The organism is Clostridium sp. HCS.1, from assembly GCF_047900555.1.
GTDB lineage: Bacteria > Bacillota > Clostridia > Clostridiales > Clostridiaceae > Clostridium.
Genome location: NZ_CP170704.1, coordinates 1 through 57,671, shown reverse-complemented (window position 1 = coordinate 57,671; position 57,671 = coordinate 1). Strand labels below are relative to the sequence as shown.

The 57,671-nt window shown below is 31.3% G+C and carries 40 protein-coding genes, 7 tRNA genes, 6 rRNA genes and 1 other annotated feature (1 of these 54 running past the window's edge); of the genes, 10 read left to right on the top strand and 43 right to left on the bottom strand.

Going from position 1 to position 57,671, the window contains the following annotated elements; genetic code table 11:
* A protein-coding gene (locus ACFYH6_RS00265) for an ABC-F family ATP-binding cassette domain-containing protein (protein ID WP_316342493.1) crosses the window boundary here: on the top strand, positions 1–348 show its 3' portion. Its footprint begins 1,263 nt before the window's first position; only the last 348 of its 1,611 coding nucleotides appear in the window; its start codon lies off the left edge, out of view; its stop codon occupies positions 346–348.
* A gap of 61 nt (positions 349–409) precedes the next feature.
* Here the strand turns inward: ACFYH6_RS00265 and ACFYH6_RS00260 are convergent, their stop codons facing one another.
* Entirely contained in the window at positions 410–868 is a 459-nt protein-coding gene (locus ACFYH6_RS00260) for a GNAT family N-acetyltransferase (RefSeq protein WP_416180530.1), read from the bottom strand.
* A gap of 126 nt (positions 869–994) precedes the next feature.
* On the opposite strand from ACFYH6_RS00260, the gene ACFYH6_RS00255 reads away from it, so the two are divergent.
* Positions 995–1,489: a hypothetical protein gene (locus tag ACFYH6_RS00255; protein WP_416180529.1), complete on the top strand. Its 495-nt coding sequence runs from the start codon at positions 995–997 to the stop codon at positions 1,487–1,489.
* A gap of 91 nt (positions 1,490–1,580) precedes the next feature.
* Here the strand turns inward: ACFYH6_RS00255 and ACFYH6_RS00250 are convergent, their stop codons facing one another.
* Positions 1,581–2,897 (bottom strand): MATE family efflux transporter, encoded by a 1,317-nt coding sequence (locus ACFYH6_RS00250; protein ID WP_416180528.1) that lies wholly within the window; start codon positions 2,895–2,897, stop codon positions 1,581–1,583.
* A 174-nt stretch (positions 2,898–3,071) separates the two neighbouring features.
* Entirely contained in the window at positions 3,072–3,878 is an 807-nt protein-coding gene (locus ACFYH6_RS00245; protein WP_316342498.1) for a Cof-type HAD-IIB family hydrolase, read from the bottom strand.
* A 194-nt stretch (positions 3,879–4,072) separates the two neighbouring features.
* Here ACFYH6_RS00245 and ACFYH6_RS00240 point away from each other — a divergent pair, with 194 nt between their 5' ends.
* On the top strand, positions 4,073–4,306 hold the full coding sequence (locus ACFYH6_RS00240) for a hypothetical protein (RefSeq protein WP_316345231.1): 234 nt from the start codon (positions 4,073–4,075) through the stop codon (positions 4,304–4,306).
* Positions 4,307–4,400: 94 nt separating this feature from the next.
* Here the strand turns inward: ACFYH6_RS00240 and ACFYH6_RS00235 are convergent, their stop codons facing one another.
* Positions 4,401–6,125, bottom strand: coding sequence for a ferredoxin hydrogenase (locus ACFYH6_RS00235; protein WP_416180527.1), 1,725 nt, complete (start codon positions 6,123–6,125; stop codon positions 4,401–4,403).
* Positions 6,126–6,259: 134 nt separating this feature from the next.
* Positions 6,260–6,589, bottom strand: a complete 330-nt coding sequence (locus tag ACFYH6_RS00230) for a DUF1622 domain-containing protein (RefSeq protein WP_316345229.1) — start codon at positions 6,587–6,589, stop codon at positions 6,260–6,262.
* A gap of 271 nt (positions 6,590–6,860) precedes the next feature.
* Between ACFYH6_RS00230 and ACFYH6_RS00225 the strand changes: the two genes are divergently transcribed.
* The 5 genes from ACFYH6_RS00225 to ACFYH6_RS00205 all read left to right on the top strand — a co-directional run bounded on the left by ACFYH6_RS00225 (position 6,861) and on the right by ACFYH6_RS00205 (position 12,274).
* The gene (locus tag ACFYH6_RS00225; RefSeq protein WP_316345227.1) at positions 6,861–7,748 is read left to right on the top strand and encodes a phosphatidylserine decarboxylase; all 888 of its coding nucleotides are present in this window, start codon (positions 6,861–6,863) and stop codon (positions 7,746–7,748) included.
* A 174-nt stretch (positions 7,749–7,922) separates the two neighbouring features.
* Positions 7,923–9,050: a tyrosine-type recombinase/integrase gene (locus ACFYH6_RS00220; protein WP_416180550.1), complete on the top strand. Its 1,128-nt coding sequence runs from the start codon at positions 7,923–7,925 to the stop codon at positions 9,048–9,050.
* Positions 9,043–11,007, top strand: coding sequence for a tyrosine-type recombinase/integrase (locus ACFYH6_RS00215; RefSeq protein WP_416180551.1), 1,965 nt, complete (start codon positions 9,043–9,045; stop codon positions 11,005–11,007). Before ACFYH6_RS00220 ends, ACFYH6_RS00215 begins: the two co-directional genes overlap by 8 nt.
* Positions 11,007–11,381, top strand: coding sequence for a DUF6262 family protein (locus ACFYH6_RS00210; protein ID WP_416180552.1), 375 nt, complete (start codon positions 11,007–11,009; stop codon positions 11,379–11,381). The genes ACFYH6_RS00215 and ACFYH6_RS00210 overlap by 1 nt, the downstream gene beginning before the upstream one ends.
* Before the next feature lie 92 nt (positions 11,382–11,473).
* On the top strand, positions 11,474–12,274 hold the full coding sequence (locus tag ACFYH6_RS00205; RefSeq protein ID WP_416180448.1) for a MurR/RpiR family transcriptional regulator: 801 nt from the start codon (positions 11,474–11,476) through the stop codon (positions 12,272–12,274).
* 22 nt (positions 12,275–12,296) lie between these two features.
* On the opposite strand, the gene ACFYH6_RS00200 is transcribed toward ACFYH6_RS00205, so the two are convergent.
* The 9 genes from ACFYH6_RS00200 to ACFYH6_RS00160 all read right to left on the bottom strand — a co-directional run bounded on the left by ACFYH6_RS00200 (position 12,297) and on the right by ACFYH6_RS00160 (position 19,171).
* Positions 12,297–12,569 carry a hypothetical protein gene (locus ACFYH6_RS00200; protein ID WP_316345224.1) on the bottom strand — a complete coding sequence of 91 codons (273 nt, stop codon included), beginning with the start codon at positions 12,567–12,569 and terminating at the stop codon, positions 12,297–12,299.
* A gap of 8 nt (positions 12,570–12,577) precedes the next feature.
* Positions 12,578–12,961 carry a hypothetical protein gene (locus ACFYH6_RS00195; protein ID WP_316345223.1) on the bottom strand — a complete coding sequence of 128 codons (384 nt, stop codon included), beginning with the start codon at positions 12,959–12,961 and terminating at the stop codon, positions 12,578–12,580.
* Between the two features lie 22 nt (positions 12,962–12,983).
* Positions 12,984–13,349: a DUF2089 domain-containing protein gene (locus tag ACFYH6_RS00190; protein WP_416180449.1), complete on the bottom strand. Its 366-nt coding sequence runs from the start codon at positions 13,347–13,349 to the stop codon at positions 12,984–12,986.
* Positions 13,350–13,607: 258 nt separating this feature from the next.
* Positions 13,608–14,186: a DJ-1/PfpI family protein gene (locus tag ACFYH6_RS00185; RefSeq protein ID WP_416180450.1), complete on the bottom strand. Its 579-nt coding sequence runs from the start codon at positions 14,184–14,186 to the stop codon at positions 13,608–13,610.
* 138 nt (positions 14,187–14,324) lie between these two features.
* Positions 14,325–15,689 carry a 6-phospho-beta-glucosidase gene (locus ACFYH6_RS00180; protein ID WP_416180451.1) on the bottom strand — a complete coding sequence of 455 codons (1,365 nt, stop codon included), beginning with the start codon at positions 15,687–15,689 and terminating at the stop codon, positions 14,325–14,327.
* A gap of 84 nt (positions 15,690–15,773) precedes the next feature.
* Entirely contained in the window at positions 15,774–16,916 is a 1,143-nt protein-coding gene (locus ACFYH6_RS00175) for a Card1-like endonuclease domain-containing protein (protein WP_416180452.1), read from the bottom strand.
* Positions 16,917–17,085: 169 nt separating this feature from the next.
* A tRNA-Arg gene (locus tag ACFYH6_RS00170) sits at positions 17,086–17,162 on the bottom strand.
* A gap of 81 nt (positions 17,163–17,243) precedes the next feature.
* Entirely contained in the window at positions 17,244–18,155 is a 912-nt protein-coding gene (locus ACFYH6_RS00165; protein WP_416180460.1) for a sensor histidine kinase, read from the bottom strand.
* A gap of 254 nt (positions 18,156–18,409) precedes the next feature.
* Entirely contained in the window at positions 18,410–19,171 is a 762-nt protein-coding gene (locus ACFYH6_RS00160; protein ID WP_316344325.1) for a DUF1189 family protein, read from the bottom strand.
* Positions 19,172–19,310: 139 nt separating this feature from the next.
* Here ACFYH6_RS00160 and ACFYH6_RS00155 point away from each other — a divergent pair, with 139 nt between their 5' ends.
* Positions 19,311–20,555: a L,D-transpeptidase gene (locus tag ACFYH6_RS00155; protein ID WP_416180453.1), complete on the top strand. Its 1,245-nt coding sequence runs from the start codon at positions 19,311–19,313 to the stop codon at positions 20,553–20,555.
* A 101-nt stretch (positions 20,556–20,656) separates the two neighbouring features.
* On the opposite strand, the gene ACFYH6_RS00150 is transcribed toward ACFYH6_RS00155, so the two are convergent.
* Positions 20,657–21,889: a hypothetical protein gene (locus ACFYH6_RS00150; protein WP_416180454.1), complete on the bottom strand. Its 1,233-nt coding sequence runs from the start codon at positions 21,887–21,889 to the stop codon at positions 20,657–20,659.
* A 122-nt stretch (positions 21,890–22,011) separates the two neighbouring features.
* Between ACFYH6_RS00150 and ACFYH6_RS00145 the strand changes: the two genes are divergently transcribed.
* Positions 22,012–23,361, top strand: coding sequence for a CCA tRNA nucleotidyltransferase (locus ACFYH6_RS00145; RefSeq protein WP_416180455.1), 1,350 nt, complete (start codon positions 22,012–22,014; stop codon positions 23,359–23,361).
* 32 nt (positions 23,362–23,393) lie between these two features.
* On the opposite strand, the gene addA is transcribed toward ACFYH6_RS00145, so the two are convergent.
* The 28 genes from addA to dnaA all read right to left on the bottom strand — a co-directional run bounded on the left by addA (position 23,394) and on the right by dnaA (position 57,671).
* Positions 23,394–27,164 (bottom strand): helicase-exonuclease AddAB subunit AddA, encoded by a 3,771-nt coding sequence (gene addA, locus ACFYH6_RS00140; protein ID WP_416180456.1) that lies wholly within the window; start codon positions 27,162–27,164, stop codon positions 23,394–23,396.
* Positions 27,165–27,167: 3 nt separating this feature from the next.
* A complete protein-coding gene (gene addB / locus ACFYH6_RS00135) occupies positions 27,168–30,602 on the bottom strand; it encodes a helicase-exonuclease AddAB subunit AddB (RefSeq protein WP_416180457.1) in 3,435 nt (1,144 codons plus the stop codon).
* 43 nt (positions 30,603–30,645) lie between these two features.
* Positions 30,646–31,161, bottom strand: coding sequence for a GNAT family N-acetyltransferase (locus ACFYH6_RS00130; RefSeq protein ID WP_416180458.1), 516 nt, complete (start codon positions 31,159–31,161; stop codon positions 30,646–30,648).
* Positions 31,162–31,320: 159 nt separating this feature from the next.
* A complete protein-coding gene (locus tag ACFYH6_RS00125; RefSeq protein WP_316344313.1) occupies positions 31,321–32,265 on the bottom strand; it encodes an ROK family protein in 945 nt (314 codons plus the stop codon).
* 154 nt (positions 32,266–32,419) lie between these two features.
* Positions 32,420–32,510: transfer RNA gene (locus ACFYH6_RS00120), tRNA-Ser, on the bottom strand.
* 24 nt (positions 32,511–32,534) lie between these two features.
* A tRNA-Ser gene (locus ACFYH6_RS00115) sits at positions 32,535–32,625 on the bottom strand.
* A gap of 137 nt (positions 32,626–32,762) precedes the next feature.
* Positions 32,763–32,853: transfer RNA gene (locus ACFYH6_RS00110), tRNA-Ser, on the bottom strand.
* Positions 32,854–33,040: 187 nt separating this feature from the next.
* On the bottom strand, positions 33,041–34,318 hold the full coding sequence (serS, locus tag ACFYH6_RS00105) for a serine--tRNA ligase (RefSeq protein ID WP_416180459.1): 1,278 nt from the start codon (positions 34,316–34,318) through the stop codon (positions 33,041–33,043).
* A 66-nt stretch (positions 34,319–34,384) separates the two neighbouring features.
* Positions 34,385–34,584, bottom strand: a binding site (T-box leader).
* Positions 34,585–34,634: 50 nt separating this feature from the next.
* Positions 34,635–34,889: a DUF1667 domain-containing protein gene (locus ACFYH6_RS00100; RefSeq protein WP_316345340.1), complete on the bottom strand. Its 255-nt coding sequence runs from the start codon at positions 34,887–34,889 to the stop codon at positions 34,635–34,637.
* Positions 34,882–36,294 carry an NAD(P)/FAD-dependent oxidoreductase gene (locus tag ACFYH6_RS00095; RefSeq protein WP_316345339.1) on the bottom strand — a complete coding sequence of 471 codons (1,413 nt, stop codon included), beginning with the start codon at positions 36,292–36,294 and terminating at the stop codon, positions 34,882–34,884. The genes ACFYH6_RS00100 and ACFYH6_RS00095 overlap by 8 nt, the downstream gene beginning before the upstream one ends.
* A 17-nt stretch (positions 36,295–36,311) precedes the next feature.
* A complete protein-coding gene (locus ACFYH6_RS00090) occupies positions 36,312–36,818 on the bottom strand; it encodes a transcription repressor NadR (RefSeq protein WP_316345338.1) in 507 nt (168 codons plus the stop codon).
* 14 nt (positions 36,819–36,832) lie between these two features.
* Complete coding sequence (locus tag ACFYH6_RS00085; RefSeq protein WP_316345337.1) at positions 36,833–37,342, bottom strand: HD domain-containing protein; 510 nt, start codon at positions 37,340–37,342, stop codon at positions 36,833–36,835.
* 130 nt (positions 37,343–37,472) lie between these two features.
* A tRNA-Ala gene (locus tag ACFYH6_RS00080) sits at positions 37,473–37,548 on the bottom strand.
* 11 nt (positions 37,549–37,559) lie between these two features.
* A 5S ribosomal RNA gene (gene rrf, locus ACFYH6_RS00075) occupies positions 37,560–37,676 on the bottom strand.
* A 49-nt stretch (positions 37,677–37,725) separates the two neighbouring features.
* A 23S ribosomal RNA gene (locus ACFYH6_RS00070) occupies positions 37,726–40,631 on the bottom strand.
* A gap of 188 nt (positions 40,632–40,819) precedes the next feature.
* Positions 40,820–42,335 (bottom strand): 16S ribosomal RNA (locus ACFYH6_RS00065).
* A gap of 979 nt (positions 42,336–43,314) precedes the next feature.
* A tRNA-Ala gene (locus tag ACFYH6_RS00060) sits at positions 43,315–43,390 on the bottom strand.
* Between the two features lie 5 nt (positions 43,391–43,395).
* Positions 43,396–43,472 (bottom strand) — tRNA-Ile (locus ACFYH6_RS00055).
* Positions 43,473–43,478: 6 nt separating this feature from the next.
* A 5S ribosomal RNA gene (gene rrf / locus ACFYH6_RS00050) occupies positions 43,479–43,595 on the bottom strand.
* 49 nt (positions 43,596–43,644) lie between these two features.
* Positions 43,645–46,550: ribosomal RNA gene (locus ACFYH6_RS00045) — 23S ribosomal RNA — on the bottom strand.
* Positions 46,551–46,738: 188 nt separating this feature from the next.
* Positions 46,739–48,254, bottom strand: a 16S ribosomal RNA gene (locus ACFYH6_RS00040).
* The 16S, 23S and 5S rRNA genes sit together here with 3 tRNA genes alongside, the layout of an rRNA operon.
* A 476-nt stretch (positions 48,255–48,730) precedes the next feature.
* Entirely contained in the window at positions 48,731–51,271 is a 2,541-nt protein-coding gene (gyrA, locus tag ACFYH6_RS00035) for a DNA gyrase subunit A (protein WP_416179845.1), read from the bottom strand.
* A gap of 21 nt (positions 51,272–51,292) precedes the next feature.
* Positions 51,293–53,206, bottom strand: coding sequence for a DNA topoisomerase (ATP-hydrolyzing) subunit B (gene gyrB / locus ACFYH6_RS00030; RefSeq protein ID WP_416179846.1), 1,914 nt, complete (start codon positions 53,204–53,206; stop codon positions 51,293–51,295).
* A gap of 56 nt (positions 53,207–53,262) precedes the next feature.
* A complete protein-coding gene (remB, locus tag ACFYH6_RS00025) occupies positions 53,263–53,523 on the bottom strand; it encodes an extracellular matrix regulator RemB (protein WP_291707592.1) in 261 nt (86 codons plus the stop codon).
* Between the two features lie 13 nt (positions 53,524–53,536).
* On the bottom strand, positions 53,537–54,622 hold the full coding sequence (gene recF, locus ACFYH6_RS00020) for a DNA replication/repair protein RecF (protein WP_416179847.1): 1,086 nt from the start codon (positions 54,620–54,622) through the stop codon (positions 53,537–53,539).
* A 65-nt stretch (positions 54,623–54,687) separates the two neighbouring features.
* The gene (yaaA, locus tag ACFYH6_RS00015; protein ID WP_316345014.1) at positions 54,688–54,894 is read right to left on the bottom strand and encodes a S4 domain-containing protein YaaA; all 207 of its coding nucleotides are present in this window, start codon (positions 54,892–54,894) and stop codon (positions 54,688–54,690) included.
* A 48-nt stretch (positions 54,895–54,942) separates the two neighbouring features.
* Positions 54,943–56,043 (bottom strand): DNA polymerase III subunit beta, encoded by a 1,101-nt coding sequence (gene dnaN, locus ACFYH6_RS00010; RefSeq protein ID WP_316345012.1) that lies wholly within the window; start codon positions 56,041–56,043, stop codon positions 54,943–54,945.
* Between the two features lie 272 nt (positions 56,044–56,315).
* Complete coding sequence (gene dnaA / locus ACFYH6_RS00005) at positions 56,316–57,671, bottom strand: chromosomal replication initiator protein DnaA (RefSeq protein WP_416179848.1); 1,356 nt, start codon at positions 57,669–57,671, stop codon at positions 56,316–56,318.

Sequence of the window (57,671 nt, the reverse complement as noted above, 5' to 3'; positions counted from 1 at the left end):
TTAAGAGGATTCCTTGGAAGAATGTTATTCTCAGGAGAAGAAGCATTAAAGAAAGCTAGTGTATTATCAGGAGGAGAAAAGGTTAGATGTATGTTATCTAGAATGATGCTTACAAATGCTAATGTATTAATTTTAGACCAACCTACTAACCACTTAGATCTTGAATCTATAACAGCAGTTAATAATGGATTAAAAGATTATAAGAGCGTAGTTTTATTTGCTTCTCATGACCATCAATTTATTCAAACTATAGCAAATAGAATAATTGATATTAAAGAAGATGGTTCAATAGTTGATAGAACTATGACATATGATGAATACTTAGAATTCTCAGGAAAGACTAAATAAATAGTTGTAAAATAGGATACCAATATTGGTATCCTATTTTATATTATATAAATTTTGATATTTACAGTTGTGCTATCATTCTATGCTCTATATATTTTTCGCCTTCAAACTCATACTCAAATACTTCTTTCTTTTCAAATCCAGCTTTTTCATACATAGCTAGAGCAACCTTATTATCAACTTCAGCACTTGTATAAAGTTTTAAATGTCCATATTTATTAACAAAGAACTCTAAAAACTTCTTTAATGCTATTTTCCCTATTCCTTGATTTTGATATTTTTCATCTATCATAAATCTACTCATTGACCATCCATTAATTTCATAATCAAAATCATATAAAATAAGTCCAACCATATCATTATCCTTATAAATTCCTAAAGGATAAAAATTAGGTTCATAGGCAGCTTGTACTAAAGTGTAAATATTAGTTGCTACAAATCTCTTTTGATTCTCACTAACTTTTAAGTTTATGCATTCATTATAATTACTTCTATCAATTTCTCTAAACTGTATATTCATTATCTATCTCCCCTAAATATTACTCATTTATATAATTATATTACTTATCTAAAATACTTTATATAAGTATTTTTATTAGTCTTATGCTTAAACTATTAGAAATATATTATTTAAGGAGGCTTCTTAATGCAATTACTATTATCATTTTTAACTATATCCTTATTTATATTTAATAGTGCATCTATTAATAAAAATATAGACACTACTTCTCCAAGAATTATTGATGCTTATATATTAGTTTATGACTCTATTTATAACCAACCTGAAAGCATTAAGGGTGATTATATAATATTAGATATGGAATCCTATTTCTTTGCAGATACTACATATGAAGATAGGCAGAAAATGATAAATAATTTTAATAAATACAATAAAGTTATAGTTAATTCTTCACTGTTCAAACTAAAAGAAATAGGATTAGTAGATAAATTGGGAAACCTACGCCTAAATGGTGAAATATTAATGATAGATTGTATAGACTATACTTCCTATGATAATGGAATAATCATTAAAGCTATTAATTATAAAAGCCCGATAGTGGCTAAATTCTATACCATTAAATTAGCTATTGAAAATAATGAGTGGATATTAAAAAGTATCACTTTGAATGGAGTAGCATAACAAAAAAAGAGAATGTAAGTTACATTCTCTTCTCAAAGGCATTATTCTTATACTTAGTTTTGCGAAGCAAAACAACCACAACTCTTACCTTTTACTTATTCACTATTACTTTGATAATAAGTCTAATGCTAATTAGCAAAGTGATAACTTCGGCTAAAGGAATAGTAAGCCATACTCCTGTCATCCCAAGAAAATTTGGTAATAATAATATCAAAGGTATCACTACAATTAATCCTCTTATCATTGAAATAGCAAAGGATTCCTTTGGTTTGTTAATAGAAGCAAAGAAAGATGTAGTTACAATATTTATTCCCATAATAATAAATGCACTAAAATAAATATTAATTCCTTCTATAGCCATAGAAAGTAATGCCTTATCTCCTTCACTATTAAATAGGTTAACTATTTCCTCGGAAAAGCTTAATCCAATTAAGTAGCATCCTACTCCTAAGATAATAGACGTAATTATTCCATACTTAAAAATAGTTCTTATATTTTTAATCTTACCTTCTCCATAATTTTTACTAATTATAGGCTGAATTCCTTGAGCTATTCCTGTAAATATAGATATTACTATTAGAGCTAAATTAGCAATTATTCCATATGCCGCAATTCCAGTATTATTTGATATTTTTAATATAGTAAAATTAAATAATAATATTATTAATCCAGATGAAACTTCAGTGATAAAGGCTGGAATACCTAATGAAATTATTTTCTTCATATAAGTAAAATTAAACTTACACTTAATAAGCTTAAAATTATTTTTCTTTTTAATAAAGTGAAGTGATAATATAACCAAGCTTAATATTGGCGTAGCTCCTGTTGCAAGAGCTGCTCCAAACATTCCAAGTTTAAAAGGATAGATAAAAATATAATCTAAAACTACATTACTTAAGCTTCCTATAGTCATTGCAATCATAGCTAGTTTAGGATTATTATCATTTCTCACAAAGGAGGTAATTATATTATTTACTATGAAAACAGAAGAAAACGATAATAATGTTTTAAGATATTTACTAGCTAAAGGTGCTACTACTTCATCAGCTCCTAAAATTACTACAATGTCATAAGAAAATATTACTCCAATTATAGTTATTATAGCTCCAGTAATTAATCCCATTAACATAGCATGAGTAAATACCTTATTTGCTCCCTTTTCACTATTTTTTCCTCTTTTTATAGAATAACTAATTCCAGCTCCTATTCCTATCATTAATCCAAATCCGCTCATTAAACTCCATAATGGTAAAACTAAGTTTAAAGCTGTTAGCCCAATACTCCCTACTCCATTTGCTATAAAAAATGTATCAGCAAGTATATAGAAAGAAAGACCTATCATACTAATTACATTTAATGATACATATTTTGTAAAATCCTTTAAAATATTATCTTTTAAACTTTTCATTTTATATCCCCCTTAACTAAAAAAAGCATTAGATTGTCTATACCCTAAGGCCTAACGGCATAAACTTCTAACGCTTGTTATCTAAATAATATATCCGGCGATATTATTATTCTAACTATTTATTTTATAAAATTCTATAATATTGTACTAGAATTGTCAACAACTCTTTAAATATTAACTCATAATAGTATCTATGCACTCTCCAACAGTTGAAACACATTTTTGTGCAATATTTTTTAATTCTTCTTCAACATGATGGAAAGTAAAACTGTTTTTTGTTAATTCAAACATTGATACATCATTAAATGAATCTCCTATAGCATAAAGATTTTCTTCTTTAATATTATCTAGTTCAAGTATATTTCTTAGTCCATTCCCCTTTGAGCAATCCTTTGGAGCTATATCTACAAAGAATTGATTTCTAAAGGCTTCTATTTCTTGTCCATATATTTCAATTAATAAATTCTTTATTTCCTCTGCTACTACCGCATCTTTATTAATTGAAAAAACACTTATAAATGCATATTTTCTTTCTTTAGTAAATATCTCATCTATTGAAATTCTATTTTCAAAACGTAATAACATATCCTTTATGTCTCCTGATAAACTACTTTCATATTCTAATCCCTTAGATTTAACTAAATAATGTTGTCCATCAGCTTCAAAATGAATACAAATATCATCTCTATCTATAAACCCATTAATAATTTTTTTTGCTATATCATGTTTTATGTAATTATTAAAAATAACTTTTTTATTATTATCTAATACTATTGCCCCATTACAAGCTACTATATAGTCATACTCTATTTCGGGATAATCCTTAAATAAGTCATAAATTGACTCTATATCTCTTCCTGTTGAAATTACAAATTTATTTCCTTCTGCCTTAAAACCTATTATAGCCTCTAAGTTTTCTCTGCTTATAGTTTGATCCTCCCTTAACAAAGTTCCATCTAAGTCGCATGCTAAATATTTCATTAATTTCCACTCCCCTGAAAATACTTCTAGAAAATTATATCATAATTATTATTATAATTTTTTCAATATATAAAATTACTATATATTATTACATTTAGCATATACATTATATTTTTATTATATAATTATTATAGATACTATTCAGAAGCTCATTATCTACATTTAACTCTAAAAATTAAATTAAGGAGATTGTTATGATATTTAACAGAAAAATAATTTTAACCTTTATTATTTCTCTTATAATTTCATACCTTATTGTTGGATACTTAGGTTCCAACTTATTCGTTGCTATTCATTGGATTGAAGATGTAACATTAATTGATAAATTAAGAGAATTTTATATTAGAACCTTTTGGTCTAACATTTCTTTTGCCTTACCCTTAGCATTAATTTCAACATTTATAGTTTATAAAAAACTAAATAAATAGACTTTCTTACATTAAAAAGGATACATATTAGTTTGTATATAATTAAAAACATTTTAATTATTAAACTTATATATATCCTTCTGAAATTTATATTTTATTTATTATAACTCATATGAAGTAATTCATGAGCCTTTCCGTGGCCTGGTTTACCCATATAATTATCATACATATTATTTAAAGCTACATTTTCATGAGATTTTCTCTTCTTTAAGTTTTTATCTTGATTATATAATACTGATGCTCTTACACTTCTAATGTCCATAGTTAATCTATCAGATGCATTAACATGAGGTTGACCACCACCATTTACACATCCACCAGGACATGCCATAACTTCAATAAAGTGATATTTTTTTTCATCTAATTTTCCACTATTTACGAAATCAAATAAGCTTGAAGATCCATTTATTACTGCTACATTATAGTTATCTCCACCAATTTCTATAGTAGCTTCTTTAATTCCTGCAAGTCCTCTTACTTGTTTATATTCTATGTTTTCTAAATCCTTGCCTTCAACAAAGTCTTTAGCAGTTCTTAATGCTGCCTCCATAACTCCACCAGTTGCTCCAAATATAGCGCCTGCACCTGTATATTCTCCCATAGCTGGATCCGATTCACTATCTTCAAGTTTAGCAAAATCTATTTTTGCATCTTTAATCATTTTAGCTAATTCTCTTGTAGTTATTACTGCATCTATATTTCTTAATCCGTTATTCTCCATTTCAGGCCTATCAGCTTCATATTTTTTAGCAGTACATGGCATTATAGTTACTGTAAAAACATTTTTAGGATCTATATCTGAAATAGTTGGGTAATATGTCTTACTAGCTGTTCCAAATATTTGTTGTGGAGATTTAGCACTTGATAAATTCTCTAAAAGGTTTGGATAATAGTTCTCTACTTGTCTTACCCAGGCTGGACAACAAGAAGTAAACATAGGGAATGGTCCACCTACCTTAATTCTTTCAATTAATTCAGTTGCTTCTTCCATTATAGTCATATCTGCACCAAAATTTATATCAAAGATTTTATCGAAACCTAATTCTCTTAATGCTGTATATATCTTCCCTGTTACATCTACTCCATAGCCCATCTTAAATAATTCACCCATAGCTGTTCTTACAGAAGGAGCCATAGCAACAATAACATGTTTATCTTCATTTTCTAAGGCATCTTTTACTCTATCCATATGTGATTTTTCTGATAATGCATCTACTGGACATGCAGCTACACATTGACCACATAATAAACAATTAGTATCATCAAAACATTTTAAATTATCGGGCCCGATTATATTTTCACCATTAACTTCAATAAACTTTATAGATTCTGTTCCAGTTTTAGTTTTGCAAGCTGCTACACATCTTCCACAAGTAACACATTTAGTTCTATCTATAACAATTGATTTACTTCTATCATCTACATACTCTGATTTATCTGCAACAACAAATGGTTTACTTGCTTTAGACCTAGTCTTAATAACAAGCTTTAAAAACTCACAATTTTCTCTTCTTTTGCAAGGTCCACATTTAAATTCATGTTTATCTAATAAACTTGAAACTCTTTCCTTTACAGCTTCTTGAACTCTCTCAGTATTAGTATTAATAATCATACCATCACTTGGAATTAAGCAACAGGCCTTTTCTAAAGTATCTTGTCCTTCTATCTCAACCAAGCATATTCCACATTGGCCAACATTACCACAATCTTCAAGAAAACATAAAGCAGGAATATCAACTCCATTTTCCCTTGCTATCTTAATCAAATTATCTTCATTACTTACTAGAACTTTATTTCCATTAATAGTAATATTTTTCACCGAAACTTCCCCCTATACTTAGTGTAATGAACCTTATTCATCTATTGTTATATTATTAACGATATTTATTATACTCTTTTTCTGAAATAATTACTATCTTTTAATTAAATTAATAAAGAAAAAGAAATTATTTTTTAATGTTTACTTTCCATATCTGCCTTCATTTCCCAATGTATAACAACGGCTAAAATTGCTCTTAATATAATTATTGCTGCAAGAATATACATCTCATCTAATGATCTTACTATAACAGTCTTTAATATCTCTGCTCCAAGCTTGAATTCAAGAGCAAGGGTTAAAGATTTAGCTAATTCTACTTTAATTGGAATATCCTCTTTAGTAACTATATTTACTAAAAATGTATAGAAAGCTTTTACAGATCCTATAATAATAATTATTATCCCCATTAGCTCTAATATATGTATTACGATTGGCGTTATAAATTCAATAATATTTCCTGTCACTTTAATCACCCCCTAAGAAATTCTTACCAATTATTATCTCTGATAATATAAAATAAGTAAAGTAAAATTATAGTCTATAGGTTTTTTATTTATATTTTATGGTAATATAATACTATAAAAAGGAGATAGGTATTCTTGCGACCTCGTAAACTCCGAGTCCTCAGAATATAACATCTATCTCCTGCTATACTGACGGAAAAAATTTATAAAAAATTATTAAAATGGTAATATTTTTATAAATTACTAAAAATATATTAATATGAGGTAACTTATGATACAAGTATATAACAGAAAAACAAAAAACTATGAAGTAGAAAAGGTAGCTGGAGGAAATTATATAAAATGGTCCTATGAATCCCCTATAGGAAAAAGTTTTACTGAACTACTTATAAAGAAAAAACTCTTTTCTAAGCTATATGGTGCATATTGTGATTCTTCTTTAAGTAAGAAAAAAATATCAAAATTTATAAAAGATTTTAATATAGATATGAATATTAGTTCTAATACAATAGATGATTTTAATAATTTTAATGATTTCTTTGTAAGATCTTTAAAAGAAGAAGCTAGACCTATTACTAAGGATAATAATTTACTTGCTTCCCCTGGGGATGGTAGATTATTTGCTTATGAAAATATTTCTATAGATAAATTAATACAAGTTAAAGGTATACATTATAGCCTATCTGAATTAATAGGCGATAATGATTTAGCTAAGGATTATGAAGGTGGTACTTGTCTAGTTTTAAGACTTTGTCCAACTGATTATCATAGATTCCATTTTGTAGATAGCGGTATTCCTTTAGAAAATCATTTTATACAAGGTAATTATTATTCAGTAAACCCTGTTGCTCTTGAAAGAATACCAAAACTTTATTGTCAGAATAAAAGAGAATGGAGCGTATTTAAATCTGATAATTTTGGAGATATACTTCATATTGAAGTTGGTGCCACTTGCGTTGGTACAATAATTCAAAGCTATACTCCTAATAAAAGAGTTAATAAAGGAGATGAAAAGGGATATTTTAAATTTGGTGGCTCAACTACCATACTTTTATTTAAAAAGGATTCAGTTAAAATTGATGAAGATATAATAAATCAATCAAACTTAGGATATGAAACTATGGTTTTAATGGGTGAATCAATAGGTAAAAAGAAATAAAATAATTACTTAAGAAATATAGTGTAGATACTTAGATAGTATTTATAGTAGTTTAAATATACCCTTATAATATATGTAATACTTGGAATACTAAATATATAGTTGAAATGATTATAGTGTTTATAGTAAACTAAGTGTAGAATAAAGTAAAATTACAGAGGTGTATGTAGAACTATGGAAGTAGTGAAGGTAAAAACAGAAGATGGAAAGGAAAGATACTTTGTAGCAGATGATGATGGTTTACCAATAGAGCCTATACTAAAGTTTATTAGGTTTAAAGATAATACTAACTTTGCAAGAAATACTTTAAGAATGTATTGCCAACATCTTAAGCTATATTTTGAGTATCTGCAACAAAGGGAATTAGATTTTCAAAAGGTAACTATTGATGATTTAGCCTTATTTGTAAATTGGTTGCAGAATCCGTATAAAAGTTTAAAGGTTATTCCTACACATCAAGTAGATACAGCAAGAAGTCCAAGAACAGTAAATATTATAGTTAATACTGTATTAGCATTCTATGATTATATTTTAAGACACGAAGAATACAGTAATAATATTTCTGATAGACTTAGAAAATTTGTATCTACTCCAAGTAGAAACTTTAAAGGTTTTTTATACGGAATAGCTCATGAGCAAAAGAAAGTAATAAGCAATATACTGAAACTGAAAGTCCCTAAATCTAAGCCAAAGACATTATCTAAAGAAGAAATAGCAACGCTTATAAGAGCCTGTAACAACCTTAGAGATAAGTTCCTATTGAATTTGTTATATGAAACTGGCATACGCATCGGCGAAGCCTTGTCTTTATGGATTGAAGATTTTGATATAAGTGATATGGTTATAGATTTACAAGACCGAGGTGAACTTGAAAATAATGCTGAAATAAAAACAGTATCAAGTCCACGAAAAATAGATATATCTCAAAACTTAGCAGATATGTTTATGGAATATATTGCAGAATATCATACAGAAGAAGTTGAAACTAACCATATATTTATCAAACTTAGTGGAAGTAATAAATATAAACCTATGAATTATACTGATGTAGATAATTTATTTAGAACATTAAAAAAAGTAACAGGCATATATGTTACTCCACATATGTTTAGGCATAGTTCATTGACATTATTAAGAATGGCAGGATGGCAGCCAGAACTGTTGAGAATAAGGGCAGGACATAAAAATATTTATACTACTTTGAACACTTATATACACCCTTCTGATGAAGAAATAACCGAAGAGTTCAATAGAACTCAACCTAATTTAGATTTGGATATTTATAATGAGGAGGATGAATAAAGTGAAAAGTTTGCAAGAGATAAAAAGTAATCAACAAAGTAAATATGATGAAATAATTGAGTATCTTAAACAAGATAACGGATATTGGTTAGAAAATGATAAGTGGGACTTAACACATGATATTTTTGTTGGTAAAAAAATAAGATCTAACAGGTATTTTAATTTTGAAAGAATTAATAATGTTTGTTTGAAAAATGAAATTAAATATTATTTTCTTTATAATTTCAAAAATGGTTTAATAAAGTTAAACACGTTTGATAGGCAATCTGAATCTTTGAAAAATATAAGTTATTTTTTTAATAAGTATATAAAAGTGAATACTTTAAGCGAAGTAGATAAAAACAAAACTCAAACCAAATGGATTTTATTTTTAAATGAAATAGGTGTAAAAACAAGTAATCTCCATATGCGCAATATAACTAATTTTGTAATAGACTTTATAATAGATTTCTATGATGATAGAGAAGAAACTGAAAAAGATATATGGTATTCAAAAAATATTAAAGGTGTAAAGAAAAGTGCAACATCAGACAGAACAGCAACATCATTAAATTTTATAGAAATTCCATTATATTATAGAGAGATAGTTAAAAGATATTTTAGGTCTTTTATTACAAAGAAAAGTTGGATGACTTGCTTTAATACACTTAAACATTTAAAATATTTCTTTAATTATTTTTACTCAAACGGATATAATGACGGTTTTATTGAAAATTTAAATAGAAATGACATTGAGAAATATTTATTCCATATAGGGAATGAAAGAAAAGGAAAAAATCCAACTGAAACAAGTAAATATATATCTTATATAAGAACATTTTTAGAATATATTCAAATTGCTCAATACGATAAAGCACCTAAAAAGGAGGTATCATTTTTAATATTTCAAGATGATATTCCTAAAAGGGAATTAAATAAAGATGAAGTTAAAAAAGCAAAATTTATTCCAGAACCTATATTAAAACAATTAGATAATAATATTATGGATTTAGATAGACTACAGTTTATACCGATTTATATTTTACTTCGTGAAACGGGTTGGCGTGGAACTGATATATTAAATCTTAGATATGATAATTGTTTAGAGCAAGTGTGGAATAACAAAGAAGAAAAATATAACTACTATCTTTGTGGTGAAATAACTAAAACAGGTATAGCACAACTCAAAATACCTATAAGGGATAAAGTTGCTGAAATGGTTCAAAAAGCTATTGATAAAGCAAAGGAGTCAAGCACAGAAGAAAACAATCCTAATAAGTATTTATTTAATACTTATGAAGGAAAACTTAAAGGAAAACCGTTAGCAAAAGAAGGTTTACTAAGAACTATTAAAAGATTAATAGTTAAAAAAGATATTAGAGATGCTAATGGTGAATTATATCACTTTAGACTTCATTCTCTAAGGCATACAAGAGCAAAAGAATATGTAGAGCAAGGTATGGGTATAAGTGTTATACAACAGATTTTAGGACATCAAAGCCTACAAATGACAGTTCATTATGCTACTGTTTCAGAAAATGTATTATATGAAAAATGGAAGAATACAGAGGACTTAGAATTATTTAAAGTTGATACTACAAATAATGAACTTATTGAAGTAGATCCATCCTCTGATGAAGGTGAAAATCTTATTAGATATGAATATGTTAAAAAGAATTTAGATGCTGTAAGAGTTCCTTTTGGAGTATGCTTTAAACCTTCTAAAGCACCTTGTAAGCAACAAATGAATCATTGTTTAACTTGTGGAAGTTTCTGTACTACAGTTGAGAATATCCCTGAATATGAAGAAGAAATAGAAAAGGTTAAGCAGCAAATTGAAATAAGTAATAGATGTGGTAGAGAACTTTGGGCAGAAAAGAATAAACAGTATTTAAATATATTAGAACAAACATTAGAAAAAGTTAAAGAACATAAATTAGTTCATAAGAATGGCAAGTCAAGGGAGGATATAGTTTAATGGCTGATAATACTAAAGGATTAAAAGAATATGCTAAACAAAGATCACAAATGGCTTTAGATAAGGTCGATAAGGCTATTAGAGAACTCTCATTGACTGAACATAAAATTAACTTTAATAGTGTTTCACAACTTAGTGGAGTGTCTAAGACATTCCTCTATAACAACCAAGAAATCAAAAAAAGAATTGAAGAACTTAGAGATAAACAAGTAAGCAGAACTATCAATCAAAGAGCCAAATATGATAAAACTTCTAAAGCAAAAGATATTATCATAATGGCTAAAGATAAAAAGATAAAAGAATTAGAAGAAGAAAATAAAAAGCTCAAAGAACAATTAGAAGTTCTTAGAGGTAAGTTATATGAAAAATTATAGACTACATAGATTATATGTAGTCTATGTATAAAACAAGTAAAATCAAGGCTTGTGTTGAAATATACACTAGATATCTTAAGGAGTTGAAACTTATGGGGGATTTAATATACAGACTTCTATTATATTTAAATAGTAGTAAAGAAACTGATATAAATTATAATATAGCTCTTACTATGCTTAGAAATATTCGTATAATTCCTAATATGTCTATTAATAAGTTATCTGAGCTTTGTTATACCTCTCCTGCTGCAATAACAAGATTTTGTCATAAGCTTGGCTATTCTACTTTTATTGAATTTAAGGAGAATATAAAAATAAACATAGATAGTTATAATGAAGGCCTTATGAAACCCAAATCAATAAACTATGAAATATCAAGAGAGTCTATGTTAAATAATATGTCTCTTGAAATAATAAATGAAATTGAAACTTTTAAATCCTTTGTTGATTTAAAAATAGTAGATAGAGTTATAGAGTTAATTTATAGTAGCAGTAATGTTTGTATATTTGGAACTCAATTTTCACAATTAATGGCTCAAGATCTTCAAAGAAAATTAGTTAATCTTTCGAAGATAATTTATAATGCAAATGATGTACAAGAACAAGAAAAACTAGCTAGTGAGTTAGATGAAAACTCCTTGGCAATATTAATTTCTCCCTCAGCTAGATTTACTATCTATCATGAACGCTTATGGAGACAAATAGAAAGTAGTCCTGCTAAGGTAGTGGTTATTACTGAAAAGGAAAACCCTCATTATGAAAAAAGAAGTGATTATATAATTTATCTTCCTCATAGAAATGATTCAAATGAATACACTCAAAACCATAGATACGATTTAAGTTATCTTATTGAATACATATATACTAGATATGGAAGTATGTATAAAAATTAAAAGGGCTGCCTAAGCAACCCTTTTATATCTTTATTAATACATAAGTTCCATCACTAGCTTTTACCTCAACTAATGTTAACCCCTTATATTTCTTTAATTCTTTAATGGCAGACATAATAATATCAATATCCACATAATCTATATACTTAATAGCCTTTTCAATGCTTTTATCAGATTTATTATCCTTGTTATAACTTTTATTTATAAACTTTGTAAGTCTTATTCCACTAGTTAAAACAAACATTGGTATATATAAATTAAGGTTTATTTCCTCTGACTTTACTACTACTTTCATTTTCCTACCTATTCAATAACAACTCTTACAATATCACCATTGCTTGAATCTACAGTTACTATCTCTCCTAGCATCTCATTATCTAATGCAGCAATTATTGATTGACTTAGCATTTCAAAATCAATACCTTGCATTTCCGTGTTTTTAATTGGTAGTTTCCCTGTTGCTTTAAGTATAGCTGTTATAACAGCTATAGGTAAATTAACTCTTACATTGTCTCCCTCTTTTGAATCTACATATACCCTAAGCATTCTTTTATCATAATTACTTTGGATAACTTGTAAGTCTTTTTCCTCCTTCTTATACATTGCCTCAATTAATTCCGAACTTTTTTCTACATTAAGCTTTCCTTCTGATAGCATGGTTAATACCTTTACTAAATCTTCTCTCATTCCTATTCCCTCCACATATTTATTATTCTTCTTTCATTCTCTCTATAGCTTCTTCAGTAGAAATTTCTCCCTTTTCTAATGCTTCTATAACATCGCTAGTGGATGTTTTTAAAGGTTTGGAATTATTTTTATATCCTAATGTATTTATTACTTCATCTAGTTTTGCTCTAACTGTTGGATAAGAAATTCCTAGTTGTTTTTCTACATCTTTAATATTTCCTCTACACATAATAAAGACTTCTATAAATTTAAGTTGGTCATTAGATAAGTAATCAAACTTAGTAAACTCAAACTCATTTTCAATAATAGTATTACATGATGAGCATTTTAATCTAGTAGCTTTCATTTTCTTGTTACATACTGGACAAGAAGTTATTATCTTATACATTCTACTATCCCTCCTGTTACTTATATACTATTCTCCTTCTATATATTTGTCAATAATTTTATTAATTATTTTTATTATAAAATTAATTATTTTAATTAATATTGTTGTATGAATTAATAATATTAATATATTTATTAATATTATCAAATCACCACTTTATTAGTTATATAAAAAAGGATTTAGCTAAACTAAATCCTTATTACTGTATTTTTTATTTAATCATAACTACTAGCTTTTATATATTTTTTAAGTTTTGTTTTATAAACCTTTAATAATATTAATAAAGTTCTCTTTATCCTCTTCATTCTCGAATAAGTTAAACCAGTCACAGATTTCAACAGCAAAATCTATAAATGCTGCCCCTTGTGCAGTTATAATGTTACCGTCTCTTACAACTCTCTCTAATACAAAATTATCTCTTGGAAAAGGATCTTCTTCTCCATATCTATATACATATTCCTCATTCCACTCAACTATAGGAGTTGTGTATTTTACATCATTTAATACCCCAGACTTTGCTAGAGCTAGTGTTCCTGCTCCACATATTCCTCCTATAAGCTTTCCTTGAGAGTTTAAATCATTAATTAAATCTACAAACTCTTCTTTTATTTCTTTAAACCATCCACCAGAAATTATTAAACCTTCAACCTCCTCAGTTAAAATATCACTAATTACTTTTTCAGGCTTATATATAAATCCTGATCTTCCTTTAATTAAACTTTCATCATATGCAATTGGAATTACTTCCTTTCCAGCATCTGCACATAATAAGTGGCTAATTAATGTTGTTTCATAATCTGTCATTCCATCAAAAATAAAAACTAATACTTTACCCATTTTACACCCTCTTTTCAATACTATTCTCATAAAATCTAGTGACTTTTATAATATAATTATATCACCTATTGAATAAATATTTAAAACTAAAAGGAGCTTAACTTTAAAAATTAAACTCCTTAATCTACAATTATTCTATTAAAATTCTGCTCTTTCTACCATTTCAATTTTTTCTATTACATCTTTAAATTGTGGTAAATAATCTTTATGAGCAACTAACATTTCATTTAATAATTTTCTTCCTCTTACATCATCAGCAATTAATGGGTTTGTTACCATTGCTAAAAGTGCAGTATTATAATTTCCTGTATAAGCTGCTTCAGCTGCTAATCTTTCAAAAGCCTTAATTTGTCCTACTAATCCTTGTGCAAATATAGGCAAATCAGTAACAGTTTCTACTGGAACTGGACCATTTTTCCCTACGTAACAACTTACTTCAATAGCAGATTCATCTTCAAATTGCTTTAATGTTCCATTATTTTTTGTATTTACTGCAATTATAGTATTTTTATCATTATAAATTCCATTAATTACATTACATGCAACATCTGAATAGTGAGCTCCACCACGTTTTGCTAATTCTTCAGGCTTGTCTTGTAAATTAACATCCTTATACATTTCAAATAATTTCTTTTCAACTTCCATAACTACTTCAGCTCTAGTTTTACCACTCTTAAAGCCTTCTAACTCATCATTAAGCATCTCTTTAGTTTTATAGTAATATCTATGATATGGACAAGGTATTACACCAAAAGCCTTAAATGTAGCAACATCCCAACCTAAGTCCTTGATGTTTGCCATTGTTTGGCTCTTTGTATCAGGTGATGTTAATATTCTTATAACTTCATCTGTAACATCTTTTCCATCATTGTAAACTCTTTCTGCATAAACCATATGATTTAATCCTGCAAAATCTACAGTTATCTTATCCTTATCTACTCCTAATATATCTGCAAAGGAGTATTCTAATCCTATTGGAACATTACATACTCCTATTACCTTCTTATGAACTCCATATCTTAATAAAGCTTCAGTTACTATACCTGCTGGATTTGTAAAGTTTATTAACCAGGCATTTGGACATAGTTCTTTCATATCCTTTGCTATATCTAATATTACTGGAACTGTTCTTAATGCTTTAAATAAACCACCTGCTCCATTAGTTTCTTGTCCTAAAAATCCATGACTTAATGGAATTCTTTCATCCTTACATCTTGCTTTTAATAAGCCAACTCTTAATTGAGTAGTAACGAAATCTGCATCTTTTAAAGCTTCTCTTCTATCTAAAGTTAAATGAATATTCATTGGAACTCCAGCTTTTTCAACCATTCTCTTAGCTAACGCTCCAACTATTTCCAACTTTTCTTTTCCATCTTCAATATCAACTAACCAATAATCACTTACTGGCATCTCATCATATCTTTTAATTAATCCCTCTACTAATTCAGGTGTATAGCTTGATCCTCCACCTATTGTAACAATCTTTAAAGGCTTCTTTTCCATAATCCTAACCCCCACTTTTATATTTTTATTTTATAACCCTATTATACACACATTTTAAAGTAAACAATTTCAAAATTTGAAAATCTAATCTTTGATTTTAGATATAACTTCTTTTATTTGATTTTTAAATTTTTCTTCCTTCCCATCAAAAATTATAATACTTATTCCCATTTCTTTTGCCCTATCTTTAACAGAAGGTTTAATTGGTTCCTTTGTAGCTACTAAAATCTTATATACATTTTTACCGCCTATTTTATTGCTATATACATCTAATTCATTTAAAGCATTTTCATTATACTTATCACTATCCTTACAAGAAATACAAATAACAATAGAATCCTTAACTGCAACTACATCTAATTCATTTCTAACTACTTTACTTTTATCATTCCATAAGAACATAACTCCACTTCTTACTTCATCTATTTCTTTAATCTCATTAATTATGTTATTTGTTGCTACTTCTAGCCATGTTCCACTTTTAAATATAAAAGACTTTAAATATTCATTCTTAAAGAAAACTTTTATATTATTCTTTTCATTACTATATTCTATTCCTCCTATTTCTTTTAAGTATATAAGTACTTTCCTTAAAATATCCCTCTCTTCTTTACTTAACAACTCTAAATTTATCTTAATTATCTGTGGCTCTTCAACATAGTGAATAAAAATGTTAGAGTCATATAACTTTTGTTTATATCTATGCCAAATTTCTAAATTTTTATAAATTCCTTTAGTTAATAAAATTAAATCCTTCTTGCTAGATAATTTAGTAGAATCATTTATTACTTCTCCCCCACTTGCTTTTATAATCTTATCTAATTCCATATCTTCAAATTCTTCTTTTATTATTTCTACCTTATTATCAAATAGATATAGACATTTATTTTTTATATCTATGTATACAGCTCTTATAGCTTTATTTTTACATATATCTAGCATTCCTAAAGAATTTATTCTACTTCCCCCTGTTAAATTTACTAATGTTTCCTTATTATTATAAGATATTATCCTATTTAATTCTTTTATATCTCCTTCAATAACCATGAATTCCTTAAAACTTACATTAGGAAGATAAGTTTTATAATAATTTTTCAATGATTTCAAAAAAGATTCATCTTCTTTTTTATATATAAATATAACTTCTTTTGGCTTAAATCTTCTTGTTGCAAGTATATTAAATTCATTATTTTTATCTACTTGATTTATTAAAATCTCTATATTCATATAACTTTTCCTCTTATAAATAAAATATATTTTTAATTTGTCCTAAAGCATATGAGTTTATCCTATTTATATATAAAAAAAGAAAAAGCTTAGATTTCTAAACTTTTTTTACTTATTCTTATATTCTTAAATAAAAAAACCTTACAAATAAATAATTTGTAAGGCCTTTTGGTACGGCGGAGAGGATTCGAACCCCCGACCAACTGGTTCGTAGCCAGCTACTCTATCCAACTGAGCTACCACCGCATATAATATAGTTTTTCAACATAAATTATATTATCATAACTGCTATAATAAATCAAGCAACTATATTTAATCCTTAAAAATTTAATTATTATATATATCTGAAAATTCTATCTCTAGCATTTGAATCTTGTTACTTTTATCATCATTTAAACAGTAATTTTCTGTTTCTTTAACATTTGTTATAGGTAGTGTAATTATGAATTCACAGCCTTTTCCCTCATCACTATTTACTATAATTTCCCCATCCATAGCTTTAACTAGATAATGAACCAAATCTAATCCTATACCACTTCCTATAGTATCCTTATCTTTATTATTTTCCATTTGATAAAACCTATTAAAGATTTTTTCTTGATATTCCTTTGCAATTCCTGGTCCTTCATCTCTTACTGAAATTTTAATTTCATTATTTAATACAAATATATCAATATATACATTTGTATTACTGTAAGAAAACTTTATAGCATTAGATAACAAATTCATAATTATTCTATCCATGGCTTCTGGATCTATTGCCATTATGCACTCTTCTTCATTTGTATCAAATATTAACTGTATATTTTTTTGTTTAGCATATTTATCTATACAATTTACTGTGCTTTCAATCATAGAAATAATATCTAAATTCTTCTTATTTAGAACATAATAATTATTTTCTAACTTTGTAGTATCTATTAAATTATTAACCAACCTAAGCATTTTAAGACTATTTTTTCTTATTATTTCTAAATATTCTCTAGCCTTTTTATCTGTTACACATGTGCACCCATAATTTATCACCTGCATAACGCTTAAGATTACATTTAAATGTCCTCTTAGGTCATGAGAAATATTCAGCAAAAAATCCTCTTGTCTTGCATTTTTTTTAATTGTTTCTGTTATGACACTCACTAAATCATCTTTTGTTAAGTCCCTTCCACTTCTCAAAAAAAATTCATTTAACTTATCCTTATTTGATAATAAGTCCCTCTCTATAAATTCGTTATTAATCATCATAATAATTCCTTTCATAACAGGTTTATATTTAATTTTTAACCCCATATTTATAGTTTATCATATGCACATTTTTACAACAAGATTTTTTTGTATTTTTTTCCATTTATTGTGCTATATTGTTATATTATTATATAAATATAATACTATTATTCTACTTATATATTTATTTTTCTCTACAAATACTAAATACCCCAAATATTAGATTTTTATATCTAACATTTGAGGTATATTTTAAACATCATTTATTGTTTTTATACTTCATTTTTAATTCTTAAATAATTAACTACTATTATAAAATACATTCCTGAAATTAATATACCATAAGTTCCTAGTGGAAATATTAATCCAAGTATTGTTGGTGTAGTTGTAGCATATATAGATATCTTAAGTATATTCTCATACTTTAGACCTAATTTATTTATTCCATTTAAAATTAGACCTATTACAGAAAGTATTAAGGAATTTAACATAAATATAATATAAGTTAATATTATAGAGCTAACAAAAGCTATGTATTTAGCTATTCCTATAATATTTAGTGATTTTAATAGCATTTCATTATTTATTTGTCCTACTAGAGGTACTTCACTAAACTTAAAATTTGTTTCCTCTCCATTAAGTCTAAAAGATATTCCATCTTTTAATATAGCAATAGATACATCTTTATGTACTACTATGCTCCTTATACTTTCTTTTTCATCTAAAGAAATATTTGTATCAATATATACTATATTTCTTCCTTCCTCGCTTTTTATAGGGGAATTTTCAAAATTTAATATTCCATCTTGAAAAGTAAATTTAAACTCATCTGATGAAATAACCTTTTCCATAGTATTTTGTATAGAACTAATAGTTACAAAGCTTACTATACCTTGTATAACACCAATTATTAAAGAGAATATTATTGAATAAATAATTGCTTTTGAAAGCTTTTCTTTTATTAAATCATTATATCCCTTTATACTAGTTATACTAATTTTTATTTTTTTTGCAAAGCTAATTTTTTCATTCATGATTCCTTAAACTCCTTAGATATTTCCTACTTATAATATTTTAACACACAATGGTGTATTTTTATAAATTTTAATTTTTAGGGTTAAAATTTAGCACTTTTGTTAATGATTATAATATATGTTTTAAGGAGGTCTAAAAATGTATAGTGATAAATCCAAAAAGAGAAATAGATTTTCTATCTTTAAATTATTCTCTATTTTCCTTTTGTTAATACTACTAGGATTTACTGCAAATATTTATTTTAATTCACAATATGAAGAATTAACATCTGAATTTTATTATAGCTTTAATAATCATGATTTTTCTGATGCAAAATCTGTAATAAATAATAAAGCTTTAACTGTAAAAAAGACTAAGCTTAATACTGATTTAACTTCTTACTTTACTAATATAGTTAATAAAATATGTTCATCTTTATCTAATAATGAAATCAGCCCTAGTTATGCTTTAGAAATATTAAATGAAATTAAAAGTTATAATGTATTAAATTCATCTTTAGATAAGTTAATTGCTGCATTAAATGATAAATATATTGATTCTTCAGATACTACAGCCATTTCAAATTCTACTAATAATGCAATTAATTCTGACAATAACTTTAAATATAATGAAGATAGCTATTTAAATCTAGGTATAGCAGCTTTTAACGAAAAAGATTATTCAACTTCTATGGAATACTTTCATTTAATTGATAAGTCTTCACCTAAGGATTATGAAATAGCTAAAGGATATATAGAAGATTTTGAATCAAATTATAAAAATTATTTACTTGAAAGTGTTGATGAATTAGTAGCTAATAAATATTACACAAAAGCAATTAACATTTTATCTAATTATGATGAAAATCTTTTAACTAAAGATGAAATAATAGAAATTGAAAATAAAATTAATTCAATTAAACTATTTAGAGAAGAATATCAAGAAGATGATTCTCAATATACTTCTAATGCAATACTTCAAGAAATAACTCCAAGTAATATAAATAGTTTTTCTATATCTAGTAAAACTTCTTACTTAGTTTATTTAAATTTAGCTAAACAAATAACATATGTTTATGAAAAATCAAATAATAATTGGAATCTAGTGAAAGAATTTAATAGTTCAACAGGTATAGAAGGTAAAGAAACTCCTAAAGGTATTTTTTCTGTTACTAATAGAGGTGATTGGTTCTTTTCAGAAGAATTTCAACAAGGGGCTAAGTATTGGGTTCAATTTATGGGTGATTATCTATTTCATTCCCTTCCATTTGACGAAAGTAAGGAAAATATAGTAGATTATACCTTAGGCACTCCAGCGTCCCATGGATGTATCCGATTAGCTGTAGAAGATGCTAAATGGTTATATGATAATATTGATAACGGAACAAAAATAATTATAAATTAAATAAATTGGAGCTATTATTAAAAGATAGCTCCAATTTATTTTTAAAGTTTTTAATCTACAAACTTTAAAAGTTATTAAATTATATTTTTTATATAGCAATATTAATATTTGGTGTATATATCTTGATAAGAAAAGTCCATTATTATAAAAGGATCTTTTTCTGGATCTAATCTATTAATAATATTAACTAAATTTTCTTGCGGTATTGCAACGCATCCATATGTATATGATCCTAAATCACAATGTAAGAATATAGCTGAACTCTTACCAGGAATCACTGGCCATCTATTATAGTCTATAACTAATGAATAGTTATAGTACCCCTGAAACTCAATTAGTTTTTCTGCTGAATCCCATCTTCCATTTGGATCTCCAAACTGCATAGTGTTATAAAACTCTGAATTTACGTCATCTACCCAATATTCAGTACCATCTAATTGTCTGTATCTAATATTACTTCCTGGATCAGCATTTATTCCAAAAGCCTCTGTTAATGAATATATTCCTGTTGGAGTACTCTTATCCATTTCATAAACCTCACTGGCTGCTTTCATTCCATTTTGTCCTAATCTAGCTGAAACCTTGTCCACTAAGTTCCAATCACCATTGCTATCTTTTTCCCAGAATACTAATTCACCGTAAGAACCCCCTTTACTTACGACAGTTATTATCTGGCTAGAACGCTTAGAAGCTACTGTGTTTTCAATTCCTAGTTTAGCTATATTTCTATTATTATTATTTTCAGAGCTATTAACTGCAGGATTAGATTCTTCTACTATTTCTTCTTCTTCCTTTTCTGCTTCTTCTTTTAACTCATTTAATTTATTATTATATGCTTCATCAAGATTTGAGATATCCTCATTAGGATACTTTTCTTTAAACTTATCCATTAGTTCTTTTGCTAAAGATATATTTTCATTAATGGCTACAGATATTTCCTCCTTAGCCTGGCTAATTTCAATATAATAATTTTTTATCTTTTCTTCGATTTTTAATATGTCTTCATTTAATGTATTAAATGTTTCATTACTTATATAAGTATTATAATTTTCTTTAAATTTATCAATCTTGTCTTTTGCTTTATCAATATTACCTTCATTTTTTATTTCTAAAAAGTCTTCTAGTATATTTTTATATAAAGTCAACATATCATTATTCTTAGATTGATTTATGGATTCTATAGCTTCCTCATAACTTCCATTTGCAATTTGTGACTCTATTTTATTAATCATATTTTTTTCATTATTATTCTTATAAACGGAAATGCTAAAAATAATAATAAATATAATTGCTATTATAGAAGCTATTACTACTGTGATTTTTTTATTTTTCATTACTACCTCCCCTATATATGAATTCTTATGGAAAGTATACCACATAAAATGTATCTATAAATTAATTAATTATTTCATTTTATGGTATTATTTATTTATAATAATTAAAAGGTAGGTTAAGTATGAATATATTTGTTCCAAAAGAGGTTAACTTTATTATTAATACATTTTATAAGAATAACTATGAAGCATATATGGTTGGTGGCTGCGTTAGAGATAGCATCTTAGGTGTTACTCCTAAAGATTACGATCTAACTACTTCTGCTAAACCTGAAACTACTATTTTACTTTTTAATAAGACTATCCCTACAGGTTTAAAGCATGGAACTATTACTATTTTAATAAATAATAATCCTTATGAAGTTACAACCTTTAGGACAGATGGCTCTTATTTAGATAATAGACGTCCTTCCTCTGTTAACTTTGTTACAGATATAAAAGACGACTTATCAAGAAGGGATTTTACTATAAATGCTTTAGCATATAATGAAATTGCTGGCTTAATTGATTACTTTAATGGAGTTAATGATATAAATAATAAATTAATAAGATGTGTTGGTGATGCTGACAAACGCTTTAAAGAAGATTCTTTAAGAATGCTTCGTGCTATTAGATTTAGTTGTCAATTATCCTTTGATATAGAAATAAGTACTTTAAATGCAATCAAAAAGAACTACTTACTTATTTCTAATATTAGCAAAGAGAGAATTAGAGATGAGCTTTGTAAAATATTGATTTCTCCTAATCCTTCTAAGGGAATTAAGTTATTACAAGAAACTAATCTACTAGAAGTAATTTTACCAGATATAAATTCATTAGTAGGTTTTTCATCTAAATGTAGTAATCATAATAGAAATGTTTTTTCCCATACATTAAAGGTTATTGATAATACTAATGATAATTTAATCTTAAGATTATCAGCTTTATTTCATGATGTAGGAAAAATAAATACATTAACCCCATTGAATAACGGAAGCTTTTATGGGTTCCCTGGGCATTGCCTTGAAGGCTCAATAATGGCTAAAAAAATATTATCTAATTTGAGATTTGATAATAATACAATAGAAATTGTATGTAAATTAATTGAGTATCATTTAGTTCTAAATGTTGATACTATGCCTACAAAATATGAGGTTAAAAAGCTACTAAATTCTGTTGGCAAAGATAATATGCCTTTATTATTTGCACTTCAAAGGGCAGATATTAAATCTCTAAATAATCCTAAGCCCTTCTTAAAAAAGGTGTCTTACACTGAGGCTTTAACTAATGAAATTATAAAGAATAAAGAGCCACTTATAGTAAAAGATTTAGATATAACAGGTAAAGATTTAATTAGTATTCTAGGAATAAAACCTGGAAAATTAATAGGTGAAACATTAAATCATTTATTAGAGAAGGTTTTAGAAAATCCAGATTTAAATTCAAAAGAATCATTACTGAAATTAGGAAAGCTATTTATAGACAATAATTAAAGAAGTACAGCTAAGCTGTACTTCTTTAATTATTATTTCTCTACTATAACTTCTTTGCTTAACCCAAATAAATATAAATAACTTTCTTTAACTCTTTTACCAGTTATCTTTTCTACAGCATCTTTGTAATATCTTAGCTGAACTTTGTATTTATCTATAATCTCTTCTTCCATTCCTTCTACTACATAATCTGTTTTGTAATCTAGAAGAACTATTTCATTATCTTCTTCAAATATGCAATCTATAATACCTTGAAGTCTAACCTTCTCATTTTTATATTGATTTTCTGGTAAGGTATTATCTACTTCTAAACTACTTATTTCTGTATAGAATGGAAGCTCTCTCTTTAATAATTTACCCTCATTATATGCACTTATCATTCTTTTGCCTAATTCACTTCTAAAGAAACCTAAAAAGTTAATTTTCTCAACAGCCTTTGCCTCTTCTTCAGAAAGTAAATTATTATTTTTCATATCCTCAATTTGATCTCTTATTTCTTCCCTTGTTGATACCTTATCTAAATTTAATTTTTGCATTATAAAGTGGACAGCTGTTCCTCTTTCAGATGCTGATAAGCCCTTCCTTTCTTGAAGGAACTTAGGCTTTAATACTTCCTTGTCTCTAAATATATTAACAGTTAATACATCATCATCTTCATGTTCATAAAGAGATCGCTTTAAATCTGACACTGATACATTACTTGGTAAAGATTCTGCTAAATTATATTTATATTTATAACTTAATCTTCTACTTATCTCTTTATCAATACTATTTACCTCTTTATTAATAAAAAGATCATTTTCATTAATTTCATCCACAGCCACTTCATCTTTTTCCACATTCAATTGATCTTTTCTCCACATTTTAACCTTCCATGTGGAGAAATCATTCACAAGTAAACCACTCTCTAATCCTATATATTTTCTAAGCTCTTCCCCATCTCTATGTTTACATAAAGCCATTCCAATCCAATCTAAATAACTTTTTCCCTTTAATACTTCTGATGCTGGAACTATTTCTTCGTCTAATGCAGCTGCTGATGTCCATCTTGATATTGATTTTTCTAAATCTCTTGTTGCACCTGTTATAATTAATTTTTCTTTAGCCCTTGTAAATGCAACATAAAGAATTCTCATTTCTTCTGATAAAGTTTCAAATAATATTTTCTTTTTTATAGCTTCCTTTGATAATGTACTGTATGATATTCTCTTTTCTAAATCTACATAATCTGGTCCAAATCCTAAATCATCATGATAAAGAATAGATTTATTTAAATCCATTAAGTTAAATTGTTTACCAACCCCAGATGTAAATACTACTGGAAATTCAAGGCCCTTACTTTTATGAATACTCATAATTCTAACCACATCTTCATTTTCCCCAAGGACCTTTGCACTTCCCATATCCCCTGAAGAATTTCTAAGCTTATTAATAAAATTAATAAAGTTAAATAATCCTTTAAAGCTAGTTTGTTCAAATTGTTTTGCTCTTTGGAATAATATTTTTAAATTTGCTTGTCTTAGCTTTCCATTTGGCATTGCCCCAACATATCCGTAATAAGCCGTATCCATATATAAGTACCATATAAATTCATCTATAGGTGTATATATAGCCTTTTTTCTCCACTTTTCTAGATTGTTAATAAATACCTTACATTTATTTTTAAGCTCCTCATTAACTTCATATTGGTCCTCTGATACCTCTTTTATAATTTCATAAAAGTATTTTTCCTTATTTAAAAGCCTAATGTCACCTAATTCTTCTGCACTAAAACTAACTAAAGGAGATCTTAAAACAGAAATCATAGGAACGTCTTGCATTGGATTATCTATTATTTTTAGTAAAGACATTATTGTTCTTATTTCTATAGTTTCAAAATATCCTGTTCCTGTATCAGCATAAATAGGAATTCCTTCTGAACCAAGCTCCTCTAAAAATAACTCTGCCCAATTTTTAGTTGCTCTAAGTAATATAACTATATCCTTATACTTTAATGGTCTATATTCTCCAGTTTCCTTATCTAATACTTTAAATATTTTTCCTGTTTTTAAGTCAGGATTCATTAATTCTTTTATTCTTCTTGCAACTATTCTTGCTTCTAGTGTTATTGCGTCAACATCTTCCTCTTCTTCTTTTTCTTCATCACCTAAATTTATTTCTTCTATTTGATCTTCTTCTGTAGTATCTTTATTATTTGATTTATCTAAAATATGAAGTTCTATAGGTCCTGCTATAATTACATCATCATCCTCATTTTCTTTATAACTGGCTCCTAAATTTAGAGCTTCTTCATCTGTATATTCTAATTCTCCAACGTTGTTAGACATAACCTCTTTAAATATATAATTAACTCCACATATAACTTCTTCTCTACTTCTAAAGTTCTTATATAATTGAATTTTTCTGTTTAAACTTCCCTCTTCTAAAGGATATTTATTATATTTATCCAAGAATAGTTCTGGTTTTGCTTGTCTAAATCTATATATACTTTGCTTAACATCACCAACCATAAATACATTTGGATTATCTAAATTCTTTCTTGATACTAAATCTATAATGGCTTCTTGAACATTATTAGAATCCTGATATTCATCTACAAGAACTTCATCAAAGTATTCTCTGAATCCTTCAGATACACTTGATGGAATTATATTTCCTTCATCATCATACTTAATAAGTATTTTTAAACATAAATGTTCTAAATCATTAAAATCTAACAGATTTCTTTCTCTCTTTTTCACTTTAAATCTATCTATAAAATCTAATGTAAGCTTACTAATCATTTTCATATATGGATAGGACTTTTTTATTCCCTCTAAAGCTTCTTCTATAGATATAGAAAAACTATCTTCAATTAACTTTGATGACTTTTTCTTAATATTATCTCTTATAGCCTTTACTATCTCTAAAGCCTCTGGGTCTGAAACTTTATCCTTCTTAACTGATTTTAATCTTCCAAAGCTAACGTTACTTATTTCATTATAAAGTTTTTCAATTCCATGATTTAATGACTCTATAATTGAATTAAACATATTTAGTTCATCATTAAAGGTTTGTAAATACGGCTCTAATCCATCTGTACTTTTAATTAACTCAATAGCCTTCTGTAAGGTCTTTATATAACCAGATACTTCAATATATATAGTTTCTTTTAATACTTGTATCCATGACGTTTTATTTAAATCCTCAATTGTATCTATATTAAAAGCTTCTGCACTATCCTTTAACCATTTTTCTGGCCAAGGGCCACTCATCGAAAACCTATATAAATCTAAGACTATATTTTTTAATTTTTCATCATCCTTAGATGTACTATATGCTTCAATAAGCTTTTTAAATTCTTCATCTTCATTTTCATAGTAATCTTCAAACATATCATTAATTACTTCTAATTTTAATAATGTATTTTCTGTTTCATCTGCTATCCTAAAGGTTGGATCAAGGTCAATAATATGATAGTAGTTTTTAATAACATCTAGGCAGAAGGAATGCATAGTAGTTATATTAGCCCTACTTAAAAGTGTTAATTGCCTTTGTAAAACTTTTGAGTTTGGATTAACTTCTAATGCCTTTGATATTGCATCCGCTATTCTTTCTCTCATTTCTGCGGCTGCCGCTGATGTAAATGTAACAACTAATAATCTGTCTATATCTATTGGATTATCCTCATTAGTTATAATCCTAATAATTCTTTCAACTAAAACTGCTGTTTTACCTGATCCTGCTGCTGCTGCCACTAAAAGATTGCATTCTCTTGTTGTAATTGCTTTTAACTGATCTTCAGTCCATTTAGTACTTCCCATCTATTATGCTTCTCCTCCCTTCTCAACTTCATTCTTTATTAATTTCCATGCTTCTTCATTACTCTTCTTTAAGACAATTTTATATTTATTATTTTCTATAGAAGTATCAAATTGGCATACTGATGAATAATCACAGTAGTCACAATATGGAGTATTATTGTTTTTACATGGTACTATTTTTATATCTCCACTTAGCATTTCTTCACAAAGTTCTGCCATTTTATCATTAACATACTTTCTTAATATATCAAATTGCTCTTCTGTAACTACTGAACTTGTTGCTGTAAAGTTTCCATCCTTTTTGATTGCTGCTGGAATAATTAATGAATAAGCTGACTCTATATCGCTATCCATGGCTTTAACAACACTTATATCCTTAAGTAATAATCCACTCATTTTTAATTCTTTTAATATGTTATTCTTTATTTCCTCTTCTGTAAGTGGTTTTTTAGATTTAATTATTGGATCATCTATTTTAAAGTATAATATTGCTCCTGGCATTGCTTGTTTTTCTAAAATATATTTTGAATTTTTAATAAGAGCATCTAAGTAAACTAATAACTGTATTTGTAGTCCATAATAAACCTCTGTTAAGTTAAACTTCTTATTTCCTGACTTATAATCAACTACCTTAATATAAGTATTTCCATCTAAATCTAAGGTGTCTATTCTATCTACTCTACCTACTAAATATACTGTCTCATTAGAGGGTAAATCTATCTTTATAGCCTCACCATCCTTAAATCCTCCAAATTCAAATTCATTTCTAAAGACTTCGAATTTTCCTTTTCTCATTTGTTCTGAAATAACCATAACAGATTTAGTTATAGTTCTCTTAAATCTATCTGCAAAATATTGATACTTTTTTGTACTATTTAATATTGAATTAGTATCACTTTCAAGCTTTCTATCTACTAACTCATTAACTATAAGCTTACATCTTTCTTTATTTAAATCAGACCAAGCTATTTTTTCTGTTCTGATTTTATTAGTAAAGTCATCAAGTATATTATGCATAAATGAACCTAAATCTGGTGCTGAGAATTCATATACTTTTCTATCCTTTGCTTTTAGTCCATATTGAACATAATAGGAAAATGGACATTGAGCATATTTCTCTATTCTTGATATATTAAATACTAACTTCTTGTTTTCTAATTGATAAAGCCTTCTTATTTTTTCCCTAGGAACCTTTTCTACTAAATTAGTATAAGTAAGTCCCTTAAACATTGTATTTGCTTTATTTCTAAATTCTTCATCATTTTCAAACCATCTAAAGGCTTCTGCCCAATATTCATCTACCTTTTCCTTCTCAAACTCCATTCTTAAAGCTGAAATTAATTCATTAAAGGTTGGAATTGGGGCCGTAATCTTATTAAACTTATCATTTCTATCTCTTAAGTTGTAAATTTCACTTTCTTCTACTACATTAGGAAGAATTTTTTTAAGCCTTGGAATAATTATAGATGGTCTTAAAGACTTTCCTTCAAAATCTGCCATAGGGAAGGTTATCATTAAGTATTCTGATGCTATTGTTAATGCTGTATAAACAATAAATTGCTCTTCAAAAGCTCTACTCTTAGTATCTGAAGCTAATCTTATTCCAATATTCTTTAATATATCTCTTTCTCTATCATTGATTATCCCTTCATCTTTACTTACTGCTGGAAGAACTCCATCATTTACTCCTATTAAATATAAAGCCTTTACTTCTCTTCCTTTTACTCTAGATATATCCCCTATGTTTACTTGGTCTAAAGACATAGGAATTACTCCAATCTCTTTTTCTTCAAAACCTGATATAAGGATTTTAGTAAATTCTTTTATATCTATGACTTCATCACCTAGTACTTCAACTAACTGATCTAATATCTCCATAACCATTTCAGGTACTTGCATATATTCTTTTATTTTATCTTGAAGTCCTAATTCATTAAATTCATCTAACCAAGTTTCTAAAGTTTTAAATACATCTAATTCATTTAAAAACTCATATAGACTTGTAGCTACATCCTTTACTGTCTTTTTACCTCTTATCTTATTATGAAGATTAATTAAAGGAGATCTTATTTCTTCCATAATTTCTAAAACTAAATTTTCCTCTTCAGATATATTTTCTTTATCGTATAAATCTTTCGTCCACTTATATCCTTTTATTCCATTAGCTAAAACATAATTTTCAAGTATATCTATATATTTTTCTTCTATATTTATTAAACCACTCTTTAAATACTTAAACATACTTTCATAAGACCAATTATTAGATAATATCTCTAAAGATGAAATTATTAACACTACTAAAGGATTATCTAATATTTCTCTTTTCTTATCTAAGAAAAATGGAATTTTATAATCATTAAATATAACAGTAGCTATCTTTTCATATTCATCTATATTTCTACAGACCACAGCTATGTCTTTATATCTATATCCCTTATCTCTTACTAGAACTAAAATATCTCTAGCTATTGTATCCATTTCCTCATAACTATTATTAGCCTTATAAAGTCTTACATTATTGTCCTTCCCCCTATATGGCATAAAGGGATAAGTAAAAAAGTGTTTCTCTAAATGTTGAAGGTCCTCACTATTTAAAAATCTATATGAATATCCCTTATTTAAATCTATAGGTTCTAAATAAGATATATTTCCTTCCTTCATCATATTTAATATAGCATTTTCAGTATTTTTTATAGCATCAAATATATCTGTATAATCTACTTCTCTTCCACCACTTAAACTATCACTGCATAATGTTATATTTACGGTTTTAGCTCTTTTAGCTAATACCTTTATTACTTCTAATTGTTGTGGAGTAAAGGTAGTAAATTCATCTATCCATACTTCGGCTCCATCATATATATTACAATCACTTAATTTCCTAGCTAATAATGTTAATTCATCATCAGAATCTATAAATCTTTTATGAAGTACTTCATTAAAATCTCTATAAATTATTTTCAAATCATTCATTTTCTTTTTTAATTCTTCATCATAAATTTCCTCTTCTTTAATCCCTAATATTTCCGAGGAAATATTATATTTTTTAAATTCAGTTATTGCTTTGGAAACTATTGATGAAAAACCTTGTTCTTTGCTCATTCTATTAAAGTACTGAAGATTATCTCCATTTTCTCTTAGTAGCTTATATATAAGCATATTTCTTCCTGAATCACTTATTTTTATATCTGTTCTTCCACCACATTCTTCGAATACCCTATGAGCCATTCTTTTAAAGCTTAATACTTCTCCCCTTAAGAAGCCTTTTTCAGTAACTATATCTAAAAACTTTTTTTCAGTATCAAATGTGTATTGCTCTGGCACAATTAATATCAGTCTATTATCTCCAGTATTATTTTCAATTTTCTTTTTGATTTGTTCTAAACAAAATCTACTTTTGCCCGTACCTGCTCTTCCGAAAATAAATCTAATTCCCATACAAACACTCCTTTATTTAATATCTTAATTATACCCTAAGTACTTAAATAAATTCTTTCTTTAATAATCCCATAACTATAGTATCTAAATACTTTCCCGAATAATAATACTTACTTCTTCTTATACCCTCTTCTTTAAATCCACATCTTTTATAACAACTTATAGCCCTTTTATTTGCACTAACAACTTCTAATTCTATCTTATGAGCTTGTCTATTATTAAAAAGATATTTACATAAAGCCTTTATTGAATCTTGCCCGTACCCCTTGTGCCAATAATCCTTACCTATAGTTATACCAATTGAATAAACATCCACAGTGTAACTATTTTCCTTATAATACATATATCCAATTACATCACTAGAATTATTAACTATAACTAACTCTTTTTTATTAGGCCTATTAAGATGATGAAATTGACTATCTATATATTCCTTTGTCATAATACCTTTAGCTAGTCCATTATATTTTAATACATCTTTATCAGAGCATATATTAAATAAAATATCTATATCCTCTCTTACTACATCTCTCATATATATATTTTCTCCGTATATCATATCAATATATCCTCCACCTTTTTCCACATAATCTTATTATAAATCTTTTTTATACAATAAAAAAAGGCTTGTATTATCATATGTTGTATATAAGGTTAGATTTTTAATAATAAAAGGCTGTATTATAATACTAATTATTATAATACAGCCTTATTTATTCTATTTACTTTCTAAAATTGCTAATGCAGCAGCACCTAATACTCCTGCTTTACTTCCTAATACTGCTTTTTCTACCTTACAATTATTATATATTGTTTTTAAGCATCTTCTTTCCATTTCATGATCTATTTTATCAAATACTATTCTACCAGCTTCGCTAACTCCTCCTCCTATAATTATCTTATCAGGATCAAATGAATTAGCTATATTAGAAATAGTTATTCCTAAATATGATAATGCATCATTTAATATATCCTTAGAAACTTTGTCTCCTTTTTCTGCTTCTAAGAATACTTCTTGAGCTGTTACTTCTTCATAATTCCTTAGAGAAGTTTCTACTTTGCTTTCTACAGCTTCCTTTGCTCTTTTCATTATAGCAGTTCCTGATGCTAGTGCTTCTGCACAACCAGTATTACCACATCCACACCTAGGACCGCCCTTCATTACTGTTATATGACCTATTTCTAAAGCATTTGATGTGCTTCCTCTAAATAAATTTCCATTTAAAATTGCACCACCGCCTATTCCAGTGCTTACTGTAACATAGACCATATTTTTGCTTCCTTTTCCTGCTCCGAACATATACTCACTTAAAGTTGCAACATTTGCATCATTATCTAGATAAGTATCAATTTTATATTTTTCTTTTATAGGTTTTACTATATTAAAATTCTTAAATGGTAAATTTGGAGTATATACTATTAATCCATTCTCTACATCTAATGGTCCTGGTGATCCAACTCCAATTGCTTTAACTTCATTTATATCTGTTCCTGTTAAAACATCATCTATAGTATTAAGAATCTTTTCTAAAACTATAGCATCACCCTTTTGAGCTTCAGTTTTAACTGTAACTTCTTTAACTATATTCCCATCTAAATCAACTAACGCAGTATATATCTTAGTTCCCCCTAAGTCTACACCTACTACATACTTCTTTTCCATCTCCATCCTCCCAAATATACATATTCTATCATTCTTAATTAAGATAAAAATAGTATATCACTTGCAGAAATTGTTTACAATAAAATTAGTTCCTAGTTTAAATCACTTTGTTTTTTTATACAAAAAAAAACACCTAATATTTATTAGATGCTTTTGGCGGAGAAACCGGGATTTGAACCCGGGCGCCAGTTACCCGACCTACGCCCTTAGCAGGGGCGCCTCTTCAGCCACTTGAGTATTTCTCCATGTGCCCTCATAAAAAGGTTATTTGGCGGAGAGAGTGGGATTTGAACCCACGGTACCCGCAAAGGTACGCCGGTTTTCAAGACCGGTGCCTTAAGCCAGCTCGACCATCTCTCCATATTTCCGTCTTGCGACAAATATTATTATAGCAACCACTATATATATTGTCAATTATTATTTTTAATTTTTTTAATATTTTTTTATTATTTTCATATTTAAATTAAAAAGCATCTAAGAAATTAGATGCTTTTACTTGGCGGAGAGAGTGGGATTTGAACCCACGGTACCCGCAAAGGTACGCCGGTTTTCAAGACCGGTGCCTTAAGCCAGCTCGACCATCTCTCCATATTACGTCTCGCGACAAAAATTATTATATCAACATAAAAATATTATGTCAACATTTTTTTATTATTTTTATATTTAAATTTAAACAATATTTAAGTAATTAAAATAATATTAATTATTATTACTCTTTTTATATATTATGTAAATTAAGAGATACATATATTTATATGTATCTCTTATAAATTAATTACTTAATTACTTTCATATTTCCCATGTATGGTTGAAGCGCAGTTGGAATATTTACTGATCCATCTTCATTTAAATTGTTTTCTAAGAAAGCTATTAACATTCTTGGTGGTGCAACAACTGTATTGTTTAATGTATGAGCAAAGTATTTTCCATCCTTACCATTTACACGAATCTTTAAACGACGAGCTTGTGCATCTCCTAAGTTAGAACAACTTCCTACTTCAAAATATTTCTTTTGTCTTGGTGACCAAGCTTCTACATCTACTGACTTAACCTTAAGATCTGCTAAATCTCCAGAACAACATTCTAAAGTTCTAACTGGTATATCTAGAGAACGGAATAAATCTACAGTATTTCTCCATAATTTATCATACCATTCCATACTTTCTTCTGGTTTACATACAACTATCATTTCTTGCTTTTCAAACTGATGAATTCTATATACTCCTCTTTCTTCTATTCCATGAGCTCCTTTTTCTTTTCTAAAACAAGGAGAATAGCTTGTTAAAGTTTGTGGTAATGATTCTTCTGGTAATATAGTATCTATATATCTACCTATCATAGAATGTTCACTTGTTCCAATTAGATATAAATCTTCTCCTTCAATTTTATACATCATAGCATCCATTTCAGCAAAGCTCATAACTCCTGTAACAACTTCACTACGTATCATATATGGAGGAATACAATAAGTAAATCCACGATCTATCATAAAGTCTCTAGCATAAGAAATTATTGCTGAATGAAGTCTTGCAATATTCCCCATTAAGTAATAGAATCCACTTCCTGCTACTTTTCTAGCACTATCTAAATCTAATCCACTTAACTTTTCCATTATATCTGTATGGTATGGAACTTCAAAATCTGGAACCTTTGGTTCTCCAAAACGTTCAACTTCTACATTTTGGCTATCATCTTTACCAATTGGAACACTTGGGTCAATTATATTTGGTAAATTTAACATTATAGTAGTAACTCTTTCTGATAACTCTGATTCTTTAGCTTCTAACTCAGATAAACGCTCTGAATTTTCAGTTACCTTCTTTTTCATTTCTTCTGCTTCTTCTCTTTTTCCTTGAGCCATTAAACCACCAATTTGTTTTGATAACTTATTTCTATTAGCTCTTAATGATTCAGCTTCTTGTTTAGCTTCCCTAAGCTTCTTATCTAATTCTATTACTTCATCTACTAATGGAAGTTTATTATTTTGGAACTTATTTTCTATATTTTTTTTAACTATTTCTGGATTTTCTCTTACAAACTTTAAATCTAACATTTTATATCCCTCCTAATAATTTATACCTTTTAATTTTTTTCAATAAAAAAGAACCTTTCTTTCCCTAAAAGGGACGAAAAGTTCCGCGTTGCCACCCTAATTAGTAACATAATAATGCTACTCTCTTAAAAAATTTAACGGTTTATACCGTACTGTTCATCACAGTCCCTCCAAGGTGGATTCATATCATATTACTATCGATTCACACCATCCATCGACTCTCTTAAAGCAAATACTGATATTACTAGCCTTTTCAACAGTTTTATTATATTTATTCTTAATATATTATAAAAAAATATTAATGTCAATAATTTATTTAGTCATCTGATAAATCCCGTGTACATATAATGTCAACCCCAGTATTAAGTATATTTTTACATATTGTATCTCCTACCCTTATTGGAGTACTTACATATATTCTTCCTAATACTTTAGATAGTTCTCTCCAGATACTTATATCTACTTTTTCACTTGACTTAACAGGTACTACTCTATATTTATCACTGCCTTTAACTCTAACTACTGATGTAAATATATCCTTATTCTCTTCTTTTTCATCTAAATTATACATCCTTAAACTCCTTTATTCTACTTGAAATTATCTTAGAGTCCTTTGAATCATCTACTATATCTGTTACATTTTTATCTAATTCTCGAGCTAATATATTTACTATCTTTTCTACACAGTAGGATCCATGGCAGTTTCCAAATCCTGATCCTGTTCTTCTTTTTACTCCTTCTACAGTTCTAGCACCTAAAGGCCTTCTTATAGAATCTACTATTTCACCTTCTGAAATGCTATTACATACACAAATTATTTTTCCATATCTCTTATCTAATGAAATTATTTCATTAGCTTCTTTCTTTCCCAATTCTCTAAACTTATATACTTCTCTTCTCTTATCTATAAAATTCTTTTTTAGAGTGCAGTTTAAGTTATTGGCAATAGTATCACAAATCATTTTAGCTATAGCTGGCGCTATAGTAATTTTACCATAATGTGTTCCTGTTACTCTAATATAGCCTGTATCGATTTCACTTTCATCTATTAGCATTGAATCCTTATTGTAACTTTCCCTAAAAAGATTACTAATATTGTTCTGATTTAAATTTTTCAATAATCTATTAGCATAAAACAAATTATCACTTAAACTTGTCTTTTCAGTACTTTTAATTCCTATTAATGTACCTGTAGTAGTTGTAGGTGTACTTAAAATAAATGTATCCTTATCAAAAGTTTCTATAACTATCTTATTTAACTTATTTTTATAACTATCTTCTACTAATAGATAACTCATGTTTTTAAATTTTCTACTACCTACTTCTTGTTCTTTTTCTTCAACTTTTCCATTTTCTTTAATATATATCTCATGTGGTATAGTGTTAATAACTACTTTACAACTAAACTTATTTTTATTTGTTGTAACTCTAAATCCTTTTGATAAATTTTGAATATTTAATACTTCTTCCTCTAATCTAAAAATAACACCATTATCAAATGCCACTTCAGCGTAGGATATAGCTAAGTCATAAGGTGCTACAATTCCTATATTTTCTGAATAAAGACCTTTTTTTATATTATGATTTATATTAGGCTCTATATCATAAACATCTTTATCATCTATTAAATAGACCCCTTCTATTCCCCTATTCTTAGCTCTTTCATGCATTTCTATAAGCTTTTTAACACCATTATCATCATTAACAACTCTTAATGCTCCTACCTTCTTGAAAGGAACATTGAACTTTTTACATGTTTCCTGCATAATTGCATTTCCTATATACTCATATCTAGCCATTACATCATCTGATGTTTCAGATCCATCATACACAATTGATGTATTTACGAAGGATATATCATCTGCTATATCATAATCTCTTTCTATTACTGCTATATTAAAATTATACTTAGATAGCTCATATGCTACAGCACACCCAATGATTCCTCCTCCTAATATAAGAATATCATAATCCATATTTTATTCCTCCCATATTATAATAAAAATCCCTTTTCCTTTAATTCTTTAATTATTGATTTTATATCTTCTTCACTATCTGCAGCTATTGTATGTAAATGAACTCCATTTGTTAGATTTGACAATGGTTTAACATTTTTATCTTTAAATTTACTTTCAAATTTATTCAAATCATTTAAATTTCTAATCATTAAGTTTCCCTTTATTTCACCATAAATAGGATGCTCAATAATAACATCTTCTATCATTCCACCATACTTAACTACTATTTCTAATTCTTCAATGGTTCTATTACTATCATGATTAACTGCTATTATAGATTTATATTTATTACTATCTTTACTATATATATACCCATCAGGCGTTGCTATAATATTTTTACCCTCTGCTCTTAAAATAGCTATATCCTTAACTATTACTTGCCTAGTAACACCGAATAAAGAAGCAAGTTCTGTGCCCTTTATAGCTCCATTGCTTTTTATTAATAAATTTATAATCTCTTCTCTTCTCTTTTTAGAACTCATAAATCACCTCAAAATTAGTTTTTATCATCACATATCTTAATTATATTAAGCATTTTATTTTCATTTTTTATATTGGGGCTATGATGGTACCTTACCACATCTAATAATTCCTTATCATATTCAAATCCATTTTTTATTAAAATCCCTAATCCTATATTAGGATGATTATAATAAACATTTATTTGTTTAATATTATCATATCTTCTTATCTTTCCCCTTGTTAATTTATCTAATAATACAACTGCAGACTTCTCTACTAATGATAAATGTATCTTTCCCTTTCCTGCATCATGTAATAATGCAGCTCTTCCTAATCTATACATATCTACATCTATATTTAATTCATTTCTCATTTTTATTGAATCCTTACACACTCTTATGCAGTGGTGCTTATCATTATGTTTAAGAGTATTAAATATCTCTATTTCATTTTCATTTAAAAATTTTGTTATATATGTATAATCTATTTCTTTAAATAATGAAGTAAATCCCCAAATAAATTGCTTTATTCTATATAAAGTCATAAAATCACCCTTATTTTTTATTATTAACTATCATCTATAAAAATAATAACACTATATATTTTTATTATCAATTCATATAAGTTTTCAAACTTTTAAATATAAAAAAAGAAGTCATGAAATCATGACTTCTTGGTGGAGGTAAAGGGATTCGAACCCTTGACCCCTTGCGTGCAAGGCAAGTGCTCTCCCAACTGAGCTATACCCCCAAATAAAAATAACCTGGCAACGTCCTACTCTCCCACACAGTCTCCCATGCAGTACCATTGGCGCTGTAGAGCTTAACTTTCCTGTTCGGAATGGAAAGGAGTGTTTCCTCTACGCCATCATCACCAGATTTCAGAGTGTTCTCTGAAAATTGCACATGAATTAATAACATTATTTTATTGGTCAAGCCCTCGACCTATTAGTATCAGTCAGCTAAATATGTTACCACACTTACACCTCTGACCTATCAACCTTGTGTTCTTCAAGGGGTCTTACTAGCTTACGCTATGGGAAATCTCATCTTGAGGGGGGCTTCACGCTTAGATGCTTTCAGCGTTTATCCCTTCCCGACTTAGCTACCCAGCCATGCTCCTGGCGGAACAACTGGTGCACCAGAGGTCAGTCCATCCCGGTCCTCTCGTACTAAGGACAGCTCCTCTCAAATTTCCTACGCCCGCGACGGATAGGGACCGAACTGTCTCACGACGTTCTGAACCCAGCTCGCGTGCCGCTTTAATGGGCGAACAGCCCAACCCTTGGGACCTACTACAGCCCCAGGATGCGACGAGCCGACATCGAGGTGCCAAACCTCCCCGTCGATGTGGACTCTTGGGGGAGATCAGCCTGTTATCCCCGAGGTAGCTTTTATCCGTTGAGCGATGGCCCTCCCACGAGGTACCACCGGATCACTAAGCCCGACTTTCGTCCCTGCTCCACTTGTGGGTGTCGCAGTCAGGCTCCCTTCTGCCTTTGCACTCTACGAACGATTTCCGACCGTTCTGAGGGAACCTTTGGGCGCCTCCGTTACATTTTAGGAGGCGACCGCCCCAGTCAAACTGCCCACCTAACAATGTCCTGTCACCAGATTCATGGCGTCCAGTTAGAATCCCAATACTATCAGGGTGGTATCCCAAGGTTGACTCCACCAAGGCTGACGCCCTAGTTTCTCAGTCTCCCACCTATCCTGTACAGACAATATCGGAACTCAATGCTAAGCTACAGTAAAGCTCTACGGGGTCTTTCCGTCCAATCGCGGGTAGCGAGCATCTTCACTCGCACTACAACTTCGCCGGATTTGCAGTTGAGACAGTGCCCAAGTCATTACGCCATTCGTGCGGGTCAGAACTTACCTGACAAGGAATTTCGCTACCTTAGGACCGTTATAGTTACGGCCGCCGTTTACTGGGGCTTAAGTTCACACCTTCGCTTGCGCTAAGTGTTCCCCTTAACCTTCCAGCACCGGGCAGGCGTCAGCCCCTATACATCAGCTTACGCTTTAGCAGAGACCTGTGTTTTTGCTAAACAGTTGCTTGGGCCTATTCTCTGCGGCCTGCTCTCGCAGGCACCCCTTCTCGCTAACTTACGGGGTCAATTTGCCTAGTTCCTTAACTGCAATTCTTCCGATGGCCTTAGGATTCTCTCCTCATCTACCTGTGTCGGTTTGCGGTACGGGCACTATTTCTCTTTCTAGATGCTTTTCTTGGAAGCAGGGAATCAGATACTTCAGCCTAAATGGCCTTCCCCATCACACCTCAGGATTGTTAAGACGGATTTGCCTATCTTAACTCCCTAAATGCTTAGACTAGCATTTCCAATCGCTAGCACATCCTATCCTTCTCCGTCACACCATCGATAATAACGATAATAGTGGTATTGGAATATCAACCAATTGTCCATCACCTACGCCTTTCGGCCTCGGCTTAGGTCCCGACTAACCCTGGGCGGACGAGCCTTCCCCAGGAAACCTTAGATTTTCGGCCTGTAAGATTCTCACTTACATCTCGCTACTAATGCCAACATTCTCACTCGTAATCAGTCCACCGCTCCTTACGGTACGACTTCAGCCCGATTACGACGCTCCTCTACCGCTCAAGTAATCTTGAGCCCGTAGCTTCGGTGGTAAGTTTGAGCCCCGGACATTTTCGGCGCAGGATCTCTCGACTAGTGAGCTATTACGCACTCTTTAAATGAGTGGCTGCTTCTAAGCCAACATCCTAGTTGTCTTAGAAATCCCACATCCTTTACCACTTAACTTACACTTTGGGACCTTAGCTGACGATCTGGGCTTTTTCCCTTTTGACCACGGATCTTATCATTCGTAGTCTGACTGCCGGACTAATAGTATATGGCATTCGGAGTTTGATAAGGTTCGGTAAGCGATATGCCCCCTAGCCCATTCAGTGCTCTACCTCCATTACTCATATCCGACGCTAGCCCTAAAGCTATTTCGAGGAGAACCAGCTATCTCCGAGTTCGATTGGAATTTCTCCGCTATCCACAGCTCATCCCATGCTTTTTCAACAGCAACGTGGTTCGGTCCTCCACGGGGTTTTACCCCCGCTTCAACCTGGCCATGGATAGGTCACCCGGTTTCGGGTCTACGGCATGCAACTAGTCGCCCTATTAAGACTCGGTTTCCCTTCGGCTCCGTACCTTAAGTACTTAACCTTGCTACATACCGTAACTCGTTGGCTCGTTCTACAAAAAGCACGTCATCACCCTCATAAGGGGCTTTGACCGGTTGTAGGCACACGGTTTCAGGTTCTATTTCACTCCCCTCCCGGGGTTCTTTTCACCTTTCCCTCACGGTACTTCTTCACTATCGGTCATCAGGTAGTATTTAGCCTTGGGAGGTGGTCCTCCCTGCTTCCCACAAGGTTTCACGTGTCTCGTGGTACTCTGGATCAGAACTTGGTTATTATAATTTTCACTTACGTGGCTATTACACTCTGTGGCCCAACTTTCCAGTTGTGTTCGATTAATTATAATTTTCCGTTAATGTTCTGTCCGCAACCCCAGAGATAAATCTCTGGTTTGGGCTCTTTCCCTTTCGCTCGCCGCTACTAAGAAAATCGATTTTTCTTTCTCTTCCTCTAGGTACTTAGATGTTTCAGTTCCCTAGGTTTACCTTCCTGTAACTATTTATTCATCACAGGATACATGGGGTTTCCCATGTGAGTTTCCTCATTCGGAAATCTTCGGATCACTGGCTATGTGCGCCTACCCGAAGCTTATCGCAGCTTATCACGTCCTTCATCGGCTCCTGATGCCAAGGCATTCACCATGCGCCCTTTGTAGCTTGACCTTTTAAAAAGTAATTTATTACAAAGTTATTCACAAAGAATATTTTTGGCTTGTTGTTATTTTTATTCATGTGCAATTTTCAAAGAACAAAATTGAAGAACTTAGTCCTTCAAAATTGAACAGAAGTTAAGATAAACCATCTTCTAAGTTATACTAGATAAGCGCCATGCTTACTAGATTTCTCCATAGAAAGGAGGTGATCCAGCCGCAGGTTCTCCTACGGCTACCTTGTTACGACTTCACCCCAATCGCTGACCCTACCTTAGGTCGCTGCCTCCCTTACGGGTTAGCTCACGAACTTTGGGTATTGCCAACTCTCATGGTGTGACGGGCGGTGTGTACAAGGCCCGGGAACGTATTCACCGCGACATTCTGATTCGCGATTACTAGCAACTCCAGCTTCATGTAGGCGAGTTTCAGCCTACAATCCGAACTGAGACAAGTTTTATAGTTTAGCTCCACCTCGCGGTATCGCATCTCTTTGTACTTGCCATTGTAGCACGTGTGTAGCCCTAGACATAAGGGGCATGATGATTTGACGTCATCCCCACCTTCCTCCCGGTTAACCCGGGCAGTCTCGCTAGAGTGCTCAACTAAATGGTAGCAACTAACAATAAGGGTTGCGCTCGTTGCGGGACTTAACCCAACATCTCACGACACGAGCTGACGACAACCATGCACCACCTGTCATCCTGTCCCCGAAAGGACTTCCTCGATTAAGAGTAATGCAGGAGATGTCAAGTCTAGGTAAGGTTCTTCGCGTTGCTTCGAATTAAACCACATGCTCCGCTGCTTGTGCGGGCCCCCGTCAATTCCTTTGAGTTTTAATCTTGCGACCGTACTCCCCAGGCGGAATACTTAATGCGTTAGCGGCGGCACAGAGGTCATGACAACCCCTACACCTAGTATTCATCGTTTACGGCGTGGACTACCAGGGTATCTAATCCTGTTTGCTCCCCACGCTTTCGAGCCTCAGCGTCAGTTACAGTCCAGAGAGTCGCCTTCGCCACTGGTGTTCTTCCTAATCTCTACGCATTTCACCGCTACACTAGGAATTCCACTCTCCTCTCCTGCACTCTAGACTTCCAGTTTGAAATGCAGCCCCCAGGTTGAGCCTGGGTATTTCACATCTCACTTAAAAGTCCGCCTACGCTCCCTTTACGCCCAGTAAATCCGGACAACGCTCGCCACCTACGTATTACCGCGGCTGCTGGCACGTAGTTAGCCGTGGCTTCCTCCTCAGGTACCGTCATTATCGTCCCTGAAGACAGAGCTTTACGATCCGAAGACCTTCATCACTCACGCGGCGTTGCTGCATCAGGGTTTCCCCCATTGTGCAATATTCCCCACTGCTGCCTCCCGTAGGAGTCTGGGCCGTGTCTCAGTCCCAATGTGGCCGATCACCCTCTCAGGTCGGCTACGCATCGTCGCCTTGGTGAGCCGTTACCTCACCAACTAGCTAATGCGCCGCGGGCCCATCTTATAGCGGATTGCTCCTTTAATTACTCTTTCATGCGAAAGTGCAATGTTATGCGGTATTAATCTTCCTTTCGGAAGGCTATTCCCCTCTATAAGGCAGGTTGCCCACGTGTTACTCACCCGTCCGCCGCTAGGTTTGTTCCCGAAGGAACTCTCCTCGCTCGACTTGCATGTGTTAGGCACGCCGCCAGCGTTCGTCCTGAGCCAGGATCAAACTCTCAATAAAAAGTTTAATCTGTTGCTCAAATTACTTTGAGTCTTAATTTTAAGACTTAAAAGAATTGCTGGTTTACTTTATACTTAACTTATATTCTGTTCAATTTTCAAAGACCATTTTCTTCGTCGCCCTCAAGCGACTTCATTATCTTATCATTTGTCTTACTGTTTGTCAACAACTTTTTCACAAGTTTTTTTTACTTGTTTGCTGTTTCCCCTCAGCGACGAGATTTATCTTATCATGTTATTAGAATCATTTTTTATAATATATACTTAATATTTTAAAATTATATTAATATATCTTAATATTTCTCTAAATATCTTTTATTTAATATTATTGATACGCCTGGTAGAGTTAACATGATATTTTATAGCAAACAACTAATAAATTAGATACTTCCACACATATATAATTTTATTATATTTTATATAATTATATGTTTTTATTATTTTATTTTATATTTCTATAGAATTTTATTTTAAAATATAAGAATAAAAACTTCTATTATTTATAATTCTTTATTTTATGTTTAAACACTTTTTCTAATATAGGTATATATATTATATGTACAAATTATTTTCTAGAAATATATTCTACTAAATATACTATAGATAAAATTCATTAATTCTAATATAAAGTATAATTAATACTTTACTATATTAATACTGGATATCTTTATTATATATATATATTATTAATAAAAAAACAAAAACCCCCAGTAAATTTGGTGGTTTTTATATCATATATTAAACTGTACTTTAGTTGTATAGTATAAATTTACATTTTATATTTATTTATATCTGTAAGCTATTTATAAATATCTGCTGTTACTTTCTTTTATAATTTATTCTAAATCTAATTTTTTAATATTACAGTTAAAATTTAAATAATAATTTTTATTATATTATAAAGAGCTTTTTATTATATTTATTCCCATATTTATTGTAGTATTTTTTATACAAAAAAAGCTACGAAATATTCGTAGCTTTGGTGGAGGTAAAGGGATTCGAACCCTTGACCCCTTGCGTGCAAGGCAAGTGCTCTCCCAACTGAGCTATACCCCCAAATATGGTGGACCTTCAGGGACTCGAACCCCGGGCCGACCGGTTATGAGCCGGTTGCTCTAACCAACTGAGCTAAAGATCCTTATTCACCTGGCAACGTCCTACTCTCCCACACAGTCTCCCATGCAGTACCATTGGCGCTGTAGAGCTTAACTTTCCTGTTCGGAATGGAAAGGAGTGTTTCCTCTACGCCATCATCACCAGATTTCAGAGTGTTCTCTGAAAATTGCACATGAATTAATAACATTATTTTATTGGTCAAGCCCTCGACCTATTAGTATCAGTCAGCTAAATATGTTACCACACTTACACCTCTGACCTATCAACCTTGTGTTCTTCAAGGGGTCTTACTAGCTTACGCTATGGGAAATCTCATCTTGAGGGGGGCTTCACGCTTAGATGCTTTCAGCGTTTATCCCTTCCCGACTTAGCTACCCAGCCATGCTCCTGGCGGAACAACTGGTGCACCAGAGGTCAGTCCATCCCGGTCCTCTCGTACTAAGGACAGCTCCTCTCAAATTTCCTACGCCCGCGACGGATAGGGACCGAACTGTCTCACGACGTTCTGAACCCAGCTCGCGTGCCGCTTTAATGGGCGAACAGCCCAACCCTTGGGACCTACTACAGCCCCAGGATGCGACGAGCCGACATCGAGGTGCCAAACCTCCCCGTCGATGTGGACTCTTGGGGGAGATCAGCCTGTTATCCCCGAGGTAGCTTTTATCCGTTGAGCGATGGCCCTCCCACGAGGTACCACCGGATCACTAAGCCCGACTTTCGTCCCTGCTCCACTTGTGGGTGTCGCAGTCAGGCTCCCTTCTGCCTTTGCACTCTACGAACGATTTCCGACCGTTCTGAGGGAACCTTTGGGCGCCTCCGTTACATTTTAGGAGGCGACCGCCCCAGTCAAACTGCCCACCTAACAATGTCCTGTCACCAGATTCATGGCGTCCAGTTAGAATCCCAATACTATCAGGGTGGTATCCCAAGGTTGACTCCACCAAGGCTGACGCCCTAGTTTCTCAGTCTCCCACCTATCCTGTACAGACAATATCGGAACTCAATGCTAAGCTACAGTAAAGCTCTACGGGGTCTTTCCGTCCAATCGCGGGTAGCGAGCATCTTCACTCGCACTACAACTTCGCCGGATTTGCAGTTGAGACAGTGCCCAAGTCATTACGCCATTCGTGCGGGTCAGAACTTACCTGACAAGGAATTTCGCTACCTTAGGACCGTTATAGTTACGGCCGCCGTTTACTGGGGCTTAAGTTCACACCTTCGCTTGCGCTAAGTGTTCCCCTTAACCTTCCAGCACCGGGCAGGCGTCAGCCCCTATACATCAGCTTACGCTTTAGCAGAGACCTGTGTTTTTGCTAAACAGTTGCTTGGGCCTATTCTCTGCGGCCTGCTCTCGCAGGCACCCCTTCTCGCTAACTTACGGGGTCAATTTGCCTAGTTCCTTAACTGCAATTCTTCCGATGGCCTTAGGATTCTCTCCTCATCTACCTGTGTCGGTTTGCGGTACGGGCACTATTTCTCTTTCTAGATGCTTTTCTTGGAAGCAGGGAATCAGATACTTCAGCCTAAATGGCCTTCCCCATCACACCTCAGGATTGTTAAGACGGATTTGCCTATCTTAACTCCCTAAATGCTTAGACTAGCATTTCCAATCGCTAGCACATCCTATCCTTCTCCGTCACACCATCGATAATAACGATAATAGTGGTATTGGAATATCAACCAATTGTCCATCACCTACGCCTTTCGGCCTCGGCTTAGGTCCCGACTAACCCTGGGCGGACGAGCCTTCCCCAGGAAACCTTAGATTTTCGGCCTGTAAGATTCTCACTTACATCTCGCTACTAATGCCAACATTCTCACTCGTAATCAGTCCACCGCTCCTTACGGTACGACTTCAGCCCGATTACGACGCTCCTCTACCGCTCAAGTAATCTTGAGCCCGTAGCTTCGGTGGTAAGTTTGAGCCCCGGACATTTTCGGCGCAGGATCTCTCGACTAGTGAGCTATTACGCACTCTTTAAATGAGTGGCTGCTTCTAAGCCAACATCCTAGTTGTCTTAGAAATCCCACATCCTTTACCACTTAACTTACACTTTGGGACCTTAGCTGACGATCTGGGCTTTTTCCCTTTTGACCACGGATCTTATCATTCGTAGTCTGACTGCCGGACTAATAGTATATGGCATTCGGAGTTTGATAAGGTTCGGTAAGCGATATGCCCCCTAGCCCATTCAGTGCTCTACCTCCATTACTCATATCCGACGCTAGCCCTAAAGCTATTTCGAGGAGAACCAGCTATCTCCGAGTTCGATTGGAATTTCTCCGCTATCCACAGCTCATCCCATGCTTTTTCAACAGCAACGTGGTTCGGTCCTCCACGGGGTTTTACCCCCGCTTCAACCTGGCCATGGATAGGTCACCCGGTTTCGGGTCTACGGCATGCAACTAGTCGCCCTATTAAGACTCGGTTTCCCTTCGGCTCCGTACCTTAAGTACTTAACCTTGCTACATACCGTAACTCGTTGGCTCGTTCTACAAAAAGCACGTCATCACCCTCATAAGGGGCTTTGACCGGTTGTAGGCACACGGTTTCAGGTTCTATTTCACTCCCCTCCCGGGGTTCTTTTCACCTTTCCCTCACGGTACTTCTTCACTATCGGTCATCAGGTAGTATTTAGCCTTGGGAGGTGGTCCTCCCTGCTTCCCACAAGGTTTCACGTGTCTCGTGGTACTCTGGATCAGAACTTGGTTATTATAATTTTCACTTACGTGGCTATTACACTCTGTGGCCCAACTTTCCAGTTGTGTTCGATTAATTATAATTTTCCGTTAATGTTCTGTCCGCAACCCCAGAGATAAATCTCTGGTTTGGGCTCTTTCCCTTTCGCTCGCCGCTACTAAGAAAATCGATTTTTCTTTCTCTTCCTCTAGGTACTTAGATGTTTCAGTTCCCTAGGTTTACCTTCCTGTAACTATTTATTCATCACAGGATACATGGGGTTTCCCATGTGAGTTTCCTCATTCGGAAATCTTCGGATCACTGGCTATGTGCGCCTACCCGAAGCTTATCGCAGCTTATCACGTCCTTCATCGGCTCCTGATGCCAAGGCATTCACCATGCGCCCTTTGTAGCTTGACCTTTTAAAAAGTAATTTATTACAAAGTTATTCACAAAGAATATTTTTGGCTTGTTGTTATTTTTATTCATGTGCAATTTTCAAAGAACAAAATTGAAGAACTTAGTCCTTCAAAATTGAACAGAAGTTAAGATAAACCATCTTCTAAGTTATACTAGATAAGCGCCATGCTTACTAGATTTCTCCATAGAAAGGAGGTGATCCAGCCGCAGGTTCTCCTACGGCTACCTTGTTACGACTTCACCCCAATCGCTGACCCTACCTTAGGTCGCTGCCTCCCTTACGGGTTAGCTCACGAACTTTGGGTATTGCCAACTCTCATGGTGTGACGGGCGGTGTGTACAAGGCCCGGGAACGTATTCACCGCGACATTCTGATTCGCGATTACTAGCAACTCCAGCTTCATGTAGGCGAGTTTCAGCCTACAATCCGAACTGAGACAAGTTTTATAGTTTAGCTCCACCTCGCGGTATCGCATCTCTTTGTACTTGCCATTGTAGCACGTGTGTAGCCCTAGACATAAGGGGCATGATGATTTGACGTCATCCCCACCTTCCTCCCGGTTAACCCGGGCAGTCTCGCTAGAGTGCTCAACTAAATGGTAGCAACTAACAATAAGGGTTGCGCTCGTTGCGGGACTTAACCCAACATCTCACGACACGAGCTGACGACAACCATGCACCACCTGTCATCCTGTCCCCGAAAGGACTTCCTCGATTAAGAGTAATGCAGGAGATGTCAAGTCTAGGTAAGGTTCTTCGCGTTGCTTCGAATTAAACCACATGCTCCGCTGCTTGTGCGGGCCCCCGTCAATTCCTTTGAGTTTTAATCTTGCGACCGTACTCCCCAGGCGGAATACTTAATGCGTTAGCGGCGGCACAGAGGTCATGACAACCCCTACACCTAGTATTCATCGTTTACGGCGTGGACTACCAGGGTATCTAATCCTGTTTGCTCCCCACGCTTTCGAGCCTCAGCGTCAGTTACAGTCCAGAGAGTCGCCTTCGCCACTGGTGTTCTTCCTAATCTCTACGCATTTCACCGCTACACTAGGAATTCCACTCTCCTCTCCTGCACTCTAGACTTCCAGTTTGAAATGCAGCCCCCAGGTTGAGCCTGGGTATTTCACATCTCACTTAAAAGTCCGCCTACGCTCCCTTTACGCCCAGTAAATCCGGACAACGCTCGCCACCTACGTATTACCGCGGCTGCTGGCACGTAGTTAGCCGTGGCTTCCTCCTCAGGTACCGTCATTATCGTCCCTGAAGACAGAGCTTTACGATCCGAAGACCTTCATCACTCACGCGGCGTTGCTGCATCAGGGTTTCCCCCATTGTGCAATATTCCCCACTGCTGCCTCCCGTAGGAGTCTGGGCCGTGTCTCAGTCCCAATGTGGCCGATCACCCTCTCAGGTCGGCTACGCATCGTCGCCTTGGTGAGCCGTTACCTCACCAACTAGCTAATGCGCCGCGGGCCCATCTTATAGCGGATTGCTCCTTTAATTACTCTTTCATGCGAAAGTGCAATGTTATGCGGTATTAATCTTCCTTTCGGAAGGCTATTCCCCTCTATAAGGCAGGTTGCCCACGTGTTACTCACCCGTCCGCCGCTAGGTTTGTTCCCGAAGGAACTCTCCTCGCTCGACTTGCATGTGTTAGGCACGCCGCCAGCGTTCGTCCTGAGCCAGGATCAAACTCTCAATAAAAAGTTTAATCTGTTGCTCAAATTACTTTGAGTCTTAATTTTAAGACTTAAAAGAATTGCTGGTTTACTTTATACTTAACTTATATTCTGTTCAATTTTCAAAGACCATTTTCTTCGTCGCTCTCAAGCGACTTCATTATCTTATCATTTGTCTTACTGTTTGTCAACAACTTTTTCACAAGTTTTTTTACTTGTTTGCTGTTTCCCCTCAGCGACGAGATTTATCTTACCATGTTAAATATTCTAGGTCTTATATATACCTTATTATTTTAATAAATTATTATGTATATTCTCTAATTTTCTATTTTTATCTCAATTATTCTAATATTGACACGCTAGGATAAGATTACGTTACTTTTTTACTTGTATATATCATATAATTAGTTTTCAACCCTTAAATAACAAAAAAAACTGAAGTTAACTTTATAATATAAATATAAAGTTACTTCAGTTTTTTGGTTTTATTAAACCTATTTATTATTCTATATCATCTAAATCTTCTTCATTTCCTATATTGTCTTCCATATTATTAATTATAGGCTCTATTTCATTATGATTGATATCTTCTTCTAATTTTAATTGTTCTTCTTTATCTTCATTTCCACCAGATATCTTTGCAATTGCAACAACCTTTTCTTCATCTGATGTTCTCATTAGAGTTACTCCCATTGCTGATCTACTAGTAACTGAAATATCAGAAACATTAATTCTTATTGCAACTCCACTTGTATTTATCAACATAAGCTCATCTTCTAACTTACATACAGTTGCTCCCACTACTTTTCCTGTCTTTTCAGATATTTTATATGTTATTAGACCTGTTCCACTTCTTCTTTGTACCTTGTACTGAGTAATAGGTGTTCTCTTTCCAAATCCATTTTCACTTATAACTAATAAATCTTCTCCCTTAACTGCTATATCCATGCAAACTGCAACATCATTATCCTTTAAGTGTATAGATCTTACTCCTGAAGCTGTTCTTCCCATTGGTCTTACATCTTTTTCATTAAATCTAATAGCATTACCTTCTCTTGTTGCTATTATTATGTCTGCGTCTCCACGAGTTACTTTAACCTTAAGAAGTTCATCTCCATCTCTTAAATTAATTGCTATTAATCCATTTTTTCTTAGATTCTTAAATTCGCATAAAGGTGTCTTTTTAACTAAACCTTGCTTGGTTCCCATAAATAAGAATCCTTCACTTATATCATCTCTTATAGTAAGTACAGTTTCTATTCTTTCATCTGCCTCAATTGCAATTAAATTAATTATATTAGTTCCCTTAGCTGTTCTTCCTGCATCCGGTATTTCATAGGCTCTTAATTTATAAACTCTTCCTCTGTTAGTAAAGAATAATACATCAGAATGAGTAGAAGTTATACTAACATGTTCTACGAAGTCATCTTCCTTTGTAGACATTGCTTGTATTCCTCTTCCCCCTCTTCTTTGTGATGAATAAGTATCAGCTGATATTCTCTTTATATAACCTGAATGAGTTAATGTTACTACTACTTCTTCTTCTTGAATAAGATCTTCTATATCTATTTCATTCATTACTTTTTCTATAGTAGTTCTTCTATCATCGCCATATCTTCTCTTTATTTCTATAAGCTCTTCTTTAATTACTGATAGTAATTTTACTTGATCTTCTAAAATTGATTTTAAGTATTCTATTTGTTTCATAAGTTCAGCATACTCTTCCTCAATTTTATCTCTTTCAAGACCTGTTAATCTTCTAAGTCTCATTTCTAATATTGCTTGAGCTTGCTTATCACTTAAATTAAATCTTTCTATTAAAGTATTTCTTGCTATTTCTGATGTTTTAGAAGATCTAATAATGCTTATAACCTCATCTATATTATCAAGCGCAATTTTTAATCCTTCAAGAATATGAGCTCTTGCTTCAGCCTTATTAAGTTCAAATACAGTTCTTCTAGTTATTACTTCCTTTTGGAATTCTATATAATAACTTAAAACTTGTTTTAAATTTAAAACATGTGGCTCATTATTTACTAATGCTAACATAATAACACCAAAAGTATCTTGCATCTTTGTATGCTTATATAATAAGTTTAAAATTACATTTGGGTTAGCATCTTTTTTAAGTTCTATTACAATTCTCATACCCTCTCTATCAGATTCGTCTCTTAAATCTGATATTCCAACTATTTTCTTGTCTTTAACTAAGTCAGCTATATTTTCAATAAGTTTAGCCTTATTTACTTGGTATGGAATTTCAGTAACTATAATTTTATGTCTATTGTTCTCTTCTTCTATCTCTGCCTTAGCTCTAACTATTACTCTACCTTTACCAGTTTCATAAGCAGCTCTTATTCCTGATTTACCCATAATAATAGCTCCGGTTGGAAAATCTGGACCTTTTATTACAGTCATTAGATCTAAAACAGTTGCTTCTGGATTATCAATAAGCATTATAGTTCCATCTATTACTTCTCCTAAGTTATGAGGAGGAATATTCGTAGCCATACCAACCGCTATTCCTGATGATCCATTTACTAAAAGATTTGGATATCTTGAAGGTAATACTACTGGTTCCTTTTCTTCTCCATCGAAGTTTGGAATAAAATCTACAGTATCTTTATTTATATCTCTTAGCATCTCTGCTGCTATTTTATTCATCTTAGCTTCTGTATATCTCATAGCAGCTGCACTATCTCCATCTACAGAACCAAAATTACCATGCCCATCTACAAGCATATATCTCATAGAAAAATCTTGTGCCATTCTTACAAGTGCATCATACACAGAAGTATCACCATGTGGATGATACTTACCTAAAACTTCCCCTACAATTCTTGCACATTTTCTATAACCTTTTTCTGGAGACAATCCAAGATCGTTCATTGAGTGCAATATTCTTCTATGAACTGGCTTTAATCCATCTCTAACATCTGGAAGAGCACGACCAACTATAACACTCATTGCATAGTCAATGTAGCATCTCTTCATCTCTTTATTAATGTCTATATCTATAACTTTTCCTTCATTTAAGCTCATGTACCTCACCTCGCTTTAGTACTAAATATCTAAGTTGCTTACCTTCTTAGCATTTTTGTGTATAAATTCTCTTCTTGGTTCAACTTTATCACCCATTAATATAGTAAATATTTCATCTGCTGCTATTGCATCTTCAACAGTAGCTTTTAATAATATTCTTTTTTCTGGATCCATTGTTGTATCCCATAGCTGAGTTGCATTCATTTCACCTAAACCTTTGTATCTTTGAATATTTGTAGCGTTATCTTTACCACCAATTTCGTTTAATAAGGAGTCTAGTTCTTGATCTGAATATGCATAATACTCTTTCTTATTCTTTTTTACTTGGTAAAGAGGAGGCTGAGCTATATAAACGTGTCCACCATCTAATAGTCCCCTCATATATCTAAAGAAAAATGTTAATAACAGCGTTCTAATATGAGCTCCATCAACATCAGCATCTGTCATAATTATAATTCTATTATATCTTAATTTACTTTCATCAAAGTCATCACCAATTCCAGCTCCAAATGCAGTAACCATTGACTTTATGGAATCGGCAGTTAATATTCTATCTAATCTTTGCTTTTCAACATTTAATATTTTACCTCTTAAAGGTAATATTGCTTGGAATCTTCTATTTCTTCCTTGCTTAGCTGATCCGCCTGCTGAATCTCCCTCAACTATATAAATTTCACACTCTAATGGATCCTTAGATGAACAATCTGCTAATTTACCAGGAAGTGTTGATCTTTCTAAGACTGATTTTCTAGTTAGTTCTCTAGCCTTTCTAGCTGCATCTCTAGCTCTTGATGCCATTAAAGCTTTTTCTATTATTATCTTACCTACATTAGGGTTTTCTTCAAGAAATATAGAAACTCCCTCACCAACTATTGAATCAACAACGCTTCTTACTTCAGAGTTACCTAGTTTAGTCTTTGTTTGGCCCTCAAATTGAGGCTCAGAAATCTTAACAGATACTACAGCTGTTAATCCCTCTCTTATATCATCACCAGATAAATTCTTATCATTTTCTTTTAAATGATTAAATCTTTTACCATAATCATTTATAACTCTAGTTAATGCAGTTTTAAATCCTGATAAGTGAGTTCCACCTTCAATTGTATCTATATTATTTGCAAATGAATATAAATTTTCATTATATCCATCGTTATATTGAAGTGATACTTCTGCGATTATTCCATCCTTTTCTCCCTCTACATATATAGGCTCTGGATGTAAAACTTCTTTATTTCTATTCAAATACGCAACAAATTCCTTTATACCACCTTCATAATGATATATTTCTTGCTTATTATCTTCTCTTTTATCAGTTAAAACTATTCTTATTCCTTTATTTAAAAATGCTAATTCTCTTAATCTATTTGCTAATATTTCAAAATCATATTCAGTTTCTTCAAATATTTCAGTATCTGGCTTAAAGGAAACTTTAGTTCCATGTTCTTCTGTAGAACCTATTATAGCTAAATCAGATATAGCGTTACCTCTGGAATATCTTTGTTGCCATACTTCTCCATCTCTTGATACAGTAACTTCACACCATTCAGATAATGCATTAACAACTGATGCCCCAACACCATGTAATCCTCCAGATACCTTATATCCACCACCGCCGAATTTACCTCCAGCATGCAGAACTGTCATAATTACCTCTACAGCAGATTTTCCCATCTTAGGATGTATACCAGTAGGCATACCTCTACCATTATCTATTACAGTTATAGAATTATCTTCATTGATTGATACTGATATTTCATTACAGAATCCTGCTAAAGCTTCATCGATACTGTTATCAACTATTTCATAAACAAGGTGATGCAATCCCCTTGAACTAGTACTCCCTATATACATTCCTGGTCTTTTTCTAACGGCTTCTAAGCCTTCAAGAACTTGAATTTGACTTTCATCATAACTTTGTTTGTTATTTTCCAACATAATCTCCTCCTTTTAATGAACTTTTATTTTAACCCTATGAAGATTAAAAATTGGAATTATGGATTATAATCTGTATTTGTTCTTTTTGTCAAAGTTGAAGATGATATTGGTGATAAATATATTTTACTCATCTTATTAACTTCAGCAATAACAAAAGATTTAGGCTTTTCTTTTGAAATTCTCTCCACAAACCCATCTTCCTCTGCCATTCTTAAAAATGCACTTGTATCTGAGCTATACATAGTTGTTTGCAAATCAAAAATTCCAATTATGTCCTTAATCGGAACAACAACATTTTCTCCTAAATGTAAAAACATAAGAATTCCTCCCTTAATTTAGGATTTCACCATCCTTAACCTTAAAGACCTTAGAACTACTATCTAAATAATTTGTGAGATCTTCTATTCCTGTACATGTTATTATTGTTTGGATTTCACCTATGGTACTTAAAATATATCTCTTTCTATTGAAATCCAACTCCGATAAAACATCATCTAGCAATAATACTGGATATTCTGATGTTAATTCCTTTATTATCTTCAAAGAAGAGAACTTCATAGTAAGAACAGCACTTCTTTGCTGGCCTTGTGATCCAAAACTTTTAGTATCTATACCATTAATAAGTACAATAAAATCATCTCTATGTGGGCCAATACTAGTTAATCCTTTTTCAATATCTTTATTTCTATTTTTTTTCAATTGCTCATAAAAACAATCTTCTATATTTTTTAAATCTTTTACTGTACTTATATATTTAAATTCTACATCTTCTTTTCCTGAAGATATATCCTTATGTATATTCTTTCCATAAAAATTTAACTTATTAATATAATTTAGTCTTTCCTTAATTATATTACATCCAAAATTCGCTAACTGAATATCATATATATCTAAAACATCTTTATCAACTTTTCTACTCTTTAAAAGTATGTTCCGTTCATTCAAGACCTTATTGTACTGAACTAAATTATAATAATACTTAGAACCTAACTGACATAATTCCATATCTATGAATTTTCTTCTTACACCTGGAGAATCTTTTATAATCCTTAAATCTTCAGGTGAAAACATAACAACATTAAAGTTTCCAAATAATTCTCCAATCTTTGAAGCTTTAATCTTGTTTATCCTTATTGCCTTTTTGCCATCCTTAAGTATATTTATATCAATAGTCTTATCTAATCTATCTCTACCAACTAAAACACTTACAAAGGCATTTTCCGCATTCCAATTGATTAACTCTCTATCTTTTGAAGTTCTATGGGATCTCGCAAATGCACAATAATAAATTGCTTCAAGAATATTAGTTTTTCCTTGAGCATTATCCCCCATAAATACATTTACATTCTTCCCCAGTGTTATATTTAAGGATTTATAATTTCTATAATTTAATATTTGTATCTTCTTAATATACATTACTTACACCTATATTTTATTATAACATATTAGAGGAATAAAAGTAATTATTAGGTTAAGAGTAATTAAACTACTCTGTATTTATCTCCATTAAATTCCACTAAATCTCCTGGTCTAATCTTTTTTCCTCTTTGAGTACATACTTCTCCATTAACCTTAACCAATTCATCTAAGATATACATCTTAGCTTCTGATCCTAATGATGCAGCACCACACCATTTTAAAAAAGAATCTAGTTTAATAAATTCAGTATTAATTTTAACTTCATTCATTTTCCAATTCCATGCATATAAATACAAATTTTATGCATATCCTCCCTTCTATCTTAATAGTCTAACTGGTAATACTAAGTACTTAGAATTATCAGTATTTTTACACTTAATTACACAAGGACTTACACTTGAAGTCATTTCTAAAACAACCTCATCCCCATCTATATTTTTAAGAACATCAATTAAATATCTTGAGTTAAATGCAATTTGAATTGACTCTCCTTGCAGATTTATACTCACTTCTTCCCTAACCTTTCCCAATTGAGAATTAGATGTTATTATTAAGGTCTCATCTTGAACATCTAATTTAATTAAATTACTATTTCCATCCTTAGCCATAAGAGATGCTCTCTCAATACAATTTTGCAATTCTTGTTTTTTTACATCAATAGAAATCTTATGTTCTTGAGGAAGTAAAGATATATAATTAACAAACTTTCCATCTAATAATCTAGAAATTATTTTAGTATCACTTAAATTAAATAAAATATGATTATTAGTAAAAGTAATTTTTACTATTTCATTTGTATCTTCTAGTATTCTTGAAACTTCATTTAATGTTTTTCCTGGAATAACCACTTCTATATCATTATCATTATCTAGAAATTCTGATCTAATTGCTAATCTATATCCATCTAAAGCAACAAGATTTAAATTTCTATTTTTAACCTCAAATAATATCCCCTGTAATATTGGTCTTGTTTCATCTTGAGCTATAGCAAAAGATGTACCTCTTATCATACTCTTTAATATATTTTGAGGAACCTCTACTGATAAGTTTTCATTGATTTTAGGTAATTCTGGATAATCTTCTCCATTCATATAAACTAAGTTGAAAACTGACTTTTCACAAGTTATTTGAATAATATCATTTTCTAAAGTTTCAATAATAACATCTGAATTTGGAAGTTTTCTTATTATTTCTCCAAATATTTTAGAATCTATAACTAACATACCTTCTTCTACAATATTAGCTTGAACTTTTGTTTCAATAGATACATCCATATCAGATCCTATTAATGTTAATTCATTATTTTTAGCTGTTATATATATTCCTTCTAGTATAGGCATTGTAGTTTTTCCTGTTATAGCCTTACTAGCAATAGATATACCCTCTTGTAGTTTTTGTTTTTCACATATGAATTTCATATAAAAACCTCCTTAATTTATGAACATAAAATATTCACAGAAATAATATAAATATATAGATAAATATATAGATAAATTATAATAATAGTAGTAGTAGGGGCTGTTGATATGTTGATAAGTACCTTTAGCCCTTGAAAATACTAAAAAGTTAGTAAAAAAATATTGTGGATAAGTGAAGCAAAAAATACATATCTTATCCACAGTATTAACAAGCAATATTGGTTTTAATAGTTATCCACAAACAATTCAATATATTTATGTACAGCTGTTAGTTAATTTTGAGTTAGTTTCTTTGTTATATCATTTACTGTATGTTGTAAGCTCTCATCAGTCTTAAGATTATCAGAGATTTTCTCATACGCGTGGATTACAGTTGTATGATCCCTTCCCCCAAATTCTTCACCAATTTTAGGTAATGACATATCTGTAAGCTTCCTACTTAAGTACATTGCAATTTGTCTAGGATATGCTACATTTCTTGTTCTTCTTTGAGATTTTAAATCTTCTATTCTAAGATTAAAATATCCAGCTACAACATCCTGTATAACATCTATAGTTATATTTTTATTTTGTTTATTTGAAATTATATCCTTTAATGCTTCACTTGCTAACTCAACAGTAATTGGTCTATTAGTAAGAGAAGAATAAGCTACTATTCTAATAAGTGCTCCTTCTAGTTCTCTAATATTAGACTTAATTTTAGTTGCGATATATACCATTACTTCATTAGCAACATTTAATTTCTCTACATCAGCTTTCTTTTTTAAAATAGCCATTCTAGTTTCAAAGTCTGGAGCCTGGATGTCAGCTATTAATCCCCATTCGAATCTTGAACGAAGTCTATCTTCTAAAGTTGGGATTTCCTTTGGCGGTCTATCAGATGATAGAATAATTTGCTTATTAGCATCATGTAATTCATTAAATGTATGGAAAAACTCTTCCTGAGTTCTTTCCTTTCCGGCAATAAATTGAACATCGTCTATTAATAGTATATCTACATTTCTATATTTATTTCTAAATTCTTCATTTCTATCATCTCTAATAGCATTAATAAGTTCATTAGTAAATTTTTCAGAAGATACATAAACTACTTTGGCATTAGAGTTATTTTGAAGAACATAGTGTCCTATAGCATGCATTAAGTGAGTCTTTCCAAGACCAACCCCTCCATAAATAAATAGAGGATTATAGGCTTTAGCTGGAGCCTCAGCAACTGCTAAAGAAGCGGCATGAGCGAATCTATTACTATTACCTATGACAAATGAATCAAAAGTATATTTAGGATTTAATGTACTAGACATTTCATCATTTACATTAACTGATGACTTATCATCATTTTGTGTATTTTTTTCTTCCTTTTCGTCAACTTCTTGAATATCAGATGCTACTATAAAATCTACAGTATAAACTTTAGAACAAGCGGCTTCTATTGAGTTTACAACTAAGTCCTTATACCTTTTTTCCAATATGTCTTGAGTAAAGGAGTTCGGGACACTGATTTTTATAGTATTGGAAGATATAGAAATAGGTTCGCAGCTTTTAATCCAGGTATTAAAGCTTACTTCACTCATTTCACCTTTAATAATATTTAACGTTTTTTCCCATAATGATTTAAGATCATTATTCAT

Excerpts from the sequence above, each read along its gene's own strand:
- dnaN (WP_316345012.1), bottom strand. The coding sequence starts at position 56,043 with ATGAAATTCATATGTGAAAAACAAAAACTACAAGAGGGTATATCTATT.
- ACFYH6_RS00245 (WP_316342498.1), bottom strand. The coding sequence starts at position 3,878 with ATGAAATATTTAGCATGCGACTTAGATGGAACTTTGTTAAGGGAGGAT.
- serS (WP_416180459.1), bottom strand. The coding sequence starts at position 34,318 with ATGTTAGATTTAAAGTTTGTAAGAGAAAATCCAGAAATAGTTAAAAAA.
- ACFYH6_RS00215 (WP_416180551.1), top strand. The coding sequence starts at position 9,043 with ATGAATAAAGTGAAAAGTTTGCAAGAGATAAAAAGTAATCAACAAAGT.
- addB (WP_416180457.1), bottom strand. The coding sequence starts at position 30,602 with ATGGGAATTAGATTTATTTTCGGAAGAGCAGGTACGGGCAAAAGTAGA.
- dnaA (WP_416179848.1), bottom strand. The coding sequence starts at position 57,671 with ATGAATAATGATCTTAAATCATTATGGGAAAAAACGTTAAATATTATT.
- ACFYH6_RS00125 (WP_316344313.1), bottom strand. The coding sequence starts at position 32,265 with ATGGAAAAGAAGTATGTAGTAGGTGTAGACTTAGGGGGAACTAAGATA.
- ACFYH6_RS00090 (WP_316345338.1), bottom strand. The coding sequence starts at position 36,818 with ATGAGTTCTAAAAAGAGAAGAGAAGAGATTATAAATTTATTAATAAAA.
- gyrA (WP_416179845.1), bottom strand. The coding sequence starts at position 51,271 with ATGAGCTTAAATGAAGGAAAAGTTATAGATATAGACATTAATAAAGAG.
- remB (WP_291707592.1), bottom strand. The coding sequence starts at position 53,523 with ATGTTTTTACATTTAGGAGAAAATGTTGTTGTTCCGATTAAGGACATA.
- ACFYH6_RS00150 (WP_416180454.1), bottom strand. The coding sequence starts at position 21,889 with ATGAAAAATAAAAAAATCACAGTAGTAATAGCTTCTATAATAGCAATT.
- ACFYH6_RS00240 (WP_316345231.1), top strand. The coding sequence starts at position 4,073 with ATGATATTTAACAGAAAAATAATTTTAACCTTTATTATTTCTCTTATA.
- ACFYH6_RS00195 (WP_316345223.1), bottom strand. The coding sequence starts at position 12,961 with ATGAGAGAAGATTTAGTAAAGGTATTAACCATGCTATCAGAAGGAAAG.
- yaaA (WP_316345014.1), bottom strand. The coding sequence starts at position 54,894 with ATGAATGAAGTTAAAATTAATACTGAATTTATTAAACTAGATTCTTTT.
- gyrB (WP_416179846.1), bottom strand. The coding sequence starts at position 53,206 with ATGTTGGAAAATAACAAACAAAGTTATGATGAAAGTCAAATTCAAGTT.
- ACFYH6_RS00165 (WP_416180460.1), bottom strand. The coding sequence starts at position 18,155 with ATGATTAATAACGAATTTATAGAGAGGGACTTATTATCAAATAAGGAT.
- ACFYH6_RS00220 (WP_416180550.1), top strand. The coding sequence starts at position 7,923 with ATGGAAGTAGTGAAGGTAAAAACAGAAGATGGAAAGGAAAGATACTTT.
- recF (WP_416179847.1), bottom strand. The coding sequence starts at position 54,622 with ATGTATATTAAGAAGATACAAATATTAAATTATAGAAATTATAAATCC.
- ACFYH6_RS00190 (WP_416180449.1), bottom strand. The coding sequence starts at position 13,349 with ATGTATAAGATAATAACTTCTTGTCCAGTATGTAACAAGAAAATGAAA.
- ACFYH6_RS00210 (WP_416180552.1), top strand. The coding sequence starts at position 11,007 with ATGGCTGATAATACTAAAGGATTAAAAGAATATGCTAAACAAAGATCA.
- ACFYH6_RS00250 (WP_416180528.1), bottom strand. The coding sequence starts at position 2,897 with ATGAAAAGTTTAAAAGATAATATTTTAAAGGATTTTACAAAATATGTA.
- ACFYH6_RS00100 (WP_316345340.1), bottom strand. The coding sequence starts at position 34,889 with ATGTATAATTTAGATGAAAAAGAAGAGAATAAGGATATATTTACATCA.
- ACFYH6_RS00085 (WP_316345337.1), bottom strand. The coding sequence starts at position 37,342 with ATGACTTTATATAGAATAAAGCAATTTATTTGGGGATTTACTTCATTA.
- ACFYH6_RS00155 (WP_416180453.1), top strand. The coding sequence starts at position 19,311 with ATGTATAGTGATAAATCCAAAAAGAGAAATAGATTTTCTATCTTTAAA.
- ACFYH6_RS00095 (WP_316345339.1), bottom strand. The coding sequence starts at position 36,294 with ATGGATTATGATATTCTTATATTAGGAGGAGGAATCATTGGGTGTGCT.
- ACFYH6_RS00185 (WP_416180450.1), bottom strand. The coding sequence starts at position 14,186 with ATGGGTAAAGTATTAGTTTTTATTTTTGATGGAATGACAGATTATGAA.
- ACFYH6_RS00205 (WP_416180448.1), top strand. The coding sequence starts at position 11,474 with ATGGGGGATTTAATATACAGACTTCTATTATATTTAAATAGTAGTAAA.
- ACFYH6_RS00200 (WP_316345224.1), bottom strand. The coding sequence starts at position 12,569 with ATGAAAGTAGTAGTAAAGTCAGAGGAAATAAACCTTAATTTATATATA.
- ACFYH6_RS00130 (WP_416180458.1), bottom strand. The coding sequence starts at position 31,161 with ATGATATACGGAGAAAATATATATATGAGAGATGTAGTAAGAGAGGAT.
- ACFYH6_RS00180 (WP_416180451.1), bottom strand. The coding sequence starts at position 15,689 with ATGGAAAAGAAGCCTTTAAAGATTGTTACAATAGGTGGAGGATCAAGC.
- addA (WP_416180456.1), bottom strand. The coding sequence starts at position 27,164 with ATGGGAAGTACTAAATGGACTGAAGATCAGTTAAAAGCAATTACAACA.
- ACFYH6_RS00160 (WP_316344325.1), bottom strand. The coding sequence starts at position 19,171 with ATGAATGAAAAAATTAGCTTTGCAAAAAAAATAAAAATTAGTATAACT.
- ACFYH6_RS00145 (WP_416180455.1), top strand. The coding sequence starts at position 22,012 with ATGAATATATTTGTTCCAAAAGAGGTTAACTTTATTATTAATACATTT.
- ACFYH6_RS00260 (WP_416180530.1), bottom strand. The coding sequence starts at position 868 with ATGAATATACAGTTTAGAGAAATTGATAGAAGTAATTATAATGAATGC.
- ACFYH6_RS00175 (WP_416180452.1), bottom strand. The coding sequence starts at position 16,916 with ATGAATATAGAGATTTTAATAAATCAAGTAGATAAAAATAATGAATTT.
- ACFYH6_RS00255 (WP_416180529.1), top strand. The coding sequence starts at position 995 with ATGCAATTACTATTATCATTTTTAACTATATCCTTATTTATATTTAAT.
- ACFYH6_RS00225 (WP_316345227.1), top strand. The coding sequence starts at position 6,861 with ATGATACAAGTATATAACAGAAAAACAAAAAACTATGAAGTAGAAAAG.